Raw genomic sequence first — 57,671 nt, 5'->3', positions numbered from 1 at the left:
CCCACAATTGGTAATAGTGCTAATTAAAACCTCTTAATTATGAACAATAAAATCAAACGGCTCTAATACTATTCTGCCTTAACAAATTGTTCTTTGCTCCCACTGCAAGAAGGTTTGAGTATAGTATATGCCATGTTCACCTTACAACCCAACTTTAAGCAGAAAAATCTTACTAAACACAGTTATAGTTTATTGGCATTTGAAAATCAATCAATTACGTCAATGATTGATTCAAATACCCCCTCAGCGGCTAGACCAGCTGAATTCAACGTGAAAACCGCAATATGTGTTACACCGTTTAAATTGGTATTTTCCGCAATTGCATAGGTATTCGTTCCAACAGTTACTTTTGCTAATTTTGTTCCTTTTGTGGTTCCATTAGTTGATGTGTAGATTTCATAGTGAGTTACATCAGAAACATCGTCTGGAGCTGTCCAAGAAATTTCGCCACCAATTTGATCTATGTCAGTATCAGTATCTGTAAATGATAGATCACTTACCATCGCAGTCGGTACATCTATGTCACTTTCAGAATCATAGGCTTGTTCGACTTTGTTAGACTCTTGTTTCCCCCTGCTTGTGACAGATACCCAAACTGAACCTGCACCATTACCTAATTGTCGAATGGTAACCACAGTTTCAGTTTTACCGGTTGCAACAGTAGCCTTACCTAATAATTTTCCTAATTCACTGTAAACTTTAACAATATCGCCAGCATTTAGTTCAGAAACAATAATCTTATCATTACTACCTAAGTTGTTCTGAACTGTAATTTCAGAGAGCTCCTCTGATTTAGCTTCATCAGGAAAATCTTTCAGACATATCTCTGATTCTCTTTTCCCTTTACTAGTTACAGATACCTGGACTTCTCCTGCATCTGTACCTAATTGTCGAATGTTCACTACGGCAACCACAGATTCATTTTTCCCTTTGATTGCTGTAGATTTTCCTAACAATTTCGTTCCTGTTTGATTATAGACTTTGACAATATCTCCAACTTCGAGAATGCTACTCTCTTCATCATCAGTGACTGTTACAGTATCTACTATACCTGCATTATTTACTATAGTAATATTATGCTCTGCCAGTTCATATGTATAGGACTCTTCGTCAAAGGCCTTCGTACACTTGTCGGATTCTTTGTTACCAACTCTTGTTACGCTAACCGTTATTTCACCTTCATCGCTTCCTAATTGTGGTATGCTAACAGTTGTTTCGGTCTTGCCTTTCGAGACAGTGGCTTTTCCTAATAATTTGGCCCCAGCCTCGTCATATACTTTAATAATATCGCCGGCCTCTAAATCTGAAACAGTTACTATATCCGCAGCACCGGCATTGTTATCAACGGTGATGCACTCGGGTTCTAGTTCTTCCGTTGCTTTCATTGTTACTACTGACCTGGCACTTTCCAAAGTAACCGATACATATACATCTGTGCTAATATTTGACAAACTGATAATTACACTAGCTTGCCCTGTTTTAACTGCTGCACTACCTAATAACTTCCCGTCAGAAGCTTGATCATAAATCTTTACTGTTGCACCCACTGGCAGATTAGTGACTTCAATAGAAGGCTTTCCGTTAACAGATGTAATGTCACCAATACTTATAGCACTTAAAACATCGGGATCGACGATAATACCCGCTGCTTGTACAATACTTGCCGGTAACAGCGCAAAAACAAAACCCAGTAGTGCTATGCCCATTATTCTCTTTATGCCTTTTATCAAATTGATCTCTCCTCTTCTTTGAACCTAACCATGGACTAGGCCCTCTTTCTTAACTTAAGCTTCCCAACTTTTCTTGTGCAACCCCCCCATAATCTTTTGTACATAGGCCTGAGTTTCCTTATATGGTGGAATTCCATTATATTTTTCCACCGCGCCTGGGCCAGCATTATATGCTGCAAGGCTTAGCGGGATATTCCCTTGAAAGCGATTGAGCAAATCTTTCAGGAAATGTGTTCCCCCATCTAAGTTTTGTGTAGGGTCGTAGGCATTATTTACTCCATAAGAAGCTGCCGTCCCCGGCATTAGCTGCATTAAGCCCATAGCCCCAGCTGGTGAGGTTGCCTTTGGATTAAACCCCGACTCTGCTTTGACAACTTCCTGAATCAGATTAGGATCTACTCCATATTTTTGAGCCATAGAATTAATCAGCTGATCTAGATTACCTGAGTTACTGCCTTTAACCTCTGGGGTTCGAGGATTGTTGTAACTTTCCTGGACAACTCTTGATGAAGATTGAAATAGATTGTTAAACCCTTGAGATGCATTCCCCTCTCCTCCTAGAGCTGCCTTTAGTAAAGTCGCAAATAAAAAGGAATCTGTACTATTGCTGTCACTTGAACCGGACAGATTCATCCTATCAGTTTGAGGAGACTGCCAAGAAGAATTCATTTCTTTAAGTTGATATAAAAGGAGCATTTGGGCAATGTTCACGGAGTAACCTCCAATCTAGAAGTAATAGGGGAATTATACTCTTAGGTAACTAGGCGGTTTAAGCCTTGTACCTCATTGTTTTCCAGAATTGGTTCAGGAATTAGTTAATAATTATTAATATATCTTTCCGACCTCATTAACTGCTTTTCCTAACAATTCATCTTGAGTTTGAATTACTTTTTGATTGGCTTCATATGCTTTCATAACTGACATCATATTTACCAATTGTCCGGAAAGATCTACGTTAGATCTTTCAATTGCACCCTGTTGAACCTGAGCCCCAACCAATGCTTGAACACCTTCAGTTGCATTATATATGGATTGGCCTTCCCTTTGTAAAGCTTCTTCAGGAATCTCAACAATACGCAAACGATTAACATCCTGACCCTGATCAGAAATCACACCCTCAGAACTAACTCTAAAATCGGAACTCAATGGGCCTATTGGGCCTTCTTCCCCTTGAACTGTAAAGCCCTCTGCTGTTCGAAGCATTCCTTCGCTATCTAACTGGAAATGCCCATTACGAGTATATCGATCTCCGTCCGGAGTCTGGACTACGAAGTATCCTAATGTCTTAAGAGCTAAGTCCGTCTTGACATCTGTAACATCAAGGGCTCCTTGAACATTCGATCTGGTTACTTGGTCAACTCCTAAACCTGTTCCCATTTTACCAAGAGCTAGAGCTTCAGAAGTACTATTTCCCCCAGTACGATAAATCTGTTTGGAGGGAAAAGAAATATTACTGGCAAGCTGTTCTTTGAAGCCGGCAGTCTTTATATTGACAACATTATCCCCGATGACTTCGCTTTGCGTTTGTGCGGCTATCATTCCTGTAGCTGAAGTATATAATCCGCGTATCATTTCTATCCCCCTTTATCCCTTAAGAACCATTCTCATCAAGCCTAATTGTGATGAGATAGCTCGAGTAAGGGAGTTATAATACAAGCCATTTTCAGCGACATTAGCCATCTCTCGATCGATGTCCACATTATTTCCATCATTACGCAACGAAGTGGTTCGATCCGTGACAATCCCTAATGCATCGATCTCAGCAGAAATACTGCTTAAGTGTTTAGGTGAGGTCTGCTTCATTTGTAAGACCGGACTTTCTTCACCTAAGGCAGCACCGAGAGCCAATTGAAAATTAACATCTGATCGTTTAAAGTTGGGAGTATCAATATTTGCAACGTTATTAGACAGAACCTGTTGCCTCAATGACGAGGCATCAAGTCCTGTCTGCAAAACGTTTAGTACAGGTCTGTCTAACCAACCTGCCATGACCTTACCTCCTCATGGAATTAGCAATCCCCCACATTTTATCTCCATCCTGGACTAGCCTGGCATTTGCTTGATAAGCCCTTTGAGCCTGGATGAGATCGGTCATAGAGGCTGCAATGTCTACGTTTGATTGTTCCAGAGAATGACTGCGAACAACCCCTAAAACCTGATTACCTACCAAAGGGCTTCCCGGTTGTCCAGTCAGCGGCTGTCCAGAGTTTTCTGTAGCAAGAAAAAGGTTGTTTTCTGCTCTCTGTAAACCCCCGGGATTCTGGAAGCCAACGAGGGTAATTTGACCAAATGTCATAGGCTCCCCGTCTATTACTCCGGTTATCTCCCCGTTCTCAGCTACCACTATATCGGATGCACCTTCAGGGATCATAATTGCCGGTTGAACCACATTTCCTTGCATATCAGCAAGCTGTCTGTTTGCATCTATCTGAAATGCTCCTACTCGAGTATAGCTCGTTTCTCCATTGGAAGTCTGAACCTGAAAAAAACCAGATCCTTCTATTCCTAGATCCCAGACACGCTCAGTGTTACTTAAATTTCCTTGTTGAAGGTTTATACTGCTGGAGCCATAAAGCACTCCTGCACCTACATCGAAGGTATCTACTACATTTCCATCTTGCTCGGTTACAGTATTTCCTGATCGCACCTCGGTGGATAATGCCTCAACAAAAGCCATTTGACTTGCCTTATACCCCTGAGTATTAGCATTTGCCAAGTTGTTTCCGATGGTATCTATCGCAGTTTGCTGGGCTAGAAGTCCAGACATTGCAGTCCCTACTAGGCGCATTAGGAAAACCTCCGTCTCATCAATATCGGTTTAGATCTTAACGTTTAAGATTTATAAGTTCTTCTAAGAGAGTGTCTGAAACAGTTATTACTCGTGAATTAGCTTGGAAGCCACGCTGGGTTACAATCATATCCGTAAATTCAGTCGAAAGGTCGACATTAGACATTTCAACTGTATTAGAAACTATACTTGCCCGACCATCTTCACCGGCAGCACCAATGCTAGGTGCACCAGAGTTATTTGATGTGGAGAAGAAATTTCCACCGATACTTGCCAGACCAGCCTCGTTAGCAAAGGAGGCTACAGCGATTTGAGCAATCTTATGGGTGACTGAGTCTACTCCATTGCTATAGACACCGGTTATTACTCCACTTTGATCAATACTATAGTCTGTAAGGGTGTGAGCTTTGTTGGTAAAATCGTAACTAATTAAGGTAGCTGCTGTAGCATCTGTCGCAGTAGTACCGTCCTCTTGATTAGCTCCTAACGTAATTTGATATTTTCCGTTGACGGATTTTACGACATACTCCCCATCACCAGGCGTATCAGAAGTTGATAAAGTATATTTGAGATCATCCAAATAAATATTTGTTCCTGGCTCAGGCGGATAGTCCACAGTTATTTGATTAGCACTGTCAGCCGTTACATCAGTATCGTTGTTTCCGTTACCGGCAGGGGAAATATAATGAACATTTGCAGCAGAAGTAGTTACATCATAATTCGAGGCGAATGTTACATAACCAGTCGCTGGGTCATAGGAGAATTGGCCTGATGCAGGGGTTGTCCCTGTTGGAACCCTCGTTAAACCATCAATCGTCAGGTTTTCAGCATTTGTGACACCTGTATCGTATTCAGGCGCCGTTGTTTCAGTAAGATCAACAGATACACTAAGAACTGTTTCTTCAAGTATCGGAAAAAAGGTATCCGTTGCCAATTTATCTCCAATCTTGAACCTTATCTCTGATGCTGCCCCCCATACCACTGGGGTTGTATCATCCGCGCCCCAGCTATACCCTTGAACCTTAGCTCCAGTAGCCGGATCAATCAGCGTACCGTCACTATCCTGCCCGAATCCGCCGGCTCGGGTATAAACTTGCTGTCCGTTATTATTCAAAACAAAGAAACCACTTCCCTGCAACATCATATCTGTGGCATTTCCAGTTGATTGCGAACTTCCTTGAGTCGTAATTTGGTCGATAGAACCCAGCATTACTCCTAACCCAACTTGAACAGTGTTAGTTCCTCCTTGGTTAGCGGTAGGGGCAGAGGCTCCTTTCAAATTTTGGCTTAGCATCGTTGAAAAGGACACTCTACTCCGCTTATAGCCGGTTGTATTTACGTTAGAAATATTGTTTCCGATAACATCCATTTTGACCTGGTGGTTTTTTAACCCCGATATGGCTGAATATAATGAACGCATCATAAGATGTTTTTCCTCCTCATTGGTGGTTTTTCTGCATCATGCAGGTTTCTTATAGACTTAAATTATTTCATTATCGGTGTTATCATCTGTATTAATAACATTTTCATTATCAATACTTGTATCTGTTTCTGTGTCTGTGCCCGGATCAGTATTTGTATCCGATACCGTATCCAGCTCTAGGTCTGTTTCATCCTCTGTATTCGGCTCCTCAACATTTGGAGTAACTACAGGAGGAGGCTCCTTAATAAGTGTCAGCAGACCTAATTCGATATCTTTCAAAGATCCATCTGCTTTGCGAACCTGAAGTTTTGGATCTCCATCAAGCCACTTGACCCCTTCGACTGTACCTTCAATTTGGGTGACTCCATCAACATCTACTCCGCTTACCCATTTACCAATCATCGCCGCTCCTTGGGTAAGGGCTGACTGTTGGGAAAAAAAGGTCATGCTCTTTGACAAGGTTTCCATGGATGTTGCAATATTGTTCATCTGCTCTAAGGAGCTGAAGGAGGCCAATTGGGCTATAGACTCTTTGTTATCTACAGGATTCAAAGGATCCTGATTTTGCAGCTGAGCAACCAATAACTTGAGAAAATCGTCTTTTCCCAGTGAATCATTTGTTATGATTCCTTGGCTTCCACTTGTACTGCTGGTTGAAGTGGTTTTAGAAGTAGTCCCATTAATCGTGTTACTCATAGCAGCCTCCTATGCCGTGACATTTATCCGATTATCTCCAACGCTATTATTGAAGACAGCATCTTGTTTCTCATCTTCTGAGAGGGGTTCATTCTCTTGAAATGTCCTGCGAGCCTCGTCGCCCTGCTGTTGTTGTTGACGTTCACCGTTTTGACCCATTTCCAGAGAGCCACAGTTCACACCTTGGTTTACTAAGTTATGGCGCAGATCAGAAAGCTGATTCTGAAGAAGCTGCCCTGTAGCCCCTTCACTTGCGTGTACCTGTAAATGTACTTGCCCGCCTTCCCAGCGCAAAAGTATGCGAACCTTTCCTAATTCCTCCGGATGGAGTTGAATATCTAATTCTTTCAGAGTGTGTTGGTTACTCATGACTTGCTCACGCACTGCGCCTGAGATCTGCTCCCAAACCGGTAATCCGGCTGTTTTAACGTCAGAAGAAGTAAAAGAAACAATATTCGTAGGTGACCCGACTCCTAAGCCGGAAGGCTGAGTTTGATCATCTTTTATACCGGATACGTCGGATTTAGAGCGATTTGCTTTATTAATCTCTTCACTTAGAGAATTAATAAATTCTTGCAAAAATCCCCGTTCCACCAAACCTTTTCCTTCTGATTTTTGTTGAGTATTCATTGAGAAAGTCCCATCTTTGCGTGTAAGTAGAGTACCCTCATGATTTTCTGCCAAGCCCACCAGATTACTTAGTTGTCCTTCGTTGGATTTCTGAAGGGCGTTTTCTCCTCGCACCCTGGCCATTAAGGATGGGAAAAGAGTTGCCAGTAGAGTAGCGGTCTTTGCATTTAGTTCGGGGCCATTGCTATCACCACTGCTGTTGGCAAAAATTTCAAACAATTGGTTTATTTGATTTGATCCCATGCTTTTTGGGGAGTTCGAGGTATTAATATTTGTATCTGACTCTTGATTAGTCTCATAAGACATAATCAATCCTTGAAGAAGCTTAGCTATTTCCAGGTTCAGGTTTTCTGCTTTACCTGATTTAGGCACTGTCAAATTTACTAGACTATTAGTTAATGCTTCATTCTTCTCTTGTGCTGTCGTCCAACCTTGAATGAGCTTAGCCAATTCTTGAATTTCGTTGTTTCTAGTGGTTACTACCTCTGAGGCACTCTCCTGGGGAGTAACGTCAGTTATCGTGCCAGATAGTGCTACTAAGAGATCGTTTATTACCTGTCTATATTTATCCAATTCCGCATTCCCGAGGTTATCCCCCTGAGGATATAGTGCCGACATCCGTTTCAACACAATACTCTCATCCGAGTTAAGTGATATTAAATTCATCAAATCAGCCTCAGCTATCGATGAATTGACAATTCCCTGACTCGTAATTTCTCCGGAATTGGCTTCCTTGCCTGCCGGAAGATCACTCTGAAGCATGGGCAGTGATTGAAATAACCAGGCGCAGTTCCCATATCCAAGCATCCCCGTCCCATTTGATTCTTCTAAGCTCTGAATAGGATCTCCTTCACTCTGTGCATTTACGCTATCCTGTCCCTCTTTAGAGTTCTGCCCTTTCGGATCTGAATTTGGTTGGATTAAATCGCCAAGCAACGATGCAAAGAGTGCTGCAGCATTTGCGGAGCCCTCAGAACTACCTTTTCCTTCAGAGGGGTTTTCAACTTTAGTTCTGCTCCTGAAGGAATCCGAAAGGACATTTATATTCGACACCAGCCATCACCTCCCAATAAGACTCTAAGTCTTATATCGTCAAAATCTTGTTAAAACATTAGGATGATCCCTTATTTAAAACAAATTCTTCTTTTGTCGACTAAGTCTTCCTCTGAGCCTTAAGATCGCCTGAGAATGAAGCTGAGATATTCTGGACTCAGAAAGTTTCATAATTGCAGCAATTTCTTTCAGAGTTAATTCTTCCTGATAGTATAAGGCGATGACTAACTTTTCCTTTTCTGGCAATTTATCAATAGCAACAGCAAGAATCTGCTTTTGTTCGTCTTTCTCAACTGCTTGATAAGCATCTTGGGCATCTGTATCTACAAGCAGATTCAGAGGTGTGCCACTGCTATCTCCATCATTATCCAGGGTTGTTTCATCAAAGGAGGTCAAAGTTAAAATTTGGGCTTGAGCCAAGATATTTTCAACTTCGACGACCTCTACTTGGAGCAAATCTGCGACTTCTTCCGCTGTAACCGCCCTGCCCAACCGATATTCTAACTCCGCAAAAGCGTCTTGGACTTTTTTTACCCTCTGTCTTGCCGAATGGGGAACCCAATCCATAGTTCGGAGTCCATCAATCATCGCACCCCGTATACGAATTGAGGCATAAGTTTCAAATTTAAACCCTCGGGCTGCTTCAAATCGTTCTAAGGCATCGAGTAAACCAAAGACACCATAACCGATGATATCATCCTCGTCGACATGAGGGGGCAGGGAAATTGCTAAACGCCCTGCAATTCGTTTAACTAAAGGCAAATATCTTTCAATATGCTCTTGTTTCCAAGGTACTCGTGAAGCGGTTTCATAGGCATTCGGTATCAAATCTTACTCACCTCCAAATCGTGGTTCGAGGTTCGAACCTTAATCCCAACCCATCCGTTTTACAATTTCAGCTTGACGCTCGCTATCCGGAAGCCCAGAACTTAGTTTACGGTCAACCTGCCCAGGAAATGCCGCCTCTTGTCCCGATGGAGCTTGAAGCTCGTCATCTCCAACTGAGAAATCAATATTTGCCCCGCGTGCATTATCAGCATCAATTTCGCCTTCTTCAGGTTTCTGCGAAGCAGTTCTTTCAAACAAAGTAAGTGTTCCTGTCATCAATAAGTACATAACCCCAAAGGAAATTGCTGCCCGAATCATTAAATCAAAAAGCTTAATCTCATTAAGCCTGCTTAGGACTAAGACAATAATCATAATACCTATAGAGAGGCGCATAGACCAAACTTGGTACCGTTCTCGGTTTTGGCGATCCATCAAACCACCTTTTCTCCATGATTGATTGTTCTGATATGCAAATCTCCAGTCCCTACATTAAAATGAATCGTACGACCAAAACTTCCGCCAACATCCGCCACCAAAAGAGGAATCCCATGTTTCTTAAGTTCTTGCTCAACTGCCTCAGAATTGCGATCCCCAATCTTAAGAACCGGTGGCTTTCCTGGGAACGAAAACATCTGGGCACCGCCAGCCATTTTAGCCCGCAGACGAGACTTACTGGCTCCCATGCTCATAATATCCCTAACTAATAACTCCAGTGCTGTATCCGCATATTTTGCAGGGTTGCCCCCCAGGCTTCCATTAGCCGTTGGCAGCATAATATGAGCCATCCCACCAACTTTTAGTATCGGATCATGAACGCATATACCGATACAAGACCCTAATCCAGCGGTTAATAATAGAATCGGAGCAACAGCCGTTTTAAAATCAGCCATCCCAACAGTAATTACATCATTCATACTCCCATGGCCCCCAACAATTTCTTCAATGACCCTTCTTCAGGTAAAAAGATAAATTGTCCTTCGATTTTAGGAATTCCCGTAAGCTGTGTATCAATAAATAGGACCGTGTCATCAAGTACCCCTTCTTCGAGGAAAATCGCATCTAAACTAGCTCCAATCATGTCCACTGCCAAAGCAGGTACCGAAGGTTGAAGAGGTATTCCTGAAAATTGGGTTAAGGCCATAATAAAGGAACTCACTAAGATATTTCCCACTTCTTTTAAAGCCGATTGAGCCATTTCTCCCATATAAAGATCCATTGGTTCATTACTTCCAAATAATAACTGAACCACGATTTCTGCGCTTTCTACCGGAAAGAAAAATACTGCTTTTCCGGGAGCATCTCCTTCAACTTTCACGTAGATCACTGCCTGAGGATCATCCAACTGTCCAACGATCGCTGAAAGTTCCTCAAAACGAACCGCCCAAACTTCAGGTACGGACATGTCAATACGGCGTTGCAAAAGGGTTGATAATGCTGTCGCTGCATGGGCAGATCCTATGTTTCCGATTTCACGTAAAGCGTCCAATTGGAATTGTGTAATCTTCATTTACACCAAACCTTTCTTACGCATTGCCCTTTGAATATCAAAGACGCAGCGAATAATCTTATCTCGTTCACGTTCTGAGATTTCATGAAATTCAACTGAAACACTATATTTTCTAGTATCCTCAATCCTGACCACTCTACAGACACGAACCGGGGTCTGGATCTCTCCATTGGGTATAGAAAACTGAGCATAGAGCAAGGCTTTGTTCTCTACGAGTTCTTTTGTAGAAAACCGCATTCCTCCACCACTTAAATCAAGCATTATTGCTTTATAAAGATCACTTAACCCCTCTCGTGTCACCATTCTAAAGGAAACAGGGAAAGAGGCCGGGACTCTGACAAAATGTCGTCGTTGAACTTTTTCTACAGTGTCCGGCAATACCAAAACCAGTATAGGCACCGGCACTGCAATCCTTTGCATAATATTGCCTTCAAAGGAGTAGACAGCAGTTTCATCACAAAAGGTTATCTTTACTTTAGTACCCTCGCGTACAGGAACCAACTCGCCATGTTCAAAGGGAACTCCTACAGAAAGGAGTCTTTCTCCTACTTCTTCAATTTTTGTGCGGTAATTCCCTTGATACTCCCCTTCTAATACAGCTAGTTCTACCGCAAGTCCGTGTAAAAGTTTCTTTTTATATGACAAGTCGTCACCCCCTTTTCGTAGTTCGAGGTTCGAGGTTCGTAGTTCGAATATGACCTGATTAAGGGTTCACATCTTTGTCTGAAGGGAGGAATAATTCAAAATGATCTTAACAGCTTACTCAAAAACCCTTTTATCCCTCCGGCTTGACGAGGTGGATGGACATATATCCCGGCGACTTTACCGGCAATCCACTGAATGCACTTATAGGCTGGGCTGTCTGGATAACTAATACCAAGAGGATCCTGCTGCATCACTGAACGACCTACAAAAGAATCTTCGTAGACATATCCTAAATAGTTTAGAGAGCCATTTAAAAATTTCTGAACAGCAGTTTCCAGACGTTTGTACGTTGCCAAAGCATCTGCTTCTGAGCGTACTTTGTTAACAACTAAGTGAATAGGAACATCGCCTGCTTCCACTCGTAGAGATTTTAACAAACCATAAGCATCTGTTAAGGACGTCGGTTCTGGAGTTGTTATTAAAATCACATCATCAGCGGCTTGTAAAAAGTTAATTACGATGTGACCCAGCCCCGCTCCTGTATCTATAATCAGCAGATCTGTCATCTTTTCTAAACGCCCTAAATTAGCAATGACATTTTTGAGATTATCCCTTTCTAAATCAGCTAACTTTTGTACCCCGGATCCCCCGGGTATTATCCCAATCCCACGATGACCAATTAGCAATATCTCTTCAATAGTCTTTTCCCCAGATAGCAAATGCTCGATTGTATAACGGGCTGATAGACCAAAGGCTATGTCCACATTGGCAAGACCTAAATCTCCATCCAGGATAACAATACGTTGCCCATATTCGGCTAAGGCGAGGGCTAAATTGACAGTAAAACTAGTTTTACCGACCCCACCCTTGCCACTGGTTACGGCAATCACTCTCATTTTGCTTTTTGGGGTATTTTCGCGAGATGCCAGATCTCGCAATGCACTAGCCTGATCATGCATGAGGCATTTCCTCCCCTATGATATAGCGCGCCAGACGCTGAGGGGTCGCTGCCTCTATGTCATCAGGGACATTCTGCCCATTGGTCAGATAGGCAGTTGGAAGTGTCGTCTGCCCTATCAAGTTGAGGATTGAGCCCGCACTGCCAGTCTCATCCAATTTCGTGAAGATTAAATGCGTAGTCAAATCTTCAAATCGCTTATAGATCCGATACTGGTCCGCCGATTGAGTGCTGGCACTCATAACAAGCATAGTAAAGTCAGGTTGGGCTTCATTTAAGAAAGAACGCAGTTCTGACATATGCAATTCATGGTGAGGACTCCGCCCTGCAGTATCAATAAATATTAGTTCTTTGTCTGAGTGAAGTTGCAAGGCCTCACTTAAGCCTGTAGGAGTCATGACAACTTCGACCGGTACACCAATAATTTCTCCAAAAGTTTTCAGTTGTTCCACAGCAGCAACCCGATAAGTATCCGCAGTAATCAAGGCCACCTTACGTTTATCCACAATACTGAAACCGGCAGCAAGTTTACCGATGGTCGTTGTTTTCCCCACCCCGGTAGGCCCAATTAAGGCTACTATCCGTGGCTTCTCGATCCCAGGTTGAATAAGCCCAATCTGTCCGCATAGTTGACAGATATTAGTTTCCAGACGGGCATAAACTTTGGCATCATCAGTCCACTCTTCTGAGGACAAAGTATGTTGGACATGACTAACCAAACGCTTCACAAGGCTCTCACTTATTCCACGCCCCAGCAAATGATCTACCCATTTCTGAAGAACAGAAGGCCAATCACTTTTTTCCTCTTTGAAGTCCGTTCGTTCTTTCATTTGTTTATTCATTTGCTCCAGCAAAAGACGCATAGACTTAATTTCAGCTTGTAGATCTTGCGATTGTTCTTTGGTATCAAGAACCTGTCTGGGCAAAGGTGGTTTTACTGCTTCGGCTTCATGCCCATAATTGGAGGTTGGGGTTTTCTGGGCAATAACCGGTGCTTCTTCGATAGCAGCAGTAATCTCCACTTTCTTTTTGCCAAACAGGCCAAAGAACCCTCCATCGTTAAATTCACGGGTCTGAAGGATAACTGCATCAGATCCCAATTCCCTTTTTACTTTTCCCATTGTTTCTGACACATTATCTCCCACAAATCGTCTAACTCGCACGATCCATCCCCACCATTCCTACAGCTTGTACTTGTACTCCTTGAACCAATTCATTATATGAAAGCACCATGAGTTGCGGAAGCTGTCGCTCAGTGACCCTCTTTAAATTTATCCTTACCAGCGGAGCGCAGACAATCACCGGAGTTAAGCCTTTAAGAACGACCTTCTCCACCTCGCGAGTAAGATTTTTCATGAGCACATGCAAAATCTTCGGGTCAAGGGCTAAATAAGTCCCATAATCTGAAGGTTGAATACTATCTAAAATTTGCTGCTCAATCTGCGGATCCAAGGTCATTACGGGTAAGCTTTTATCTTTCCCCAGTAACGGTTGCAAAATCTGCCGAGCTAAACCTTGCCGGACATGTTCTGTTAAGCGGTCTATATCCTTAGTACCTTGGGCATAGTCTGAGAGGGTTTCAAGAATAGATACCATGTCTCGGATAGAGACTCTTTCCCGAAGCAAATTGGCAAGAACCTTTTGAACCTGGCCCAGACTAAGCAAATCAGGTATTAATTCATCAACTACCGCCGGAGCTAATTCCTTAGCATGATCGATGAGAGTTTTAACATCCTGACGGCTCAGGATTTCCCAGGCTTGAGTTTTAATCACTTCCGTAATATGGGTTGCTAAGACAGTAGGTGCATCAACAACCATCCAGCCATTAAGCTCTGCTTGTTCACGGTACATGGAATTAATCCATTTAGCATCAAGTCCAAAGGCTGGTTCTTTCGTCGGGGTACCCGGGATCCCTTCGTCATCTAAGCCTCCACTCATTGCCATGTAATGATCTGCCAAAATCTCTCCCGAGGCGATTTCTGCCCCCCGAATTTTAATGACATATTGATTGGGCTGTAGATTCATATTATCTCGAACCCTGATTACGGGAACTATAAAACCCAATTCACTGGCAATCTGGCGGCGAATCAGAACAATTCGATCCAGCAGGTCACCGCCTTGTTGGACATCAACCAAAGCGATGAGGGCATAGCCTAATTCCAGTTCCATATGATCAACCTGCAAAAGGTTTAAGACATTCTCTGGTTTCTTGCTCTCTTCGATTTCCGTCTCCCGGGCTGCTGCCGATTCCTCAACCACAGATACCTTTGAGTTTCTCTGCAGCATCACCCCCACACCAATCAAGGCGGCAGACACCATAAACAATGGAGGTCTGGGCAAACCCAGTAACGCCAGCATACTTAACACTCCGGCGGTAATGAATAAAGCCTTCGGTTTTGTAAACAACTGTTTGAATAAATCGCTTCCTAGGTTGCTTTCTGAGGCGGCTCTGGTAACTACTAAACCGGTAGCTGTAGAAATCAGGAGGGCTGGAATCTGAGAAACAAGACCCTCACCAATCGTCAACAAAGTGTATTTATGAAGTGCTTCCAACATAGGTAAATCTTGCACCAGAACTCCAGTAACGAAACCCCCGATAATGTTAATAAATAAAATAATGATTGCAGCAATAGCGTCCCCTTTAACAAACTTGGTGGAACCATCCATTGCACCATAAAAGTCCGCTTCCTGTTGAATCGCTTTACGCCGGTCACGAGCCTGCAGTTCATTGATCATCCCAGCATTCAGGTCTGCATCAATAGACATTTGTTTTCCCGGCATGGCATCTAAGGTAAAGCGGGCTGCCACCTCCGAGACACGTTCGGCACCTTTGGTTATAACAATAAATTGGACAAGAACCAAAATAATAAAGATGATAAATCCAACAACAGCATCCCCCCGGATAACAAATTCACCAAATTGCTGAATAATTTCACCGGCGTGGCCATCCAGAAGAATGAGACGAGTCGCCGAGATATTCAAAGATAATCGAAACAAAGTCAACGTCAGCAATAGGGATGGTAGTGAAGAAAACTCCAAGGGATCCTGAGCGAATATCGCTAGCATTAGGGTCAAAACTGAGGCAGTAATATTTAAGGTAATCAGTAAGTCTAACAACACCGACGGCAAAGGAACAACCATCATGACCACGATACTTACCAGACCCAAGGCCGCAATAACATCAGTATTATCTAAAATCCGCTTCTTAACACTCGTAGCCATGATCCTTCCTCCTTTCTCCCAAATGAACCCTCATGCCCATCCTACATACCCACTTCTGGAAGCTTTAATGAAGGTACAATTTCATTCCATTCATGTCCTCAAATTGATTCAGGCTCCGGACACCCTCTTTTTCTTCTTCAACCGATACACAAATGCCAAAACCTCAGCAACGGCCTTATAAAGATCCGCCGGTATGCCCTGTCCGATCTCAACCTGAGCATACAGAGCACGAGCCAGCGGCTTGTTTTCCATAATCACAATCCCATATTCCTTGGCCAATTCCCTCATTTTCAGGGCAACCTGGTCTTGACCTTTGGCCACAACGAAGGGGGCACTCTGTACTTTAGCATCGTAACGAAGGGCAACTGCAAAGTGAGTTGGATTAGTAACTACTACATCTGCTTGTTTCATATCCTGCATCATCCGGCTCATAGATATTGCCCGTTGTCGTTTCTTTAACTCACTTTTTAATTCTGGGTTTCCCTCAGTCTGTTTATACTCCTGCTTCAAGTCTTCGTGAGACATGCGCAGGTTCTTTTCGTATTCCCAGCGTTGATAGATATAATCAAAGGCTGCAATCCCTAAAAAAGATAGGGATATTTTCCAGGCAAGTTCCATTAAGGCTTCACCCAAAAAAACAGTTCCTTGTCCCACGCTGAGTTGTTGCAGAGCAGGATAGATATGAAGACGATCACGAACACTGGCATATAGGAAATAACCTATTAGCAGCACCTTCATCAGCGATTTCACGAGTTCAACCCAAGCCTTGACACCGAACATCCTTTTTGCGCCACTAATCAGACTTAGACGAGAGATTTGTGGCTTCATAGACTCAAAGGTAAAGAGCACCCCAACTTGAATATAGTTTGAGAACAAAGCAATTACGAGTGCTGTGCCAAAAATCGGCCCCATTATCTGAATACCTAACCAAAGGATGTTCAGCATTAGGCTTGCCACAGAACGTTCGGTCCATTCTGAGGAAAGACCCAGCACATAGGGAAATAAATGCTCCATGCGAAGAAGCATGGATGGAATCCAAAACTTAAGAAGAGCTACAAGACCGACGAGCATTAAGGCAGAAATAACTTCCTGGCTCTTAAAAACCTGTCCCTTTTTCCTCGCTTCCTCTTTGCGCCTTGGCGTGGCGGGATGTTTCTTTTCACTCACTGCTTCCACCCCTGGTAAAGTTTTAGAACCCAAGACATATTTATATTAAACAAATTGGCAACTGCTTCCCCAAAAAAGGGAAGGGAAAGGAATAAAATTAAAAGCCCGAATACAATTTTAACCGGAAAAATAACCGAAAAAATATTTAATTGGGGTACAGTCCTGGATAAAAGTCCCACACCAACATCAGAGACCAGGAGTGCTCCAAAAATCGGCATTCCTAGTTGAACAGCTAATGAAAAAACTTCACCGACAATCTGGGCATAAAAAAGGTAATTACTTGGCAGATTTGTAGGGTTAATCGGAATATAGGCATAGCTCTTGACCATGGCTGCAATTAAATAGTGATGGGAATTAGTTGAGAGTAAAAGCATGGTCGCCAAAATCATTTGGAAGTTACCCATCATCGGGCTTTGCACCCCATAGACTGGGTCAATCGCAGACCCCATGGTAAAACCCATTTGAAAATCAATTAACTGTCCTGCACCTTGTAAAATTGCAGTTAGTAAATAAATCAAAAACCCAATGACTAATCCTACCAAAACTTCCTTAATCACTACCGCAACATAAGGAAATAACTCATTGGGAATTGTTGGATTAGCAGCGTGTATAAGGGGATAAAGAATAAGCGTGATGCTTGCAGCCAACCCCAATCTCACTAATCCGGGGACACCTCTGGCACCAAAGACGGGGGCTAACATGATCATACCAGCCCAACGAGATAGGATCAGTATGAATAAGGACAAATTCCATTGAAGCAACTGGGCCAGACTCAAATTTTTCACCCCCCCCTAACTCGGTGTTCGTGGTTCGATGTTCGTGGTTCGAAGTCAGAGGTAAGTTAGAGATAGGTGATTGGAAATCAGCGGTTCGAAGGTTCTTAGTATCGTTCGTTAACGAACTACGAACTACTAACCACAAACCACGAGTTTACATACCTCCGAAGGTCGCTAGTTGAGTGAGTAAATTCGTAGTGTAGACAGTCAAAACAGAAAGCATCCAGGGGCCTAATACAAGCATTACTGCTGCCACTGCGATCACTTTAGGTATAAAGGAAAGTGTTTGCTCCTGGATTTGGGTCATAGATTGAAAGATACTGACCAGAAGACCCACTAATAAGGCAACTCCCAGAATTGGGCCTCCCACAAGAAGTACCGCTCCTACCGCTTCTCTTGCCATATACAGCACCTGGTTTTGGCTCACTGTTTTGCCCCCTTTCCACTATTTAAAGCTGTTTACTAAAGACTCAACCACCAAATGCCAGCCATCTACTAAGACAAAGAGGAGTAGTTTAAACGGCAGAGAAATCATCATAGGAGGAAGCATCATCATACCGATTGACATTAAGGTACTAGACACAATCATGTCGATAACAATAAAGGGAATAAATATGGCAAAACCCATTTGAAAAGCTGTTTTCAGTTCGCTGATCACAAAGGCCGGTATGAGAACATAAGTTGGAACTTCCCTATAGGTTTTTGGTCGCTCCATCTTAGATAGTCCTACAAAAAGTTCCAAATCCTTTTCCCGCGTCTGCTTAAACATAAACATCCGCAGTGGCTCTTCCGCCCTATCTATAGCTTCACTCTGAGTGATCTGATTCTGCATATAGGGCTGTATAGCATTGGTATTAATCTGGTTCCAAGTAGGGGCCATGATAAAGAAGGAGAGAAAAAGGGACAGACCCACCAGCACTTGGTTTGGAGGCAATTGCTGAGTTCCTAAGGCATTTCTCACAAATGACAACACAATAATTATCCGGGTAAAAGAGGTCATCATCATAAGAATGGCCGGAGCTAAGGAAAGCACGGTTAGAAGCATCAGAATTTGTAAAGAGCTACCTGTTTGTTCCGATGCTGAATTCCCCAAATCTAAGGATAAGCCAGCAGCCCAGGCTACTTTTGGATTAGACAAAACTCCTTGACCTGCCAGTCCCAGCGATAGAGCCAATGTGAAAAGCTTAATTTTCCAGCCTGAAGAAGACACTATTTTTCGACCTCCTCAAGCAAGCGTTCCAATTCATCCGAGAATGGTTCTTTTGATCGTGACCTTCTTTTCCAAAGGCTGTGAACCGTTTGAAACCACCCTTCCACTCGTTCGGTAGGGCGTGTGGCGATCTCTTCCAGAATCTCGGCTGCAACCTGGGGATCATTGATTTCACTGATTTTCACCAAGTGGTGATCTGAACCTCCGAGAACTTGGAGCTGACCGGCAATTTCTACGAGATACAAGCTTTGTTGTCCACTTAACATCTGTCGATCCAGAACCCTGGCCCAGGGTGCACTCATAGTCCGCAGGTTAGCCTTATTAAGGCGTCGTAGAATCCAAAGAGATACAAACAAAATAATTAGAAAAACCATTAACGTGCCCAGAAGCCCCCACCAGGAAAAAACTGACTGTGTAACCACCGGAGCGGTTTCATTTGAAGGAAACGGCAGGCCTTCGTTAAACATATTATTTCAGGGCCTTCGTAACAGCCTCGACAACGCGTTCCGCTTGAAAAGGCTTAACCACGAAGTCTTTAGCTCCGGATTGAATCGCTTCAATAACCATGGATTGCTGCCCCATTGCACTGCACATTATAATTCGTGCCTTGGCATCAAATTTACGAATTTCTTTAACTGCTTGAAGTCCATCCATTTCCGGCATGGTGATATCCATAATCGTGAGGTTCGGTTGCAGTTCCTTATACTTCTCTACTGCAATAGCCCCATTTTCAGCCTCACCAACTACATTAAACCCATTTTTTTGCAAAATATCCTTAACCATCATTCTCATAAATGCAGCATCGTCAACGATCATAATTGTGGCACTCATTAGCATTTCCTCCTTTTATCTTTTCCAATGCTCACTTTTATAAGTGGCACTATCTTAGAGAATTCATCCGTTCCAACGGATGTACAATGTCCGTAATTCTTATCCCAAAGGTCTCATTAATTACAACTACCTCGCATTTGGCTATTAACTTACCATTTACAATCATATCCACAGGCTCACCTGCTAAGCGATCCAGTTCTATGACTGATCCAGGTCCCATATCAAGGATTTCCTTAATGGTTTTTTTCGCTTTCCCCAATTCAACACTTATCTGCAAGGGCACATCTAATATTAAACTTAGATTATCAGGGTGGGGCATGGGCGCACCCGGCTGAAGCGGTGCAAATTGAGCGGGTTGAACAGGCGTCTGAACTCTCGGCTGGTTACTATACTGACCACTAGGCTGACCACCCATTCCATAGGCGGGATACTCATTAGGTGAAGGATATGGTGGAGTATCATAGGCCGGAGTTTGATAGACTGGCGGCGGAGATGCCTGAAGATTATCATAAGCAGTCGGTGCAGGCGTTGGTGCAGGCTGAGAAGTGGCAGCAGACTCTGCGTTTGAAGCTGTGGAGCTGCCCCCCCCCATTGCCCCCATCAGCTTATCGACCATCCCTTTAGCTACACTGACAGGAATCACTTGAACAAGAGTACTGTCAATAACATCTTCTACTACCATTCGGAAAGAAATCCGAACTAGAGGTTCTTCAGGTGACAGGAAGTCATGAATAACATCTTGTCCATCCTTCATATCATTAAGGACTAAATTTGGCGGAGTAATATCTACCATGGCATTAAACATAGTTGACATTGAAGTCGCCGCAGAACCCATCATTTGGTTCATTGCCTCGGAAATACCGCTTATTTGAAGTTCGGAAAGCTCGGGGGAAGGATTTTTCCCGTCCCCTCCCATCATCAGGTCAACAATTACTGCCCCATCCCGTTGAGAAAGAATCAAGAGATTCGAGCCCTCAATTCCAACTTTATATTTGACATCACATATTACGGAAGGGATCGGATAATCCTGACGAATCTGTTCAGAGGTAGTCAAATCGACTTTCGGAGTCGTAATATCAACTTTTTTGCCTAAGAGCTGGGATAATGTAGTAGCTGCAGTACCCATGGAAATATTGGCGATTTCGCCCAGAGTATCTTGTTCCATCTCATTAAGAAAGTCAAATGCAGCCGAAGCAGGTACTGCTGCCGTTATAGGTATTACCGGTTCTGATTCAGACAGTGTATCTAGGTCCGGTTCTAATGTTCCCCGTAACAACGCGTCAATCTCTTCTTGGGTGAGAGATCCACTACCCATCTTGTTCCCCTCCTTCCTCAATAATTTCTGTAATCTGAACAGCCAGATGTTCTCCGTGTAACCCGGGAAGAGACTTAAATTTCATGAAATCTCCCACATAGATTGGCAACGGATCCTTTACGGATTGATTCAATGGTATGACATCCCCCTTAGCCAGTTCCAACAGGTCTCTGACTAGAATCTCCGAATGACCCAGGAAAGCGACCATATCCACCTTAGCCCATTCAATTTTTTTGCGGATCGCTTGTACTTGTTCAGGAGACGTGACTTTAGCCTCTGTAGAAAAGAGGAAAAAAGTACTTAATTTATCTAAGATAGGTTCCAGTACGAGATAGGGCATACAGATATTAATCATTCCAATTGCCTCACCAATCTTAACCTCTAGAGTAATTAGTACAACCATTTCATTGGGAGCAACAATTTGAGTGAACTGCGGATTTGACTCCATGGACAAAAACTGTGGTTTTAGCTCGTATACTTCTGCCCATGCCTCTTCAGTGATATTAATCATCTGAACTATACGATTTTCAATAATTGTCTTTTCTATCTCCGTTAGGTCTCGATTCTTCTCAGTTCCTTCCCCTTGTCCCCCTAAAAGACGATCCACCACCGCAAAGGTGAGAGATGGGCTAAGCTCTAATAACAGCGTACCTTCTAAAGGACTTAAAGAATACAAAGCTAAACAAGTGGGATTAGGCAAGGATCGAATAAACTCATCATAAGTGATTTGCTCAATTGATATAACTGAACTCTCAACAACCGAATGCAAGTTCCCAGAAAAGAAAGTTGTAAGCCCTCTGCAAAAATTCTCATGAATATTGTGCAGGGAGTGAATCTGATCTTTGGAAAACTTATTCGGACGCTTAAAATCATACACTCGAATCCTTTTTTGGGTCTTAGTTGTCTTCATTTCCTCAACGTCGACTTGTCCATCGGACAGCGCATTGAGCAAAGCATCAATTTCAGCTTGGGACAAGACGTCTCCCATCAAATCCCCCCCTTCAATTCGATTTTCAATATTCGCTAGTCGTGGTTTGAATTATATTCTCAGAAATGTGGTAAAACCACATACTCTTTTGATAATTAGGCACAATGATTCCGGTATTCGCGTTTTTTTCGACGGCGAACTTCGAACCACGTTATTGGTAGACCAAAGATAAAAAAAGCACATCCGTTACATGATTTTCAGCGACCTCATTCAGCTTTTCCACTAAATCTTCACGTAACTTTTCTCGACCTGTGGAATTTTGTACATCTGCAAGAGTTTTATTCGCTAAAACTGTATTGACCCGGTCCTTTAAGAACGCGTCTTCCTCTTTCAACGTCTCCGCTACCTTATCATCAGTCACTTGGACAGTTATTGAAGCCTTTAGAAAGCCCCCGCCTTGCAAGTTCACTGTAAACTCCCCAATGGGAAGCAACGGTCCGGTCTTTTTTGTTTCCTTAACATGGGCCTTAGAACTTTCCTCCGAAGTCCCCAAGAAAAACTTTTGAACTCCGAGAGTTCCTCCGGTTCCAAGACCCACTCCTATGAACAAGGCAAGGATTACAAAAATTAAGGATTTACGATTCATAATTTTATTGCTCCTCCACTTTATAAGTCTGATAACAACGTCTGCGGAATTCGGCAATACGTTCGATGAGAACTTCGATTGCCTCTGATACCACGTATTTATTTCCTCCCGTTAAGGTAATAACCGTATCCGGGGTTTCTTCCATTAGTTCAATTAGGTCGGGATTCAAAGCAAATTGTTTTCCATTTAAACGAGTAACATAAATCATAACTTCATCCCTTCCGATCATCATACATTACAAACTACTTTAACTAGACAAGTTCACTGATAGCTTTTCTGCCAAGCCAATGAAGGACTTGTCCAGTCTCATCAAGTATCTTTTGTTCCTTCTGCAACTCAGCTTCTCGAAAGGCGGTTGCTTGTTTCTCTTTGAGACGCTCGTACTTTTCTACTTCACGATGTGCCTCTAATAAATAGTTGCGAGACTTCTCCAGGACAATTTTTTGCTCTCGCTGTCTTGCTTCACACTGACGAAGTCTTTGTTTTTGTTCCATTGCATATACTTGGCAAATTCCAAGTTCCTCCGGTCGGTGCCGTCCCGCCTCCCGCTGGCCTTCTTGGGCTTCGTTATAACAAGTTTGTTGAACCTTAAAGGCCTGAACATAGTTCTGCCAACGCTGGAGTTCCATAGCGTACTCTTGTTGGGCTGATTCGAAGACCTGTTGAGCTATCTGAAGGCTTGCATCTAAGCGAAACCGAAATCGCGCCATTCCTTTCACTCCTTATCCAGTACCCACCCTAACTAAAAATCCCTTGCAATTGTTTAAGCATCTCTTGATAGGTAACATATTCGTCGACCATTTGCCGAGAAAACCCTTGAATACGATCCATATGAGCAATGGCAGCATCAATCTTAGGATTACTTCCCGGAGTATATGCCCCAATATCAATTAAATCCTTAGCATCACGATAGATAGCGATATATTCACGTACCTGACCCGCTAATGTTTTTTGGTCAGGGCTGACAACGTCATTCATAACCCGACTAACGGATTGCAATATGTCTATTGCCGGAAACATGTTCTGCATAGCTAATTCTCTGGTTAAAACAATATGCCCATCCAGAATACCTCGCACCGAGTCGGCGATAGGCTCATTATGGTCATCTCCATCCACTAAAACCGTGTAAATCCCGGTAATACTTCCTACCTCCGCCATCCCCGCTCTTTCCAGCAACTTTGGCAAAAGTGCAAAGACAGAAGGTGGGTATCCGCGAGTCGCCGGGGGTTCTCCCACCGTCAGGCCAACTTCTCTTTGAGCCATTGCAAATCGAGTAACCGAGTCCATCATTAGGAGAACGTTTTTTCCTTGATCCCTGAAATACTCTGCAACAGCTGTAGCAGTGAGGGCTGCCTTTAAGCGCACTAAGGCTGGCTGATCTGATGTAGCTACAATAATTACAGATCGGGCTAAGCCTTCCGGACCTAAATCCTTCTCAATAAAATCCCGTAATTCTCGACCACGCTCACCGATCAGGGCGATAACATTGATATCTGCAACAGTATTTCTTGCCATCATTCCCAGCAGGGTACTTTTCCCTACACCTGACCCGGCGAAAATACCCATCCTCTGCCCCCGGCCAATGGTAAGGATTCCGTCAATCGTTCTAACCCCAACACTTAGTGTATCTCGAATTCGAGGACGGAGTATAGCACTGGGCGGTTTATTCTGCAGAGGGTAAGCTGCTATTGTCTGAAGTGGGCGCCCATCCAAAGGATGGCCCAAGCCATCCAGAATCCGACCGAGTAGTCCCGGACCTACAGACACTGTCAACTTTTGCCGTTGAGAAAGAACACGGTCTCCGGGAGCAATTCCTTCGAGCTCTCCCAGAGGCATCAACAGGGTTGTAGAATCTCGAAAACCTACAACTTCAGCCGGAAGTTCAAGGCCGTCTCGGGTAATGATATGGCAATACTCTCCCACACTAGCCCGAGGACCCGCTGATTCTACCATTAAACCGACAATCTTGGAGACCCTGCCTTGAGCCGAGAATGGCTCTAAGCGATCCACAGTCTCAGCTAACAGATTCCACGCCCCCATGTTCGATCTCCTCTCGTAAGGAATGTTCTAATTTCTCTAATTGAGCCTCCAGCCGTCCATCAAAGATCCCCTCTTGACATTCCAGGAAACAATCACCGGAGTTTAACGACTCATCGACAACCCAAGGGCATGGGAGGTTTCCCTCCAACCAACGGGCATCATCTGGGGATACATGAAGTCGCCAACCTTCTCGTTCTAAAGGCAACAAGGTTAAAGATTGGATAATCCCAACCAATCTCTGCGGTTCAACAGCTAAGGTGGAACGTACAATCCGCTCAGCAATTTTAACGGCTAAATGAAGCAGTTCTCTATCCACCTTGGCATATTCTTCCTGAACCGCCCTCTGAGCTAGTTTAAGCAATTGATTGGCGTTTTCAGTGAGCCTCTTTCCCTCAGCTTCTCCCGCTTTTATGCCCTCTTGATATCCCTCTTCCTGCGCAATTGGATAGATCTCCGCTCTGGTACTCTCTCTAACCTCCTGCTGCAAGTGCTCGAGACCTGCTTGGGCTTGATCCAGAAGTTCCTGTACATGGGCCTCAGCTTGGGTGAGCATTTTCTGAGCTTCAGCTTCAGCGTTACTTATGATTTGGGCTGCCTTCTCTTTAGCGTCTTCGAGAATTTGATTAACTTGTTCATTCATCTCTGATGATTCTCTCCAATTAGGCAGATCAGGCTTTTCAGTAGATTCAATCTCCTCGCCAACCGTAAGAACCGCTAAACAACTGCCTAATTGTTGGAACCCTTCATGATTTTCCACCATTCTCGGTGTTGATACCTCTACATCCCAGCTTTTGACGACACGACCATTAATAGATAATCTCATCACTGCCTCCTCTAGAGATAACGATGGCACCACTTTCTTCAAGCTTACGAATAACTTTTACGATACGCTGCTGTGCCTCTTCGACATCACGCAGTCGTACAGGTCCCATAAACTCCATATCGTCCTTGAGCATTTGACTGGCTCGTGAAGACATGTTGGCCATAATTTTCTGAGCCACCTCGGGATTAGATCCTTTCAACGCCAAGCCAAGATCTTTTGTTTCAACATCACGCAGGACAAGTTGAATACCCCGGTCATCCAGCATAACGATATCTTCGAAGACAAACATCTGCCGCTTAATCTGTTCGGCCAAATCAGGATCTTCAACTTCCAGGGAATCCATGACCACCTTAACAGTTCCCTGATCAGTCCTATTAAGCACATCAACAATACTTTGAATTCCGCCGGAGGCTGTGTAATCCGTGGGAGCCAAGCTGGAAATTTTACGTTCTAAGACTTTTTCAATTTCTTTTAGTACTTCCGGACTAGTTCTACCCATTGTGGCTATACGCTTAGCCACATCTGCTTGTCGGTCTGCGCTCAAGCTGGCCAGTAAGGTTGCTGCTTTTTCAACGGGGAGGTGAGTCATGATCAAGGCAATGGTCTGAGGATGTTCCCCTTGAATAAAGGAAAAAAGCTGTTTGGGATCAGTCCGACGCACAAGATCGAAGGGCCTCATTTTCAGTGAAGTCGATAAGCGACTAATGATTTCAAAGGCCCGAGTTTCTCCAAGGGCTCGTTCTAACACGTCCCGAGCATAATCGATTCCTCCCTGGGAAATGTAATCATTAGCCATACACATTTGGTAAAATTCATCAACCACATGATCGCGTTGTTCGGGAGATATCTTACCAACATTGGCCATTTCCAGGGTTAATTGTTCTATTTCCTGATCTCCCAAGTGCTTAACCACATTTGCTGAGTTTTCGGAACCTAAAGCAATCATGAGGATCGCTGCTTTTTGGATTCCGTTCAAAGCTTGTGCCATCTACTTCTCCTCCGATAGCCATGTTTTAACAAGACGGGCGGCCTCATCCGGGTTATTGCGGGAATATAGTTCAACAGCCTCTTTAATTTTCTGTCTCTGAATCTCTTCCGCCGACTTAGCCTTCTGAGATAATTGCAACTCTACTTCTTCCTCTGCCTTCTGTTGAGCCATCAATAGTTCGGCGGTAGCAAGTGACACAGGCTCTGAGCTATTCAGCTCCAACATTTTCTCAGCACGTTTTTTGCGAGCGCGCTTACGCAGAAAGACGAACAACATAATTAAGCCAAGCAAAGCTGCCGCACCAATTTCTGCATAGGTAATAAGCTGCTGGCGCTTTTTAGCCTCTTCCATTGCTGTCAGCTCATTTTGTAAATCAGACTTATTAAAGGGTATAGCAGCAACTTGGATATCATCCCCACGGTTGGCGTCTACCCCCGCTGCCGAAGCTAAAATTGTCTTAATTTGCTCCAGTTGTTCCTGGGTAACAGTGTCTTCATCAGCCATTACCGAGACGGAAAGGCGTTTTACACTCCCCGGGCTTACCACTTGTTCCTCTTGGGTAGTATCAACTTGATAGTTTTTGGTACTGGTGACTTTGGTAGATGTGGAATTCTGGTCTTGGGTAGCAGGATAAGTTGGAGCACCGTTAGCATCTAATCCCGGCGTTCCTCCGGCTGCTCCCACAGCCCCATTTGTCGAACTCTCATTAGAGTTCTGCTCACTTACCACAGCACCCGGACCGTTAATCTGCTTAACAATCTTTTTCTGGTCAAAGTCTAATACAGCATTGATTCGGACAACTGTTTTACCAGACCCCAAGACACGATCCAACATACTCTGTAATGATTTTCGAGTATCTTCTTCAACGGTTTGTTTAAGCTGATATTGAGTTCCCGTTAATTTCTGAGGATCAGTACTATCTTTCAAAACATCGGATAAAACATTTCCGCCGGTGTCCACAATCGTCACATTCTCGGGTTGCAGTCCTTCGATCGAGCCGGCTAATAAATTAGCGATAGCACGCACCTGATCTTCGCCAAGTTTGGTGCTCGGGACAAGTTTCAAGGTCACTGCTGCAGTGGCTGCTTTTTGACTATCAACAAATAATGAAGGTTCAGGCATTACAATGTGTACCCGGGCATCCTCCACACCGTTTAACGTCTTGAGGGTATTCTCCAATTCGTTCTGTAATCCGAGAACATAACGTAACTTCCTATCAGCATCTGTTTCGCCAAGTCGCATGGTATCCAAACTGTCAAAACTAAATTTACTCTGTTGAGGAAGTCCGGCACTGGCTAGTTGTAATCGTAAATCTGCCGCTGTCTGCTGGGGAACCATAATCGTTGATCCGTTATCCTCCAGCTTATAATCGGCTTTGAGATCTTTTAACTTAGTAGTAATGGCACCAGCTTCTGTATCACTCAGCTTAGTGAAAAGAGCTACATATTGTGGTCGCCCGGCCCATGTGATCAGATATATTAATGCTCCGGCAACTATAAGAGGAGCAAGCACAGTGATTATTTTCTGTGGGCTTGAAAGTCTATTCCAAAATGTTAATACCGATTCTTTTATTCTTGCCCAAGAAAAATTCACCCTTGGCTCCTCCTTTCTTTTGATAGGTTATGTTCGAAAAGCGAGGTTTGAATTGAGACCTTCGCTTTTGAAGGATTGGCAGCTCGAATACGCCTTGATCGATACCCCAAGCTTATTATGAAAGCCTTCATGATGCTCCTCGCTCTGTTCTATTAATTATAGTTCATCGAAATTATTGAATTAAATAACCCCGAGAAAATCATTTGTAAAAACGTATATATATAAGAACACAACCGAAATTCTTTTCTGTAAGTCTTTAAAAAATTAATCTCATGAAAAATGCACATAAATAGAATGCTTTGTTTAACACTTAATCAAATTTGCATACGCATTACTTGATTATAAGCATCTAATACCTTATCACGAGTTGCTACGGTCAAAGACAAAGACAAACTGGCTTTTTCTAAAGCTACCATTACCTCAGACAAATCCTGAACCTGCCCCGTCGCTAAGGCCACTGTGGCCTTATCCCCCTCAGTTTGTAGGGCATCTACTTGATTGAGGGCATCACTTAAGAATTTCGAGAAGTCTGCCCCAGCTTTTTGGGCACCGTCACCGGAACCTACCTTAGGTGTTGTCTCAAGGCCGGATGGGTTAACGGCAGTTAATGGCCCCAGCGGCATAATAGGTGCTATCGGAAGAACACTCATCTAAATTAACCCCTTCCAATTTCAAGTGCTTTGGTAGCCATTGACTTACTGACATTAAGAGCCGTTACGTTGGCTTCATAGGCCCTTGCCGCAGTCATCATATCAACCATTTCCGTCACAATGTTCACATTGGGCTGACGTACATAGCCTACCGGCAATCCAGCCTCAGCCACTTGCGCCGCATCCGGTGAGTCAGGGTTATATTCTAAACGATAGGGTTCAGTTGCATCGTTTTGAATTCGGGATACTTGAACTCCATTGCCAACGTTTTTAACACCGTTGCCCATTGCTTCGCCCAGAACTTTTGAAAAATTAGTTTCCGGAGGACGAGGAACAAACACAGCAACTTGACGGGTATAGGGGATCTGATTGCCCGCGGCGGTCAGTTCTCCGGTACGGGTAGTATTTATATTGGCAATATTATTGGCGGTAAGATCCATCCTTAAGCGCTGGGCAGTCAGCCCGGAAGCACTAATCTCCATTGCTCCAAAGAGCCCCATAGACTTATCCCCTCCTCATAACACATTCCACAATGACTTTTCCAATCTCGCCAAGGGGCACAACCCGGTCAGCAAGCCCGGCTTCCACTATAGACCTAGGCATCCCATAGACTACACAGGTTTCTTCAGCCTCAGCGATGGCAAACCCCTCGAGTTTCTTAAGCTCTTTCATCCCCTTAGTACCATCACTTCCCATGCCGGTCATAACCACTCCCAGAGTCCCTTTCCCTACTTCCTTGCCCAGGGAAAGGAACATCACATCAACGGAAGGATGATAAAGTGTAGGGATTGGGGAATCATCCCCAATATTAAGGGTCAACTGACCGGATCGACGCTGAACTTGAAGTTGTTTCCCTGCCGGAGCCACATACACCGTACCCGCTTTTAATACCTCTCCATTGACCCCTTCTCGAACGTTGAGTTCACATAACCCATTTAAGCGTTGAGCCAGAGGGCCGGTAAAACCGGGCGGCATATGTTGGGCTACTAATACAGGAACCGGAAAATTTTTCGGAAGCACGGGCAAGACAGCTTGTAGAGCTGAGGGTCCGCCTGTTGAAGTGCCAATGGCCACAATTTCCACAGGATGTTTAGGCAGCACCCCACTCTTAACTCCCGAAAATGTCCGAGCAACATTTCCTGAGCTTACACTCGAAGCCGATGAGGGTGACTTGGGGGATGTAATCTTCGTAATACCAGGCTGAACAGTTGCTGCAGTGCTTGAAGAGACTGCTGCTGTAGAAGGGTTCTGTTGAGAAGAAGCTAAACCCTTATTAGGTCTAAGGCGCGCAAGATTGACCAAAGCCGCAGCTTTAACCTTTTCTACTAAATCACGAGATAGAACCTGCAAATCCGCGCCCGGTTTTCCCGATGGCTTAGCTACAACATCTACTGCACCTAGATCAAAAGCCTTCAAGGTAGACTCTGCCCCTTCCGTTGTCACAGCACTCAAAATGATTACTGAAGTCGGTTGCCAGCGCATAATTTCGTCTAGGGCCTGAAGCCCATTCATGACAGGCATCTCCACATCCATAGTTATTACGTCTGGGCGAAGAGATTGAAGCTTAAGTATTCCCTCACGCCCATCTTTCGCAGTATCCAAAACCTTAATGGAGGGATCTTGACTAAGAATTTTTTGTAGAGTTAATCTCATAAAAGGTGAATCATCGACGATCAGAACCCCAATTTGCCTAGGCGCTGACATCATGGCTTAACTCTCCACCCATGATATGATCAAGATCCAGGAGGATTAATAAACGTTCCCCGATTTTACCAACTCCGCGAATAAACTGAGAATCCATGCCTAAGGCAATCGGCGGAGGCGGTTCTATGGCTTCACTATCTAAGCGCAGCACTTCAGTTACTGCATCCACCCGAACCCCAAACACCTTTGATTGCACCTGCAGAACAACAATCCTGCTCAAGTCAGTCTCTTCTACCCGACCCATTCCAAAACGAGTACGCAAACTGATCACCGGAATTACATTTCCTCTGAGATTAATAACACCTTCAATATAGTCCTCTGCCTTTGGCACTCGAGTAATGGGTGGAATGCGAATAATCTCTTGAACACGCATAATGTCAACGCCAAACTCTTCCGACCCTAAGCTAAACGTTACTAACTGTTCTTCAGCCATTGATAAACACTCCCTTTTTTCGATATTCGTGGTTCGATATTCGTGGTTCGAACCGCCCGCTCCTAGTTTCTTCTTGTAACCAAGACATCTTGAATTAAGGAACCGATATCCAGGATCAGGGTTACTTTTCCGTCTCCTAGAATCGTAGCCCCGGCAATTCCGGGGAGATTCGCTAAGAAATCACCTAAAGATTTTATAACAACTTCTTGCTGACCACGAAGTTCATCCACTATAAGCCCTAAGGCTTTATCTCCAAAGCCTACCACTACAACAAAGACTTCACTGCTTTCCTCTTCCGGAGTGGGTAGATCAAACTTTTCTTGTAAAGAAATCAGCGGCAAGGTGTTTCCCCGGAGTTGAACCATTGGCAGACCGCCTACAGTCTTAATCTCCTCTCGACTAACCAGAAGAGTCTCTAGAACTGAGGAAAGGGGCACAGCATAGATTTCTTGTCCAACTTCGACAAGGAGAGCTTGAATAATTGCCAGGGTCAAGGGCAATCGGATCGTAAAGGTACTTCCTTTCCCTTTGCGGGTAGTAATATCTACCATGCCCCCCAGATTATTTAAGGCCTTCTTAACGACGTCCATTCCAACCCCTCGGCCGGAAATGTCTGTAACCACGTCTGCAGTACTAAATCCCGGCAAGAAGATTAGATTAGCGATATCCCGTTCGGATAGTTCTTCCCGCTCTCCAATCAGTCCCTTGGTAACAGCTTTGTTGCGGATTTTTTCCAGATCCAAGCCTGCCCCATCATCCGAAATAAGAATCGCTATGTGATTCCCTTCATGATAAGCATTGAGGGTAATTGTACCAACTTCCGATTTACCGGCAGCCTTACGATCTTCTGGAGACTCGATACCATGATCCACTGAATTTCGAATGAGATGCATCAACGGATCCCCAATGACTTCAACAACGGTCTTATCCAGTTCCGTATCTTCCCCTTTTAAGACCAGATCAATTTCCTTGCCAGTTTTTTTGGCCAAATCACGAACTAAACGAGGGAAACGATTAAAGACTGTGCCAATGGCCACCATTCTCAAGCGCATAACACTTTCTTGCAGATCATTCATTAAACGACCCAGGTAAACATTTGCCTCGTTCAAATTATTGACCATAACATCTGTATTATATTGAGCCTTTAAATCCAAGCCAATTTGCACTAGCCGAGTCCTGGTAATAACCATTTCACCGACAAGATTAATCAAATTGTCCATACGAACCGTGTCAACACGAATCGTATGCACTTGAGTGTTGCCTTCTCCGTGAATAGCTTCACTTGCTCCAGAAGTTTTCGTCACTATTTTTGACTCTACTTTAGGTTTCTGAGCAACTGCGGGTTTGACGACGTTTTCTTCAGTTATTGTATTGGAGACTGTATCAGCCTCTGTTTTTAAATCCAAATCAGAAGTCTTTTGACCCCGTTTCTGCTCCTCAGGGTTAGCTTCTTCAGTTGAAATAACACTTGGATAATGGTGTACAATCACATCTGCCAGTTCGGAAATTTCTAGCAGTTCTCTTCGAATCTCCTCCTGAGGCTCATCGGAGTTCACAAGTATGAAGAAGTCATCTGCATTGCCAACTTCCAAATCCTCAATACTCGGCACAAATTTGATTACTGAGCCCATTCCTTCAAGGCGCTGAGTCGCCATGACAGCTCGAACGGCCTTCATAAGAGTATTCGGAACAAGTTTCACATCTATTTGATAAACGCCACGTCCAAGACTTTGTGCATCGCTAACTTTTTCACGTTCGTCTGTTGTTAAATCAAAGTTCTGGGGAACAAACTTCACGACTTCTTCAGCTTCACCCTGCGGGATCTGAGGATCTTTAGCTTCAACTGCATTCTCCCCATCTAATAATTCCCGCATAGTAGAGGCTAAATCTTGGAACTCAATGCTGATTTCCTCTCGCTGCTCAACCTGAGCTAACATTGCTTTCACTCGATCAGTCACCGCTAATAATACATCGATCATTTCCAGTGAAACATCCATTTTTCCTTGTCGCAAATGATCCAATAAATCTTCGGCAGCATGGGTTAGGGCAACAATTGGCGTGAACCCCATTGTTCCGGAAGCTCCCTTTAGGCTGTGAGCTGAGCGGAACAAATCATTGATGAGTCCAATATTCCCCCCCTCTTTCTCAAGCTGTAAGAGACCAGCACCGAGCTTTTCAATCTGTTCTTGAGAATCTAATAGATAAAACTCTACAAACTCTCCCAAATCGACCCCTTGATTCTTGTTGTCGTTTTGACTCACGCCTCGCCACCCCTATCTTTTTTGATACAATAATACTAATTACTTCGTAAGTCATCATATAATGATATGAATCCTAATAATCGCGCCTATCTTACCTATGTATTAGATCGATTGAAGGGATAAATTTCCTCAATTACTTTTTATTCGCCATTTTTTTTAGAATTCCTCCAAAAAAACATATAAAGATATTTCCCTTACACTATTCTTATAGTAGCATCAAGTCATAAAAACGTATATACTTTTTTCGACAAATTACTCATGTATTTTTTGTAAAATTCTTGGAAAAAACAAATTTACGGAAAAAAATGTATACTCGCTAACAATAGCACTCTAGGTAAAACCACAATATAGTAAATTTGTCACAACCTTATAGGACTTTTGGGCAAAAAGAAACCAGGAAGAGCAAATCGCTTCCTGGTTTCTTTTAAAGATTATGTATTCTTTCAATTGCCCTAATAAAGTATCATATATTAATTCCCCTTTAGACTAACCTGTCAAAAAGCAGTCCGGCCATCTCATTAAAGGATTCTAAGAGCTCTAACATCCTTTTCGAAGGGACTTCATCAATTATTTCCCCACTATCTTGATCAACAATCCTAACAGTAAGACGTTGGGAACTTTCATGAATACTAAATTCATAGCGCTTATTAATGATTCCCATCAGTCGATTAAGCTTTTCTGTCGCTTTTTCTACTTCCTCGCGGGGAATCTCCTCTCTAGCAGAAGAGGTTTCCTTCTTGCGATCAACGACATTACGAGGAGTATCTTGAGATCTTTCAAGCTTTTGTCCAGAAAAGGCATCCATGGGAATCATCGTAGTCTGAGTATTGGGTTGAATGGGATTGATCAAAATAAATCCCTCCTGGTTTTAATTAACGTTTCCAGTTCATTTGACTGACAGCGGTTGTGCTTGCCGCATTGTAAGCCTGGGACACTTGATGTTGTTGTTTAGACTTGCCACGCAATACTTGCAAGTTTTCAATAATTTTTAGGTTATCCTCATTAATTTCTGTAAGAAGAGCCCGCCCTTCTAATGAAACCTTGAAACCATCATCAACTTGATCAATTACGATTTGCAACCGTTCACGTTGATTCATCAGTTCATTAAAAAGTTCCATGTCTTTTCTGCTCAGAAACTTAATCATTTCCTTCGTCAAAAAATGATAGTTCTGCCACAAGGATTTGCCCGATAAACTGCCTTCCATCACTTACCGACTGCCCTTGCCACATGGGTTTGTTTCATGGCCTCCGTCCAAGCTTCCCGCATTTCATGCAAAATACTTTTTGCATTCTGAAGCTGTTCAATATCCTTTTTAATGTTACCTTGAATAAGGCAGTACTCAGTGTATTCGTAAAGTTGAGCCCATCTTTTGGAAAGCTCATAGCTCATATCCAAGGTATTAATGAACTCTCTGACGATATCCTGTACACGTATATTCGCGTTATGGGATTTTTGTAAATCCCCTTTCTCCATTGCCGCTATGCTCTCAGTTAAAAATCTCAATGCTCCATTATAGAGCAACAATGTCAATTGTTCCGGCGATGCTGTCATAATCTGCTGATTTTTATAAGCGTTCGCCATCTGTGTGTTCATCATAATTAACCCTCCTATTTTGCTTAGGTACTAAATTGTTCGGAAAGCCAGCTGCTCTGTTGATTCAATTTACTTAAGGCAACTTCCATGGCATCAAATTGTTTATAGTAGCGGGTTTCAATGTCTTCAAGGCGATCATCCAGGTTTGTGAGATCAGTATTATAACGAGAAATTAACTTCGCTAGACTGCTTTCAGTATCATCATCCGTAGTACTGCTGTAACCTCCAACGGTGGCAATCTTATCCATAGACGTCTTCAACGTTTCATAGAAGCGGACGGCTACCCCTTGTTTAGCTGTACTATCTCCACTCGTACTAAAAAGCTTACTTACAACATCTGGATCCTCTTCAAGTGCTGTCTTCAGTTTGGTTTCATCAAGATAAAGCTTGCCGCCTTCCGTGTAATCCCCTGTGGTTATACCTATTGATGCCATGTTTGTATATTTACCAGAAAGACCATTAACGGAGGATGCAATATCATTGCGCAATGTATAGAGAGTATCCTGCAAGATTGAGTCATGACGTAGCATGCCACTTTTTGACCTTTTTTCCCATTCCGTAATTTCGGAATCCTTCATATCTGCTTTTTGTTCACTTGTAAGAGGCATGTAGTCTGAATATTTTTGTTCGTTCAATTCACTAGAAACTTTTTCTAGTGTTGTATTGTAAGCATCTATAAAGGCTTTGACATTGGCGATTGCTTTGTCATTATCGGCAGATACGACAACATTTGATGAACCTTGCGCCTTAAGTTGATAAGTTACTCCAGAAATTGTAAAACTATTGCTGGATTGGGTTAAATTCACACCGTCTAAATTAAATTGAGCATCTTTTCCTACAGGTTTCGGTGTTGTCTGAGATATATTGAGCTTTAATTTATCGTTCAGAAAATTAAATGCAGCTTGGTCGCTTCCGGCGAGGCTAAGGGTTCCGCTGGTTGCTTTAAGAGTGAATTTAATATTATCAGTATCAGAATTGTCATATATTGCCTGGGCATTAACACCTGCAGAGTTAATATTATTGATCAACATATCTAAGGAATCGGTGCTTTTGACAGTTATGTCTTGAGTAGTTGTCCCGTTAGTTAATTTTAAAACAATATTACTTGTAACACCCAGTGAGGAAAGCAGATCAGTCCCGTTTGTAACTCCAATGGTTTCGCTACTAGTCTGCCCTGATGTTGAAAGAGTGGTGACATCAGCAAGCTTCAAAGTCTTATTTATAAAATCAAGACCGTCTGTATCAACGGTACCAGAGAAATCAATTCCAACACTCGCCCCTGCTCCTGTAGTATTCATGAAAAAACGATCGAGTGTAGCGTCATAACTAGCCTTAATGCCAATGCCAGAATTATTAATACTACTAACAAACTCGTAAATGCTCTTACTAGTATCAACTTTGATAGTTTTAGTAGAAGCGCCATTTTTAAGGACGATATCATATGTATCAGTTGCCAGCCCAAACTGAGTGCTTAGATTTTCTTTGCTAGCTGAGGGAACAGATATACTTCCCTCACTTGTCAACTTAGCGCCTTCAGCGAGTTGGGTAACGTTAATGCTATGACTGACATTTGCTGCATCTGCGTTAGCTGTTGCCGAGACTACACTTTCAACAGTCGATGAAACCACTTTTGGCATTAATGTGCTTTGCAATTTATAATTAAACGCAGTCGTGTTTCGGAAGTCACGCAGAGTGTTATACATTGTATTATAGTCTGCTTTTTTCCACTCTAACTGTGTTTTCTTCTGCCACATTTTATCATATGAAGCCCGTCGGGCCTTCATTAAATCTTTAACCATTTGGTCTACGTCCATCCCTGATCCACTTAGTCCATAGGTGCGCATTACCACAGTAATCCCCCTCTACAAAGAAAGCTTTGCTTTCTACAATCCTTCTATAAACAATATCGAAAAGTCAACTAACATACTTTAGCCTTTTCTTCAAAAAGAGGATAATTCATTCCTTTTCGAAGCATTCTTGCAATTATTCCTTAAAATAGAAAAGTCGCTTAGTTTGCGACATTTTCAGCTTGGAATCGGCGATAAACAGACATAGCATGAGTCTTTCTGCTTCCGCCTCGATCCAGGCACAGCCATTTTCTTTAGTTAATTAAAGGAGCCAGGAACAAACGTTCCTGGCTCAGGTATGGCTGTAATTGTTTTACGTTTGAAATTAACGGAGTAGTTGTAAAACACCTTGAGGAGCTTGGTTTGCTTGAGCCAGCATAGCTTGAGCCGCTTGGGAAAGGATATTGTTCTTTTGGAAGTTCATCATTTCTTTAGCCATGTCAACATCGCGGATGCGAGACTCAGCAGCGGTCAGGTTCTCACTGGAGGTTCCAAGGTTGGTAATTGTGTGCTCAAGACGGTTTTGGTAAGCACCTAGCTTGGAACGCTCTGCAGATACATTTTGAATAGCATCGTCTAGAACGCTGATGGCAGCGGTTGCCTTAGTATGATCTGACACATCAAGAGCATATTCAACATTGGCATTATCTGTACCGTTTGTTACTTCTTTAGTGGCCTTTAGGCTCGCTACATTACCGTTGGCCGCTGTAATTGAGCCGCCAGCCGTAGTTCCTGAAACCTTAAGAGCTTGCGAACGCATATCAGCAACTTCAATAGTCATGCTTTGAGCGGTGTTTGCTCCAATTTGGAATTTAGCTTCAAAAACATCGTTATCGGATGTGTTAGTGGATACTTCAGGAGCCTCTAGTGACTCCTTACCTGATTTTTGCGTCAATGTAAGCTTATCACCTGTTACAGTAGCAGTATATTTGGAATTCAATTCTGCATTACTGTTGATTGCGTTTGCTAAACTTGTCGCTTGTTGAGTTAGAGTATCACCAGCTAACATTGCAGTACCATTAGCCAGTCCAGCATTCTCACTATCAGTGGTTACCGCGATGTCTACCCCATCAATTGTAATTCTGCCACCATTTTGTACTGGTGATATGAACTCTACATTATACTTTCCTGCAGAGGCCGTAGGAGCACTGTCTACAAAACTAGCAGCAGTCAAATCTACACCTGTTGCTTTAGTAGCCTTTTCCGTCAAGGTAATCGTAGCATCCTTAACCGTCGCCTCAAATCTTGCGCCTAGGGTTGAATTGCCATTAATTGCAGCAGCAATATCTTTAGCTTGTTGTTCTTTGTCAGAGTTAATGTTAAATTGACCTGCGGAAGGATCTGCATTAGCAGCCACAGCTGTAAGAGCCTGTCCAGCAATGGTAATTGTTTGACCAGCGACTTCGAATGCCTTATTTATATCGATGGTGTATTTACCCTGTACTTCTTTAACACTAGCAGTTGTCTGAGCTGCAACCGCAGTACCAGTGCCAACAACAGAAGCGGTAAGTGCAACACCCGTTGCTTGGCCTGTTCTTTCAGTTAATGTAATAACATTTGTTGCTACGGCAACATTGTCAAACCGATCGTGGAGATTTTGGTTAGCATTAATAGCAGCTCCTAGGCTGGCAGCCTGCGCGTCGGCATCGGTGTCTATGCTGAACTGACCTAACGATGCATCAGCTGCACCAGCGACACCTGTGAAGGTTTCTCCTCCAATAATGACTGTACTACCAGCCGTCAGAGGTGTTGCGCCTACGGTTAGAGTATATACCCCCTGTACCTCAGCTGTACTTCCTGTTACTTCAGCGAAGCCAGCGGTGTCACCAACAATACCTCCACGAGTGATCGTAGAAATATCTGCATTAACTTTTTCTCCACCACCGTTTAATAATTTTTGCGTGTTAAACTCAGTGGTATTGCCAATTCGATTAATCTCGGAAGTCAACTGGTTAATTTCCTTCTGAATTTCGTTTCTATCAGCTCCAACGTTAGTATCATTGGCAGCCTGAGTAGCGAGCTCTTTCATACGCTGAAGAATAGCATGAGTTTCGCTCAATCCACCTTCAGCAGTCTGAATCATGGAAATACCATCTTGGGAGTTACGGGCTGCTTGGTCTAAACCACGGATTTGACCGCGCATTTTTTCGCTGATTGCCAAACCAGCAGCATCGTCACCTGCTTTGTTGATCCGGAGACCTGACGAGAGTTTTTCTAGCGACTTTGCGCTGTTAGAATTGTTGGTGCTCAATTGGCGATAAGTGTTGAGGGAAGCCATGTTGTGGTTGATAATCATAAAAAAACTCCTCCTTGATTTTAAACCAGGCGTCCATGCCCGGCGTTTTTTCTATAGCAGGTATTTAATTACTTCGCTCATCGGCCGATTGAACAGAAGTAGTTTCAAATTAACCTGCTATATCTTTTATCGATAGGCTTTTCCGCTCACATTAAGTCTAAAAAAGACCGTTTTTGGCCAAATACCGAATAATTTCAAATTCTTTCTCTAAATTACTCTCGTTTAGAACTATTCGAGAAATAGAGAAATGCTGTGCTTTAGTAAGTCAAATAACAAAATTATAGCTTTTCAAATGAAGCTAGCCCCATCTCATATTGGAGAAGGGGCTGGTATATAACTATTTTATAGATACTAGGCTTTTTTATCTAATAACAATCCTACATAATCACTGATTGCAGCTAAAGTATCTAATAATTCATGCGGTGGAAACTCTTTAATAACAGTGTTATCCTTGGAGTTTACGACTTGTACCATTACTCTATTAGTCTTTTCATGAATTTCAAAACGAAGGTCTGTATTGATATTTTCCATGAATTTATTTAGCCGATCCGTAATCTGATTTATTTCTTCGCTGCTGTATTCTTTTTCATAGTCAACTGTTTGGGCTTGATCTTTGCCTGCTTCTAAATTACCGAAATCAATAGACTTTCTGCTGGCTTGTTCTGCCGAATCGGCTAGAGACGATACCGATACAGCGTCGTTTAGCAAGATGGGTACTCTCACTGAATTGATGTCCATTGCCACACCTCTCAGATGCTTAATTAAAGAATAACTCTCTATTGATTTATCGGAAAGAATAATTCGTTTCTTTAATTAATTAGCCTAAAATTAAGAGCGAAGAGCTTTGCTAGACCGATAAATTATAAACCTTTAACCATGAAGTTTAAAGAGCTAGAGGTTCCCGATATCCTTCTCCTACATTTCTTTCAACCCTTACATTGCCTACGTCCAGCGCATACCTCGCTGGGCTTGTTTTATGCGCAAGCGTGCCAGTTTCTACTTCCCTTGAACTTCTGGAAGATATGGAGTTCCCTGAACGTCTTCTCCAGAAATTACACTAAGGTATTTGGCAAACTAGACTTTAGATTTAGTTTTTCAATGTCACACAACATTTTGATGATCAGATTGTTCACACATACATCCAAAAGTTTCTGAGGATCCACTTACGCAGAGCTGCTGCTAATACTCCACCAAAGACTGTCATCGCTGCTACGCTATCCCCATTGAATAAGCCAACGATTCCCCCAAGGATTGCCCCACCTACTGCCCATTTGATCATCAAAATTCATTTCCTCCTCTTCTAATGAGAGCTATTATGGTCTGTTTCTGTTTTATTTCTAATGACCTGGACTAACGGGTGTTACCGTAGTCCTCATGGTTCAAACTATATAATTGAGCTTAGCCTCAAACGATTAGAGTAGATCGACTGCTGCCTGTTTGTACTTTCGGCTTATGTAGATGTAGTAGCTCGCTGTAATGCTTGCATGACCTGTTAGTTAGCAATAGTGGTGAAGGGTACCTTTTTTTGGACGAGTTTTGAACAAAAGGTATGACGAAATTTATGGGGATCGATGTCAATATTTAGTTCTTTCCCGATTCTCTCCAGCATTGTAGCTACAGCATCCCTGCACATACTAGGTGAACGCTGACCAACGAGTTGGAAAGGACTATTTACTCTTTGCTCGATCACCTTCCAGGCAGTCTTTCTTTAGTTGAGCTACATCCGAACGAATGTGGACTTCTATGATCTTGCCGCCTCTACCATGAAGTATTATAGCGTTAATAACAAAATCAACATCCGAGGTTTAGACGTTGACCAGTTCACTGACTCTGCAACCTGTATATAATTAGATGGATTACAACTAAGGGGTTTGGTTATGGCAGGGTCTGAGATGTACGCCAGAATACGCTCTAGTTCCTCTTCGGTGAACACATAGACTTCACCTTCGCTGCCAGAGGCTACTTTGACTCTGTCACGCACTGGATCGACAAGCTTTTGACCATCTTGATGGATTCCTCTTGTCTGGAGCCATTGGCAAAAACAACTCAGAATTTGCGGCTTCATTTACGGTATTTTGCTTGCGTATTATTTCACTAATAGGTGGTTTCGGAACGTAGTCATATCCTGTCTTGTTAGTTCTTGAAAGTGTTTTTAGGTTAGTTTCTCTCACATAAAAAAGGGGGCGATCGACCTCGAACTCCTTCCAGAGGCTTGCCTCATCCTTACGTTCGTACTTTTCAATACGCTCAAGCTCAGAAATAACTGATCTGTCAACAATATCTGGACGACTTACTACTGTGTTGATGCCATTGAGAACAACGCAACGTAGAAATGTCAGGATTACTTCCCCTTCGTTCGTGTACAGTTCCCGTTTACTGATACCGCCCCCAGTCGCCGCCATGCAGAGAATATCGCTGATCTCATGGGTCAGGTGATCAATATTGTCGTAGCTCGGCATATAGTTTTTAGAAAGCTGCAAGGTAAGTTCATCAATGCTCTTTGGTAATACCATCGTTTCCTTAATGGCTGGGTCGATGAGCTTACGGATCTTCTTCATGGTGGTAGTTTTGCTGGCCCCTTTTTCACCTGACAGTACGGATATTACGTGAGGAATATCGGGGATTAGGCAAGCCACCAAGTAGACCATCAGAAGCATTTGATCATCCCTACTCTTAAGCCGTATGTGCTTAGAAATTAGCGTGAGATCACCTTTCTTGGCTGGAGTAACCTGCGCTATCATATTCCTAGTGCGTTCAAAGAGGACGGTTGAGCGGTCGACTATCGCCCAGCCGTTCATAGTAACTTCCACCACCTGACCAGTTTCTGAGCATAGATCATAGTATATCTTGTCGCCATCCCTACCGGCTCTAAGGTACACGTCCCGTTTAGCGCCTTCGTAAACGGCTTGAGAGTCTTGAATTTCGAATATCTGGCTTACTGCCTCCGCGCCGTAGTCCTGAGAAAGTATGAGCGCCCACTTGTCTGATTCCTCACAGCAATTGGTAACTGTGAGTGATTGATACCATTCATTTTCTGGCAACGACTCACTATCATCTTTACAATGTCGCATCCAAGTGCATCCTTCTGGCTTGAGAATTGACTCCATGTAACTCGGAGGATATTTTCGATCATCCTTACTAGCATTTAGTGTAACCTTGGCATGGGATTTCGTTGATACCTCGCTGATATCCTCAATGAAGAATTGCTCAAGGTCAGCTAAATTGTATCTAATAGTATCGTCAATTTGAAGAATGCTTACAGGCTTCAGCTCCTCTAGCTTGTGGTTAAGTGTACTTGGCACGCGGAGGACTCTAGCAAGATCTGTCAATCTTAAAGCATTACGCTTGAAGATGCCCTGCAGTGTCCTTTGAAAGTCTGCAGAATATTGCTGCCTGCTTCCCGCTCTTTTGAGGATTCCAGCATCCACAATTCCTTAAAGAGCCAGTATACATGCAGACCATAACCGCTAAAGATTGTAACGGTAGGAGCTAGCGGAAACTCTTTGAGGATTTCCATTGCCTCATCTACACTGGTTGGATAATGGCTGGCCTTATGGGCATCGTGTGTAATGTCAATATCCAACCATACGCCTGGCAATGCGATGACATCCTCTACCTTACCTCGACCCGCTTTTAGACCTCGCTGCAATAAGCAGACGCTGTAATAGACATCATGCGTCCCCAACTTACTCGCGATGTAAGATAGATATGCTTTCTTTTGCTTGGCTGCGAAGAATTTAGTTTGCTTGTCCTGCTTGGTCCAGATTGCGATCACACCGTCGCCGTCGTGACCGAGTACTGATCCTAAGAGTTCACATACCTGCTCAATGTTGTTTACCTTACTAATTTCTGACATCTAAATCACCCCTAAATTGATATCATCGCTGTAGGTAAATACTAAGCTATTTCTTCTCCACCAGTGCCTGGTATTACTGAAACCAAAATACCCCCCTTGACAAATCTAAAGACCAAGAGTTCGTTACACTCTTGGTCTATCAAGATAATTTACTAACTCTTAGTTAACTCATCAAGTAGTTTTTCAACCCGTTTTAACTCTTCTTCCGACGGTGAGCACTTATCCTGCTTGTTCTCAGGTTTATGAATTATTAATGCCCTGGCTATAACTTCGCTTATGTCAGTGAATGGGAAATCACTTTCATCATGGTGGACCTCGCCGCTAAGTTCCTGCTCGCTCAGGTCCATTATTTCCCGGTCTCGCAAATCTCCAACAATTTCCACAAGGTCATGCCATTTTTGCTAATTTTCTTCTATCATTTGCGCATATAAATGCAAAAGGTGCGCCCTATCAGACTCGTTTATGTACATGCTGATTTCGTTGTCTTCGTCGAGTCCTATTAAACTGCTTCTGGTTGATTTCGTCTGTTGTTTCACCCACACCATTTCACGTCCGTTCCAACCGTTAGTTATTGAAAGGGCCAAGAGCGAATGCCCTTGGCCCTTTGGAAACTGTATTCACTTGCCTTAGCGAACCAATTATCTGAGTAATTGGAGAACGCCTTGAGGAGCTTGATTTGCTTGAGCCAGCATAGCTTGAGCAGCTTGGGAAAGGATGTTGTTCTTTTGGAAGTTCATCATTTCTTTCGCCATGTCTACGTCACGAATACGGGACTCAGCAGCGGTCAGGTTCTCGCTGGAAGTTCCGAGGTTGGTTATAGTGTGCTCTAAGCGGTTGGTGTAAGCACCAAGCTTGGAGCGTTCCGCTGATACAGCTTGAATGGCATCATCAAGTACGCTGATAGCAGCGGTTGCCTTGTCGTGAGTTGAAACGTCAAGAGCAAACTCAACACTAGTATTATTTGTCCCATCGGTAACTTCTTTGGTTGCTTTCAAAGTTGCCTGAGAACCGTTTGTAGCCGTAATAGTTTGGCTAGCAGTAGTACCTGAAATTTTCAATGCTTGAGAACGCATATCATTGATTTGAATGGTCATACTTTGGGCAGTATTAGCACCAATTTGGAATTTTGCTTCAAAGCCATCTCCAGCTTTAGTGGAGGTTTTAATAGTAGGAGCAGTTTCTGACTCCATATTTGCACGCTGGGTAACAGTAATAACCCCTGCACCATTATCTACCGCACTATATTTAGCCTTTAAAGTGGAATTCAATGTACCGATAGCTGTAGCAAGAAGATCTGCCTGACCATTTGCAGTTGTCGATCCAAGTGAGAGACTTTCACTATAATAAATTGCCTTACCTTGAGTAACCATTGATGCATCATCTTCACCTGTTCCATCTACAACAAGAATGTCTTCACCATCAATAGTGAATTTGCCGCCTGCCTCAACTACTTTGCTTGATGTATGGGTATAAGTGGATACACCTTGAGTTGCAGCAGAACTAACTGTTCCTTTATCTAGCTGCATTCCTTGAGTTTGTCCAGCCTTTTCTGAAAATACTAGTTTATTTTTCACTACAGTTACGTCATAAATTGCATTAACTGTTGCATTAGCGTTAAGAGCGTCTCTCATGCTTGCAGCTTGTTCTTCCTCAGTTAGCAATGCATTAGCGGCACCAACGTTAAATTGGTTTACAGCAGCTCCGCTCGTTACAGATGTTAATGTCACAGTTGAAACGGAAGTCGGCGAACCTACAGTAGGGATAGTAAAGTCGATAGTTTCGCCAGCGTTTTTGAAGTTCTGAGTTATGTCAATTGAGAAACTACCTCTGACTTCGGCATCAAGACCTTTATCAAAGACATCATTTTTGCCAGCAATAGCATGAGTTGCCGTATTCATAGCCACATCAGCTACAGCACCAGCTGCTGTAGTTCTAGTAACTGAAACAGGTGAAGTGACTAAACCTGAATTATTGATCGCTGTTTGCATAGCAGCAGCATTGATACCTGCGCCTGCAAAGTCAGCACTTAAAGTTACCGTTGCACCTGCTTTGGCAACAGTTGTAGCACCACCGTTATTTGCAAATGCAAAAGTTAAGCCATTCAAATCAGTACCAACGTTTTGTGCTTCGATAGTTAACTTAGAACCATCAGCTAAATCAAATGAAACCATCGATTTACCAGTTTCACTGGCAGTTATTGTAGATACACTAGAAATAGCACCCTTACTGCCACCCATAGTAGTGGTAGTTATGCTCATATCTTTTACTTGAGCACCGCCGCCATTAAGCAATTTTTGAGTATTAAACTCAGTAGTATTTCCAATTCTGTTGATTTCAGAAGTCAATTGATTAATCTCTTTTTGGATCTCACTGCGGTCAGAACTTACGTTGCTATCATTGGCAGACTGAGTAGCTAGTTCTTTCATACGCTGAAGAATGTTGTGAGTCTCGCTCAAGTTTCCTTCAGCAGTACCAATCATCGAGATAGCATCCTGCGAGTTACGAACCGCTTGATCCAAGCCACGAATCTGACCCCGCATCTTTTCACTGATTGCAAGACCTGCAGCATCGTCACCAGCTTTGTTAATACGAAGACCTGAAGAGAGTTTTTCCAGAGACTTAGCGCTGTTAGCATTGTTGGTACTCAACTGGCGATAAGTGTTTAGGGATGCCATATTGTGGTTAATAATCATAATTAAAACCTCCGTGTATTTTTATTCATGTAAACTTCCGTGTCCACACGTTTTATAACAAGCCTCATGGCCACTCGGCTTATTACCAAGTTGAAAATTTATAAAAAAAGAACGATAGATCCCTTGCTTATAAACCTAGCGTCCTGCTAGAAATAAGCAATAATCCTTCGTCCTTGTGTACCATAATAAGTATTAGATTATTTCCTTAGAATCTTAGAGAGTGTAATAAACTAACTTTTCTTCGGAAACTTATTTTTATCTTCCAATATCTCTCCACGTATTATAGGTGTGTCTTTAGGGGCATCAATTGCTAATCTTAAGTCACCAAAGTCACTTTTAATAACTTTGACCATTATGTCATCGCCAATCATTACATATTCACCAGGTTTTCTTCCTAACACCAACATTATTACTCCTCCTTGATTATCAAAAAATAAAAAACGAGCAAATACTCCAAATCTCCCCCTACGTCCTGTAAGGCAGATTTAGCTTATTTGCTCGTCCTTGCATCGTTTTAATTAATGGTACTGTTTACCCTTGTACCTAGTGTACTAGTTTATAGGTGTATTAACCACGCGAGAATTCACTTGGCTTTTATATAATTCTCCACGGGTAACTATCAAGTTTTTAGGGGCTGTAATTGCAAGCCTTAAATCTCCTAAGGTGCTTTTAACAATCTTGACCATTATGCTATCACCAATCATCACATATTCACCTGGTTTTCTACCTAACACTAACACTTATCGTTCCCCCTACTTTAATATCGTCTTAATTCCTTAATAACTTTAGTGTTTTTTTTAAAAATTCACCTTTCTTTTCATAAATTTTGTGATATTATGCACTTTTAATATTTTAATATTACTTAAAGAAGTATATTCCTTTTTGAGAGTGAAACTTGCCGAAATATATTTCCTTTCAGTTAGATTTCTTCTGATATTTCGTCGAAAAAAGAAAAACTGATCGGATTCTTATTCCAATCAGTTTTCTGAACTAAATTCATTATAAACGAGACTGTCTTTTCAAATAATAATTATTATACTAATGCACTATTACATCTCTTTTGGTAACACCTTAAGCATATCTAACACCATTATATCATTGGGCACAGCAGCCTTTCTGTTCTCTTCAGCAATGGCATCAAAAATCTCGCCTCGATAAATTTTTATCTCTTTGGGAGCTTCAACAGTAATTCGAATATTATCTCCTTTAATACTAACCACTGTCACAACAATATTGTCAGCTATAACGATTCGTTCACCAACTCTACGAGTAAGGGCCAACATATTATTCCCCCCCTTTGACCGCTTCTTGGGGTAAGCCATCAGGAAACAGTTTATGACTAATAGAATACTCAGTCCGGTCTAGTATAACCTGTCTGCCCATATGATTAACCTCATTTAAAACTATCGGTGCTAGTAAGTTTACCGTCATATCAGCCAACTTTCCTTTAATACTAGCAACCGAAAAGACTTTGGGGAGATTTTCCTGCGACAGGCCTAATTCATTAGCAAGTTCATCATCGAGAACAAATTCATAATCCTTAATGAAATAAAAAGGATCCACTAATATAAACGTCAAATTTGCTTCGATTGTCGATTGGAGAAATGAAAAAGGGCTTGCAGAATTATGAGGGATATAGGCAAAACTCTTCTCCTCTGGGAAACCTGGGATTCCATTAGGGAAGTTAAACAACTGCTCTTCCTTTACTTCGAGTTCACCAAATCTAGTTGATTGGATTATCATTAAGGATTTCCCTCCTAATGGTTAAACTTTGACATCTACCGTTGAGAACTCAATACTTGGGTACTGAATGACTTTAATATCTACTTTTCCAGGCCGATAGTCGCCTTGTACCTCGCCCTTAAGATGGGTAAAGTCTACCTTCCCTGCATAGGCATTGATTTGAGCAGGTTTAGCTTGATATTGAATATCAGGTGCAGCAATCGGTGCCCAAGTTATTTCAGGAACATTCGATATGCTGGCATTAAAGGCAATGTTGGCAACTGCATTTGAGCCATTCTCAATACTAGCCATTTGGTTGCCTTCTTCGACGATCCTTGCTACAGTCTCCATTGCAGTCTGCTTACCTAGTGCCGCATTATCTTGAGAAAAATCAGCAATATTTTTCAACCCAATTGAGTAACGATAAGCAGTATGGTCGATCGTTAGCTCCCCCCTGGGTTGAGCAATTTCCAAAGTAGCTGGCGTTGTCTCCATTAGCATCTTAGGTGGCGTTGTCTGCAAATTCAGTTTAGCATTTTGAATGTTATAATCTGTCCGAATCGGCTGAGTATTAATGTTAATCTGAATCATTAAAGCGCCTCCCTTATCTCATAAAATCGACAAGGGAAGGCTGAATAATTTGAGCCCCGATGGAAAGAGCTGCTTTATATACATTTTCAGAATTCTTAAATTCAATGACTGTCTGGGCTATGTCTGCATCTTGTATATCCGAAAGATTCTGTGTCAGGTTATACCAAGTTGTATCCAGCTGTCCTTGTAGAGCTGTCAAGCGATTAGTCCGAGCTCCAAGATTGGCTCGATGTGCTAAAACATTATCAACATTCCCATCGATATCCTCTATAGAATTCCCAATAGCGGTCGCATCATTAGTCTTAAAGGCTGCCTTTAGTGCATCTAAGGTCTCGAATACCCCTGGAGCACCTGTTAAAGGAGTCTTAAACAAAGTCTGACCATTAATGGATATGGGTAAAGATAAGTTATTTCCAACGTCAAATTTAACATCTTCACTATTTCCTTGCCAAGTTCCATCTGAGGTGATTAGTTCCTTATTAGTTGCTGTTCCGGAAAAGATATACTTTGACCCATTTTTAGTGTTTGCTAACATACGCAGTTGTTCCGATATCTGTTCTATCTCAATAGAGCTGTTTTCTCTATCGGTTTCGGATAAGGTTCCGTTGGATCCTTGTACTGCAAGTTCTCTAACCCGCTGCAACATTAAGTTTATATCATTAAGAACCCCGTCAGTAGTATCCATATACCCCAGAGCCTCATCAACATTGCTCTTCCACTGTTCAACCGCAGAAATATTACTTTTCATGCGCAAGGCATTTTGAATTCCCGCGGGATCATCTGAGGGGCGTGTAATCCGATAACCGGAAGACATTTGATTTTGAATTTGGCTCATTTTACCCTGAGTTGTTTCCAAATTGCGTAACAAGTCTTGAGTCATCATTTTGTTTGTTACTCGCACATAAATCACCTGCTCTCTACATCGTTAAAACTATTATCGTGTCACTCCCATACGATTGACAATCGTATCTAACATATCATCCATCATGGTTACCATCCGCGCCGCTGCCGAATAGCTTTTCTGAAACCTAACCAGATTTGTCATTTCCTCGTCCAAGGATACGCCTGAATAGGATTCTTTTTGGTTTGTCAGGTGTATAACCAAAACGTCTTGTCCAGCCGTCATTCGCTCTGCCTGCTGGACATCTACACCGATCTGAGCTACGTTTGCACCATAATAATCGCTAAAAGAAGCCGCGGAAATAGGATTCTGATTAACCCCATCTATTGTTCCAAATCTCCCCGAGACAATTAGACTCTTTAAGGAGCTCCAGCCACTAGACAAGGCGGAGAGGGCGCTAGCAATACTTCCATCCCCCACGATAACCAGCGGATTACCATCAGTATCTAAAGCATGGGTGGGGGGGTTAGTGGAATCATCCAAGGGTATAGTTCCGGTGGCAATTCTGTTTAAATCATCTTCTATATCAAAGTTAAGAGTAATTGTTGCGGCATTAATTACAGGAAGATCCGGTGGATTGGATGTGGCAGGATCCGAGCCATCTGTAAAGAAGTTTATTCCTACTGGACCGACTACAGGATCCGTTTGAGTCTCAGCAATTAACCCCTGCCCCGTCTGGTGAAGAGCATTCACAGCATTGGCAATTCCTTGGGCCAGCTTGTCAAATTGCGCCCCGAATTTAGGCAGGTCCATGTCTCGCACTTCAATATTTGCTGATAACCCCCCATTCTTAATACCCAGATCGACGTCTGTGTTCGGTTTGTCACTCCAAACAACGCGGGCAAATCCTTCCGCGTTTTCGAGCGGAGGATCCTTTAAAAGGCGAGCCATACTGTCATCGACTAAAACATTATTAGGAGAATTCTCATCCCCAATGATAACCTTAAAATCAGTGACAGTCCTATCCGTAAACTTAGGATCTTTGGTTTCAACAACCCTGACACTGACAATCTTAGATAGCTGGTCAACTAAAAGATCTCGTTGATCTCTTAAATCATTAGGGTTATCTCCCGTAACTTCTGCCCGTTTAATTTGGTCATTGAGATCCTTAATTTGTTGACCAAAGGTATTTATCTGACGGATCTGAACCGTAATACTTGAATCTAAGTTTTCCCTCATATCTGTAACCTGCTGAGCAATATGATGGAAGCTTTCAGTTAAGGTCAAGGCACGCTCACGAACTACCGAGCGCGCACCCATGTTCTCCGGATTCTTGGACAAGTCACTCCAAGCACTCCAGAAATTATCCATATCAGAGTGCAAACTGTTTTCTGACGGCTCGTTCAGCATTTCTTCAATCTTCTGAAGTCCGTCCTGTCTTCCTGCCCAATATTGTTGCTTGGACGTCTCTCCACGCAATTGTCGATCCACATAAGCGTCTCTAGCTCTGGTTACCGTTTCTAGGGTAACCCCTGTACCCAGGCTCAAATTCCTGCCAGCAATGGGTATAGTATACGGTGTCGTTGCAGTTAAGTTTCCAACCTGCCTTGTATATCCTTCTGTATTAGCGTTGGATATATTATGCCCGGTAATATTTAAAGCCGCTTGCTGTGATGCCAGTGCTCTGCGCGACATTTCTAAGCCAAAAAAGGTCGAACTCATATATTAAACCCTCCGATCTAAAAGGTGGAGTTTTGGTTTCACTTCATCTTCTTTATGATTTGTTGGATGATTGTAGGTTCTTTTGTCCTGATGGGTTAACATGCTCACGGTAAACTCTACGACTTTCATAGCCTGTTTAAGAAGTTCGGCGTTGATTTCGTGAATTGCTTGTAAAGCATTAACCGTTCTATCTAACTCAAAGCGTACTCCTTGAAGCATAGGATAATGCTTGGCCAGTTCTGCTAGGGTAAGTTCTTCCGGGGCTTGCCCCAGATCTCGTCCGATTTGTTCAGCCCATAACAAGCGTTCCTTTTCCAGGTGACTAGCCTCTAACAAGAGTTGTTCTTCCCTAAGGGTTATCGCCTCCAGCTCCTGAAGCTTGCTGTTAATAATGGATTTCTGCTTATGACTTTCTAACGTATTGAGCTCATCATAGAGAGCGACCTGCCGTCTTAAGTTATCCTCTAAGTGTTGGAGTATTTCAGACACTGAATTTTCCCCCTCTATGAAATCTGACTAAAAATCTTGTGAAAAAAGCTTATCAGCTATTATTCGGCTATCTACTTGGAACTCTCCACGTTCAATCTGCTCAGTAAGAGCTTTGACCCGTTCCTCACGAACAGAGGGTGTCTCTTTAGCCTTTTGTAATAAGGATTGAAAAACTTGTGCTTTATCCGAAACGGCAATCTTATCCGCCTCAGAAGCAGTCGTTTTGTTTTGAACTTGTTTCAATCGATTAGCAGCTTGAATGCCACTTACTGGAGACATAGATGTCCGGTCTATTTTCATTTTGCTCACTCCAAATACATACTCTTATTCTTATATCGTCGATCCCCTTCAAAAACTAAAGAGAAACTTTTGTTTTTCTATGTAATATTTTTTGATGGAACTAGTAAAATTAGGGACTAAAGTTTACCCCCTAAATTGTCGATATTATTAGAGTAGGTTTTCTAAATTCTCAATTAACCTTCCCAAAATCCAATTTTGCCAAACACCTACTTAAATAATCAGCAAGGGAGGTCAGCCACAATCCTTATCGATCCAACTAAACTCTCTGTTTAAGGCTTTTGTGGCAACAGCAACATGGATTTATCAACTATTATAGGTATTATCGTAGGTTTCGGTTGTCTTATCATCGGCTATATACTGGAAGGTGGAAGCGTAAGTTCCCTAGGGGGCTTTTCCGCTGCCATGATCGTCTTTGGAGGAACAGCCGGGGCTGTTATCATTAGCTTTCCTCTCGCCAATCTTAAAAACCTCCCTAAGTGGATAAAGCTTGCTTTTACCTCTCAAACCTTTGGAACCGAAGAAGCCTATGAGACTTTGTTAAGGTTTTCGGAAAAGGCTCGTCGGGAAGGCTTACTCAGTCTGGAGCACGAACTTGAAATGGTTACGGATCGCTTTACTCGTCAAGGCATGCAGCTGGTCATAGACGGGACAGACCCGGAAATAACTCGGGAGATCTTAGAATCTAATATCTATATATTAGAGAAAAGACATAAGGTGGGAATCTCTGTCTTCGAAGCTGCCGGTGGGTATAGTCCTACCATGGGAATTATTGGCACAGTTATGGGCCTCGTCATGGTATTAGGAAACCTGTCAGACCCGGAAGCACTCTCCCATTCTATCGCTGCAGCTTTTATCGCTACTCTTTATGGGGTTGCCTCAGCAAACCTTTTATGGCTTCCTATAGCAACAAAGCTTAAAATGAAGGACAAAGCAGAGGTAGCATCAATGGAGATGGTTCTGGACGGTATCCTCTCCATTCAAGCAGGACAAAACCCTGCTATTTTGAAAGAAAAACTAAGAAACCATATGGGGTCTGCTCTGGACTCTGTGGAGAAAGTTAAAGAAGGTTCAGCCAAGGGCAGACGTGCAGCTGTAGGCGAAAGCCGATGAGGAGAAACCGCGAACCCGAAGCAGAGAAGGAGAATAGCGAACGGTGGTTGCTTACTTATTCTGACTTAATCACTCTTTTAATGATTTTCTTTGTGGTGCTTTATTCAATGAGCAAAGTAGACGCCGATCGATTCCAAGCTATCGCAGAATCACTTAACAAAGCCCTAGGGGGAGGGATTCCGGCAAAAATGGAAATGGCGGACAGTCCCGCCGGCCCAACAATCTTTACTACCGGAAATCCTTCTTCAAACTCCACTGTTCCGGGAAAAGATACAGATCCGGACAACACCACGAATGCAGATGCTGACAACACTAACGGTGAAAATATCAATAGTGGTCAAGGAAATAGCGAAGCTGAAACCATGAGCATAGAAGGCATTAAAGCAAAGCTGGACAAATTTGCCGCAGACAATGGAATTCAAACGAAGCTTGTTTCTTCCATGGAAGAACGTGGTCTTGTGGTAAGTATCCAGGAAACCTTACTTTTTGAAAGTGGCTCAGCGGATATTAATGCCAAGGCCCGTGATATTTTGAGGAATATTTCTACGGTTCTGGCCTCGGCTCCTAACCAAATTCGAGTTGAAGGGCATACAGACAATGTTCCCATCCACACCCCTCAATTCCCCAGTAATTGGGAACTTTCCGTAATTCGGGCGACCAACGTTGTCCAGATTTTGCAGAATGAAGGAATCCGCCCCGGCAGACTCTCAGCGGCAGGTTATGGGGAATACCGACCTATTGCCCTTAATGATAATGACGAAGGTCATGGCAAAAACCGCCGTATTGACTTGATTATTCTACGCTCTAAGTATGACATTACCGAGCCAACCAAAACTGCAGCTTCTAGACCATAACTTCATTATGGCTTTAGGCTCTTCGCTCTGCTCTTCCACCCCTTTGGCAGGTTGTTTTATAAAAGTTTGTTTAGCTAAAGCTAAATCCAAACTAAATCTCGGGGGTACGGGAAGGAATTTCCACCTCCCCTAAATGGAAATCAGAACACCCACTTACAAGAAGTGGGTGTCTAAAATTTGACAAATACATTCAACTGCTTACCTTCCTAGAAGGCCAGCAAATGAACTGCCCTATACATCAACTCTGAAGCTAAATTTATTTGCTCATGCTTTAACAAAGCTATGGTGTCTTCAGGGGTATGATTTTTATACAGCCAGTCCTTGGCCATTAGAGTTACCGCGGGAATATTCACAGAAGCAAAGCTTACAGAATCACTATTATGACCTGCAGGCGGAGTTAATATTGCGCTAGCCCCACACTCGGAGGCGGCTTGGCGAACAGCTTTAACAGCTGTATTCTCGCCATTCCCCCAAAGAGCGAAATTTCCAACCATTCCATTTCCAACAGAGTCCGCGTTTAAGACAGCTTGGATCTGAGCCAGAGGAAACGTCGGAGATTGAACAAAGGCCTGAGATCCTATAAACCCCATTTCCTCCGCGCTCCAAAAGGCGATGACAATCGTACGTTTCGGGATAATCTCTTCACGTAGGATTCGCCTCATAACATCCAGTACGCACCCGACGCCGGAAGCGTTATCATTGGCTCCGGGATAAAGTTTTCCTTCAAAAACTCCCAGATGATCATAATGAGCAGAAATCAGGATTATCTCCTCAGCTTTTTCGCCCATTAACCCTCCTATTAGGTTGACACTTGGGCTTCTAAGTGTTTTATTATCTCCAGGTCTAAAGGTTAATCTACCATTAACTCGAGTTTCCAACACCGGAGGAATTGTGTAGGTATGAACAAAGCCTGTATTCGAGTCTCCCATGGGGCGCAGACCCAGCATACTTAGCTGAGAAGCTAAATACTCTGCAGCTTTTGCCTCGCCCACGGAGCCAGCCTTACGACCTTCCATATCCGGTGCTGTTAAAACATGGATATCATCCATGGCCGTTCGATTCAGGCTTTCTAAATCAACCTTGCTTTCCGGTTCGCTCGCGGCAGGACGCCATAATTCAACAGGCGGACGCCCAAGTCTTTTCTTAATAGTTCCTCCGATTGAAGTCGGTAAAAAACTCCACGGCAACATTACTGCACCAAGACCAAATAATACTTTTAAAAAAGCTCTACGCGTCTGCATATTAATCCTTTCATTAAAAGAGGAGAATGACCATGTCTTTACGCATCAATTCCCCACATCAAACTCAGACTACCAATCTTGACTCTGCAAGCTCCTCAGAGCGCAGTAACGACTTTAGCAACGTTTTATCTCAAACTCAAAAAATTAACCGCCTTGAACTCCAATCCTTTCTTGGTCGACTTGAAACCCAAGGAAAAAAACTAGCGCATTCCCTCTCTATCCGAGATCTTAAAGATTTTCAGGATATGGTTAAATCCTTTCTTCGCTCGACCTTTGGACAGAGCCGAAAAATGCAGGAAGAGACTTCTTGGGATTATCAGGGGCGGCCTAAGGTTATGGCAAGAATCGGTAAAATTGATCAAGTATTGGATGAACTGGGAAAACAGCTTCTTGATGAACAATCAGAACCCCTGGAGATCCTCACTAAAATTGATGAAATTCGTGGTATGATCATTGACCTTTTTGCCTGACAAGCCTCTATATTAATTCGCTGTAAAACCCAAAAATCATTTTTTTTAGATCTTCAATAATATGGAAAGAGGTGTAACCCCTATGTCTCAATCATCAATAGCCAATACCTACGAAGATTTTATTAAAGGGTTTCACCCTAAGAGTGGCTTAGATCTTAAATTTTATAAGCAAAATCAGATGCAACGTCGTATTCTAAGCTTTATGAATTCTCATGGCCACCCTACCTATCCCGAATTTTTAAAAGCTCTCAATGCTGATCCGGTTTTATATGACGCCTTTTTTAAGCACTTAACAATTAACGTCTCTCAATTTTTCAGAGATGCGACTCAATGGAAAACCTTACGAGAAACCATAATCCCTTTGTTAGTCAAAAACAGACCTTCCTTAAAACTCTGGAGCGCAGGATGTTCAAGCGGTCAAGAGCCCTACTCTTTAGCCATGACCATGATGGAATACTTCTCGGCAAGTAAGTTTAGCATACTGGGTACAGATATTGATGTCAATGTACTGAAACAGGCTAAAGATGGAATCTATAAACAAAACGATTTTGCAAGCACCCCGCCGGAATTCTTGCAGAAATACTTTACTCCATCGGACAAAGGGCAGCAAATTAAAGAATCTGTAAAACGACAAGTCACTTTCCAACATCAAAACTTACTAACAGATCGTTTCCAAACCGACTTCGACTTCATCGCTTGCCGCAATGTGGTTATCTACTTTACGGAAGAAGCCAAAGAAATGCTTTATAAAAAGTTTACCGACTCCTTGCGCCCCGGAGGAATCCTCTTTACCGGCAGTACCGAACATCTCTTCGGACTAAATCATCTTGGCCTCAAACCGGTCTCCTCATTCTTCTATCAAAAACAATAGCGGTTGACGCAAGTAAACATAATGGAGAGAGTGCTATCAAGTAAGCGCTCTCTCCATTTGCTATTTGAAATATTCAACAAAATAATTCTGTTCTGTTTTACATCATACTTGAAATCTCTCGCCAAGTTCTTTAAGTCTCTCGGCCATTCCATGAAGACCACTAATTGATCCGGCAACTTCTTGAACCGATGCCGACTGTTGTTGAGTAGCGGCTGCAATAGTCTGAGCACTATAAGATACCTGCTCCACATTCTTTTCAGATATTGCGATTGTCTCGACAACCTCTTCACTTTCTGTGGCCAATTGCTTCGTTTCAGTCGTAATATTCTTAGCTTTATCTGTCACTAACAAGGCCGCTTGTTGAATCTCCACAAAGGATCGTCCAGCATTTTTTACCAGTTTAGCACCTTCTGCAATTGCATCGGCTTCGGTTAAGATGGACTTCGTAACATTTTCCGTCCCATTCTGGATCTCACTGACGATTGTTTTAATTTCCTTCGCAGCCACAGTAGCTCCTTCAGCAAGTTTCCGTACTTCCTCTGCCACTACAGAAAACCCTCGCCCATTCTCACCGGCTCTCGCCGCCTCTATAGCAGCATTTAAGGCAAGAAGATTCGTCTGTGCAGCTATTCCGGCAATTACTTCAGTGATTTGACCAACTTTCTGAGAATTGTTTTCGAGGAGAACAACTTCATTCTCCATTGCTTTGGATTGGCTTAAAATTGTGTTCATTTGACTAACTGCAGATTCTATCTCTTGAACACCGGAATCAGCTTTTTGAGCCGTCTGATTGGACAATTCATAAACCCCTTGTGAATTACCGGAGATCCCACGGATTCCTTGGGTCATCCTCTTCACCGAATCTGCCATAAGTTTGGTGTTAGTTCGAACATGTTGAACCATAGAAGCTACTTCTTGAACACCATTGGTAATTTCTTCGCTTGCCTTAGCCAAATAGTCGATGTTTGTCGAAAACTGTCCCGTCGACAGAGCTAACTCTTCCGAACTCGCATTTGTACCCTGAATATGGGCCCTTAATCCAACAATCATCTCATTGTAGGCCTTTAACATTTCTCCAATTTCGCCTTTTGCATTCTCTTTATGTTCATGTCGGAAATCTCCAGCGGCTACTTCTTTCAAAAGTTGAGATGTTATAACAATGGGTTTAATCATTGACCCTGCTGCAAAATGCCCGATTATGGCCGCCAAGAGGGTACTGGCAATTAAGACACCGATTGATGTTCTCAACAAATCATTCCGTGCTGCCATGCTTTCATTGGCTTTAATTGTGATTGCATACTGCCCGATTTCCTCATCATTAATATCCTTCAATGGGGCATAACTTGTCAGATAGGACTCGCCATTCTGGCTGTTATGCGAGACCGAGCCGTTAGTCCCCCCTTCGGAAAATGCTTCATTGGTAGATAATTTCCCTCCATTATTTACGATCACGGATATCTCTGCACCAGTCAATTGCTTAACTGTTTCTATTTGATCCTTTGTAAGGTAATGACCGAATACGATATAGCCCGCTTTTTCTCCAGTCCCCTTGTTTTTAAGTACCTGAGCTACACCAACGAAAGCTAATCCCTCCTGAGCCTGATAGATTCCGGATAATATCTTTTCACCAGATTCTGCTCTTCTGATTAAGGGATGTTTACTTATATCACCGGAATAACTTTCCTCCCCAAAGGAATTAAGGACTGTACCGCTTGCATCAGCGGTAAATCCAAAATCAACCTCAAAATCATCTTTTGCAATGTTTACATTTTCGACAATCCAATAGACATCTTTTGTTTGAAAGGCCGCAAAGGATTCATCCCAAAAACCATAAGTCTTTACAGCTTGCTCCATGTTTTGGCCGATAACCGACATAGTTTTGGCTGAGGCCTGGGCAGCAAAGGTGGCTTGTTCATGCTCAGTTTTAGATAAATCATTATTAACTGCCCAGTACGTAATTCCGCCCCCGATTATAACAGGAATTAAGGCAAAGGCTATTAAAACAAGGAATATTCTAACTCTAATTGACATAATTAACCTCACTTTGGTCGATATTTTATTTAACATTTCAGGGTTAAATCACCAATTCCGTACCCATATCTGAAACCTTAAATATTGGTAACTAACCTTTATAAAAGCAAAAGCATTAAGGTTCTAATTGTAATATCTGTTTAGTAGGGAAAACAACTAAATTATACTCCTTTCGACTAATATCGATTATAATCACATGTTTCTTCGCGAAGCGTCGTTATTCCTTCTTAAGCCTACAAATTATTAAAGAAAATCGCGTATCTTGCCTAAAACCAATAAGGGCTCTGACTCATAATTA

General features: G+C 42.8%; 62 protein-coding genes and 2 pseudogenes. 4 read left to right on the top strand and 60 right to left on the bottom strand.

Features of this window, described 5'->3' with window-relative positions; translation table 11 throughout:
• Nucleotides 1–206 precede the first annotated feature (206 nt).
• The 58 genes and pseudogenes from DP73_RS21995 to flgM form a co-directional block, all read right to left on the bottom strand.
• The gene (locus DP73_RS21995) at nt 207–1,730 is read right to left on the bottom strand and encodes a hypothetical protein (protein WP_052090446.1); all 1,524 of its coding nucleotides are present in this window, start codon (nt 1,728–1,730) and stop codon (nt 207–209) included.
• A 54-nt stretch (nt 1,731–1,784) separates the two neighbouring features.
• Nucleotides 1,785–2,441 carry a lytic transglycosylase domain-containing protein gene (locus DP73_RS06935; RefSeq protein ID WP_034598462.1) on the bottom strand — a complete coding sequence of 219 codons (657 nt, stop codon included), beginning with the start codon at nt 2,439–2,441 and terminating at the stop codon, nt 1,785–1,787.
• Nucleotides 2,442–2,555: 114 nt separating this feature from the next.
• On the bottom strand, nt 2,556–3,302 hold the full coding sequence (locus DP73_RS06930; protein WP_034598461.1) for a flagellar hook-basal body protein: 747 nt from the start codon (nt 3,300–3,302) through the stop codon (nt 2,556–2,558).
• Between the two features lie 12 nt (nt 3,303–3,314).
• The gene (gene flgB / locus DP73_RS06925) at nt 3,315–3,719 is read right to left on the bottom strand and encodes a flagellar basal body rod protein FlgB (RefSeq protein WP_034598460.1); all 405 of its coding nucleotides are present in this window, start codon (nt 3,717–3,719) and stop codon (nt 3,315–3,317) included.
• Nucleotides 3,720–3,723: 4 nt separating this feature from the next.
• The gene (locus tag DP73_RS06920) at nt 3,724–4,518 is read right to left on the bottom strand and encodes a flagellar hook-basal body complex protein (protein ID WP_034598459.1); all 795 of its coding nucleotides are present in this window, start codon (nt 4,516–4,518) and stop codon (nt 3,724–3,726) included.
• 37 nt (nt 4,519–4,555) lie between these two features.
• On the bottom strand, nt 4,556–5,941 hold the full coding sequence (locus DP73_RS06915) for a flagellar hook protein FlgE (protein WP_034598457.1): 1,386 nt from the start codon (nt 5,939–5,941) through the stop codon (nt 4,556–4,558).
• Nucleotides 5,942–5,998: 57 nt separating this feature from the next.
• Nucleotides 5,999–6,637, bottom strand: coding sequence for a flagellar hook capping FlgD N-terminal domain-containing protein (locus tag DP73_RS06910; protein ID WP_034598456.1), 639 nt, complete (start codon nt 6,635–6,637; stop codon nt 5,999–6,001).
• Between the two features lie 9 nt (nt 6,638–6,646).
• Nucleotides 6,647–8,320, bottom strand: coding sequence for a flagellar hook-length control protein FliK (locus DP73_RS06905; RefSeq protein ID WP_034598455.1), 1,674 nt, complete (start codon nt 8,318–8,320; stop codon nt 6,647–6,649).
• A gap of 75 nt (nt 8,321–8,395) precedes the next feature.
• The gene (locus DP73_RS06900) at nt 8,396–9,148 is read right to left on the bottom strand and encodes a FliA/WhiG family RNA polymerase sigma factor (RefSeq protein WP_034598454.1); all 753 of its coding nucleotides are present in this window, start codon (nt 9,146–9,148) and stop codon (nt 8,396–8,398) included.
• Between the two features lie 39 nt (nt 9,149–9,187).
• Entirely contained in the window at nt 9,188–9,580 is a 393-nt protein-coding gene (locus DP73_RS06895; RefSeq protein WP_034598453.1) for a hypothetical protein, read from the bottom strand.
• On the bottom strand, nt 9,580–10,062 hold the full coding sequence (locus tag DP73_RS06890; RefSeq protein ID WP_034598452.1) for a chemotaxis protein CheD: 483 nt from the start codon (nt 10,060–10,062) through the stop codon (nt 9,580–9,582). Before DP73_RS06890 ends, DP73_RS06895 begins: the two co-directional genes overlap by 1 nt.
• Nucleotides 10,059–10,655, bottom strand: coding sequence for a chemotaxis protein CheC (locus DP73_RS06885; RefSeq protein ID WP_034598451.1), 597 nt, complete (start codon nt 10,653–10,655; stop codon nt 10,059–10,061). The genes DP73_RS06890 and DP73_RS06885 overlap by 4 nt, the downstream gene beginning before the upstream one ends.
• On the bottom strand, nt 10,656–11,300 hold the full coding sequence (locus tag DP73_RS06880; protein WP_034598450.1) for a flagellar brake domain-containing protein: 645 nt from the start codon (nt 11,298–11,300) through the stop codon (nt 10,656–10,658).
• Nucleotides 11,301–11,395: 95 nt separating this feature from the next.
• Nucleotides 11,396–12,259, bottom strand: a complete 864-nt coding sequence (locus DP73_RS06875; RefSeq protein ID WP_034598449.1) for a MinD/ParA family protein — start codon at nt 12,257–12,259, stop codon at nt 11,396–11,398.
• Nucleotides 12,252–13,421, bottom strand: a complete 1,170-nt coding sequence (gene flhF / locus DP73_RS06870) for a flagellar biosynthesis protein FlhF (protein ID WP_034598448.1) — start codon at nt 13,419–13,421, stop codon at nt 12,252–12,254. The genes DP73_RS06875 and flhF overlap by 8 nt, the downstream gene beginning before the upstream one ends.
• The gene (gene flhA / locus DP73_RS06865) at nt 13,411–15,480 is read right to left on the bottom strand and encodes a flagellar biosynthesis protein FlhA (RefSeq protein ID WP_034598447.1); all 2,070 of its coding nucleotides are present in this window, start codon (nt 15,478–15,480) and stop codon (nt 13,411–13,413) included. The genes flhF and flhA overlap by 11 nt, the downstream gene beginning before the upstream one ends.
• Before the next feature lie 108 nt (nt 15,481–15,588).
• Nucleotides 15,589–16,647 (bottom strand): flagellar biosynthesis protein FlhB, encoded by a 1,059-nt coding sequence (gene flhB, locus DP73_RS06860; protein ID WP_034598446.1) that lies wholly within the window; start codon nt 16,645–16,647, stop codon nt 15,589–15,591.
• Nucleotides 16,644–17,423 (bottom strand): flagellar biosynthetic protein FliR, encoded by a 780-nt coding sequence (fliR, locus tag DP73_RS06855; protein ID WP_034598445.1) that lies wholly within the window; start codon nt 17,421–17,423, stop codon nt 16,644–16,646. Before fliR ends, flhB begins: the two co-directional genes overlap by 4 nt.
• A gap of 154 nt (nt 17,424–17,577) precedes the next feature.
• Nucleotides 17,578–17,850 (bottom strand): flagellar biosynthesis protein FliQ, encoded by a 273-nt coding sequence (gene fliQ, locus DP73_RS06850; RefSeq protein WP_034598444.1) that lies wholly within the window; start codon nt 17,848–17,850, stop codon nt 17,578–17,580.
• Between the two features lie 18 nt (nt 17,851–17,868).
• Entirely contained in the window at nt 17,869–18,585 is a 717-nt protein-coding gene (gene fliP, locus DP73_RS06845; RefSeq protein ID WP_242865719.1) for a flagellar type III secretion system pore protein FliP, read from the bottom strand.
• Between the two features lie 47 nt (nt 18,586–18,632).
• Entirely contained in the window at nt 18,633–19,100 is a 468-nt protein-coding gene (locus tag DP73_RS06840) for a flagellar biosynthetic protein FliO (protein ID WP_034598443.1), read from the bottom strand.
• A 1-nt stretch (nt 19,101) separates the two neighbouring features.
• Nucleotides 19,102–19,464 (bottom strand): response regulator, encoded by a 363-nt coding sequence (locus DP73_RS06835; protein ID WP_034598442.1) that lies wholly within the window; start codon nt 19,462–19,464, stop codon nt 19,102–19,104.
• Nucleotides 19,465–19,513: 49 nt separating this feature from the next.
• Nucleotides 19,514–20,779, bottom strand: a complete 1,266-nt coding sequence (gene fliY / locus DP73_RS06830) for a flagellar motor switch phosphatase FliY (RefSeq protein ID WP_034598440.1) — start codon at nt 20,777–20,779, stop codon at nt 19,514–19,516.
• Nucleotides 20,772–21,767, bottom strand: coding sequence for a flagellar motor switch protein FliM (gene fliM / locus DP73_RS06825; RefSeq protein ID WP_034598439.1), 996 nt, complete (start codon nt 21,765–21,767; stop codon nt 20,772–20,774). Before fliM ends, fliY begins: the two co-directional genes overlap by 8 nt.
• Before the next feature lie 151 nt (nt 21,768–21,918).
• Nucleotides 21,919–22,353 (bottom strand): flagellar basal body-associated FliL family protein, encoded by a 435-nt coding sequence (locus tag DP73_RS06820; RefSeq protein ID WP_034598438.1) that lies wholly within the window; start codon nt 22,351–22,353, stop codon nt 21,919–21,921.
• Between the two features lie 4 nt (nt 22,354–22,357).
• Nucleotides 22,358–22,561, bottom strand: a complete 204-nt coding sequence (locus tag DP73_RS06815; RefSeq protein ID WP_034598437.1) for a flagellar FlbD family protein — start codon at nt 22,559–22,561, stop codon at nt 22,358–22,360.
• 43 nt (nt 22,562–22,604) lie between these two features.
• Nucleotides 22,605–23,063: a flagellar FliJ family protein gene (locus DP73_RS06810; protein ID WP_034598436.1), complete on the bottom strand. Its 459-nt coding sequence runs from the start codon at nt 23,061–23,063 to the stop codon at nt 22,605–22,607.
• A 28-nt stretch (nt 23,064–23,091) separates the two neighbouring features.
• Nucleotides 23,092–24,393, bottom strand: a complete 1,302-nt coding sequence (gene fliI, locus DP73_RS06805) for a flagellar protein export ATPase FliI (protein ID WP_034598435.1) — start codon at nt 24,391–24,393, stop codon at nt 23,092–23,094.
• A complete protein-coding gene (locus DP73_RS06800) occupies nt 24,368–25,216 on the bottom strand; it encodes a FliH/SctL family protein (RefSeq protein WP_034598434.1) in 849 nt (282 codons plus the stop codon). The genes fliI and DP73_RS06800 overlap by 26 nt, the downstream gene beginning before the upstream one ends.
• Nucleotides 25,200–26,204 (bottom strand): flagellar motor switch protein FliG, encoded by a 1,005-nt coding sequence (gene fliG, locus DP73_RS06795; protein ID WP_034598433.1) that lies wholly within the window; start codon nt 26,202–26,204, stop codon nt 25,200–25,202. Before fliG ends, DP73_RS06800 begins: the two co-directional genes overlap by 17 nt.
• Complete coding sequence (gene fliF / locus DP73_RS06790) at nt 26,205–27,797, bottom strand: flagellar basal-body MS-ring/collar protein FliF (protein ID WP_034598432.1); 1,593 nt, start codon at nt 27,795–27,797, stop codon at nt 26,205–26,207. It lies immediately after the preceding gene.
• Between the two features lie 314 nt (nt 27,798–28,111).
• A complete protein-coding gene (gene fliE / locus DP73_RS06785; protein WP_034598431.1) occupies nt 28,112–28,447 on the bottom strand; it encodes a flagellar hook-basal body complex protein FliE in 336 nt (111 codons plus the stop codon).
• Between the two features lie 5 nt (nt 28,448–28,452).
• The gene (gene flgC, locus DP73_RS06780; protein ID WP_034598430.1) at nt 28,453–28,947 is read right to left on the bottom strand and encodes a flagellar basal body rod protein FlgC; all 495 of its coding nucleotides are present in this window, start codon (nt 28,945–28,947) and stop codon (nt 28,453–28,455) included.
• A gap of 4 nt (nt 28,948–28,951) precedes the next feature.
• A complete protein-coding gene (locus DP73_RS06775; protein ID WP_034598711.1) occupies nt 28,952–30,151 on the bottom strand; it encodes a chemotaxis response regulator protein-glutamate methylesterase in 1,200 nt (399 codons plus the stop codon).
• Entirely contained in the window at nt 30,138–30,584 is a 447-nt protein-coding gene (locus DP73_RS06770) for a chemotaxis protein CheW (RefSeq protein WP_034598429.1), read from the bottom strand. Before DP73_RS06770 ends, DP73_RS06775 begins: the two co-directional genes overlap by 14 nt.
• Before the next feature lie 62 nt (nt 30,585–30,646).
• On the bottom strand, nt 30,647–32,845 hold the full coding sequence (locus DP73_RS06765) for a chemotaxis protein CheA (RefSeq protein ID WP_034598428.1): 2,199 nt from the start codon (nt 32,843–32,845) through the stop codon (nt 30,647–30,649).
• Nucleotides 32,846–33,326: 481 nt separating this feature from the next.
• Entirely contained in the window at nt 33,327–33,695 is a 369-nt protein-coding gene (locus DP73_RS06760) for a flagellar protein FlaG (protein WP_034598427.1), read from the bottom strand.
• Between the two features lie 22 nt (nt 33,696–33,717).
• Nucleotides 33,718–34,050 (bottom strand): hypothetical protein, encoded by a 333-nt coding sequence (locus DP73_RS06755; RefSeq protein ID WP_034598426.1) that lies wholly within the window; start codon nt 34,048–34,050, stop codon nt 33,718–33,720.
• Nucleotides 34,050–34,442 (bottom strand): flagellar export chaperone FliS, encoded by a 393-nt coding sequence (fliS, locus tag DP73_RS06750; RefSeq protein WP_034598425.1) that lies wholly within the window; start codon nt 34,440–34,442, stop codon nt 34,050–34,052. Before fliS ends, DP73_RS06755 begins: the two co-directional genes overlap by 1 nt.
• A gap of 20 nt (nt 34,443–34,462) precedes the next feature.
• Nucleotides 34,463–36,283 carry a flagellar filament capping protein FliD gene (gene fliD / locus DP73_RS23385; RefSeq protein ID WP_165574392.1) on the bottom strand — a complete coding sequence of 607 codons (1,821 nt, stop codon included), beginning with the start codon at nt 36,281–36,283 and terminating at the stop codon, nt 34,463–34,465.
• A gap of 328 nt (nt 36,284–36,611) precedes the next feature.
• Nucleotides 36,612–38,582 (bottom strand): flagellin, encoded by a 1,971-nt coding sequence (locus DP73_RS24170; RefSeq protein ID WP_034598424.1) that lies wholly within the window; start codon nt 38,580–38,582, stop codon nt 36,612–36,614.
• 351 nt (nt 38,583–38,933) lie between these two features.
• Nucleotides 38,934–39,320 carry a flagellar protein FlaG gene (locus DP73_RS06735; protein WP_034598423.1) on the bottom strand — a complete coding sequence of 129 codons (387 nt, stop codon included), beginning with the start codon at nt 39,318–39,320 and terminating at the stop codon, nt 38,934–38,936.
• Nucleotides 39,321–39,711: 391 nt separating this feature from the next.
• Nucleotides 39,712–39,864 carry a hypothetical protein gene (locus DP73_RS23380; protein WP_165574391.1) on the bottom strand — a complete coding sequence of 51 codons (153 nt, stop codon included), beginning with the start codon at nt 39,862–39,864 and terminating at the stop codon, nt 39,712–39,714.
• Between the two features lie 210 nt (nt 39,865–40,074).
• Complete coding sequence (locus DP73_RS22425) at nt 40,075–40,272, bottom strand: tyrosine-type recombinase/integrase (RefSeq protein WP_081962979.1); 198 nt, start codon at nt 40,270–40,272, stop codon at nt 40,075–40,077.
• A 283-nt stretch (nt 40,273–40,555) separates the two neighbouring features.
• Nucleotides 40,556–41,380, bottom strand: a complete 825-nt coding sequence (locus DP73_RS23025; protein ID WP_128751388.1) for a hypothetical protein — start codon at nt 41,378–41,380, stop codon at nt 40,556–40,558.
• A gap of 533 nt (nt 41,381–41,913) precedes the next feature.
• Nucleotides 41,914–42,438 (bottom strand): hypothetical protein, encoded by a 525-nt coding sequence (locus DP73_RS06725; protein ID WP_034598421.1) that lies wholly within the window; start codon nt 42,436–42,438, stop codon nt 41,914–41,916.
• 152 nt (nt 42,439–42,590) lie between these two features.
• Complete coding sequence (locus tag DP73_RS06720) at nt 42,591–42,821, bottom strand: hypothetical protein (protein WP_128751387.1); 231 nt, start codon at nt 42,819–42,821, stop codon at nt 42,591–42,593.
• A gap of 255 nt (nt 42,822–43,076) precedes the next feature.
• A pseudogene (locus DP73_RS23665) lies at nt 43,077–43,559 on the bottom strand (flagellin); the annotation flags it as partial.
• 1,167 nt (nt 43,560–44,726) lie between these two features.
• Nucleotides 44,727–45,113: pseudogene (locus DP73_RS23375) on the bottom strand (flagellin); the annotation flags it as partial.
• A gap of 248 nt (nt 45,114–45,361) precedes the next feature.
• The gene (locus DP73_RS06710) at nt 45,362–45,538 is read right to left on the bottom strand and encodes a carbon storage regulator (RefSeq protein ID WP_034598418.1); all 177 of its coding nucleotides are present in this window, start codon (nt 45,536–45,538) and stop codon (nt 45,362–45,364) included.
• Nucleotides 45,539–45,682: 144 nt separating this feature from the next.
• Nucleotides 45,683–45,871, bottom strand: coding sequence for a carbon storage regulator (locus tag DP73_RS06705; protein WP_034598416.1), 189 nt, complete (start codon nt 45,869–45,871; stop codon nt 45,683–45,685).
• Between the two features lie 309 nt (nt 45,872–46,180).
• Nucleotides 46,181–46,414, bottom strand: a complete 234-nt coding sequence (gene csrA, locus DP73_RS06700; protein WP_034598415.1) for a carbon storage regulator CsrA — start codon at nt 46,412–46,414, stop codon at nt 46,181–46,183.
• Between the two features lies 1 nt (nt 46,415).
• A complete protein-coding gene (gene fliW, locus DP73_RS06695) occupies nt 46,416–46,874 on the bottom strand; it encodes a flagellar assembly protein FliW (RefSeq protein ID WP_034598414.1) in 459 nt (152 codons plus the stop codon).
• 21 nt (nt 46,875–46,895) lie between these two features.
• Nucleotides 46,896–47,444 carry a DUF6470 family protein gene (locus tag DP73_RS06690; RefSeq protein ID WP_034598413.1) on the bottom strand — a complete coding sequence of 183 codons (549 nt, stop codon included), beginning with the start codon at nt 47,442–47,444 and terminating at the stop codon, nt 46,896–46,898.
• Nucleotides 47,445–47,457: 13 nt separating this feature from the next.
• Nucleotides 47,458–48,345 (bottom strand): flagellar hook-associated protein FlgL, encoded by an 888-nt coding sequence (gene flgL, locus DP73_RS06685; RefSeq protein ID WP_034598412.1) that lies wholly within the window; start codon nt 48,343–48,345, stop codon nt 47,458–47,460.
• A 33-nt stretch (nt 48,346–48,378) separates the two neighbouring features.
• Nucleotides 48,379–50,007, bottom strand: a complete 1,629-nt coding sequence (gene flgK, locus DP73_RS06680; RefSeq protein WP_034598410.1) for a flagellar hook-associated protein FlgK — start codon at nt 50,005–50,007, stop codon at nt 48,379–48,381.
• Nucleotides 50,008–50,010: 3 nt separating this feature from the next.
• Nucleotides 50,011–50,496: a flagellar protein FlgN gene (locus DP73_RS06675; protein WP_034598409.1), complete on the bottom strand. Its 486-nt coding sequence runs from the start codon at nt 50,494–50,496 to the stop codon at nt 50,011–50,013.
• 27 nt (nt 50,497–50,523) lie between these two features.
• Nucleotides 50,524–50,796: a flagellar biosynthesis anti-sigma factor FlgM gene (flgM, locus tag DP73_RS06670; protein WP_034598408.1), complete on the bottom strand. Its 273-nt coding sequence runs from the start codon at nt 50,794–50,796 to the stop codon at nt 50,524–50,526.
• A 294-nt stretch (nt 50,797–51,090) separates the two neighbouring features.
• Between flgM and DP73_RS06665 the strand changes: the two genes are divergently transcribed.
• Entirely contained in the window at nt 51,091–51,906 is an 816-nt protein-coding gene (locus DP73_RS06665; RefSeq protein ID WP_034598407.1) for a flagellar motor protein, read from the top strand.
• Nucleotides 51,903–52,760, top strand: a complete 858-nt coding sequence (locus DP73_RS06660) for a flagellar motor protein MotB (protein WP_034598406.1) — start codon at nt 51,903–51,905, stop codon at nt 52,758–52,760. The genes DP73_RS06665 and DP73_RS06660 overlap by 4 nt, the downstream gene beginning before the upstream one ends.
• A gap of 206 nt (nt 52,761–52,966) precedes the next feature.
• Here the strand turns inward: DP73_RS06660 and DP73_RS06655 are convergent, their stop codons facing one another.
• Nucleotides 52,967–54,001: a M20/M25/M40 family metallo-hydrolase gene (locus tag DP73_RS06655; RefSeq protein ID WP_034598405.1), complete on the bottom strand. Its 1,035-nt coding sequence runs from the start codon at nt 53,999–54,001 to the stop codon at nt 52,967–52,969.
• Nucleotides 54,002–54,033: 32 nt separating this feature from the next.
• Between DP73_RS06655 and DP73_RS06650 the strand changes: the two genes are divergently transcribed.
• Together DP73_RS06650 and DP73_RS06645 are read left to right on the top strand one after the other, a co-directional pair.
• A complete protein-coding gene (locus tag DP73_RS06650; protein WP_014904684.1) occupies nt 54,034–54,471 on the top strand; it encodes a YaaR family protein in 438 nt (145 codons plus the stop codon).
• 82 nt (nt 54,472–54,553) lie between these two features.
• On the top strand, nt 54,554–55,342 hold the full coding sequence (locus DP73_RS06645) for a protein-glutamate O-methyltransferase CheR (RefSeq protein ID WP_034598404.1): 789 nt from the start codon (nt 54,554–54,556) through the stop codon (nt 55,340–55,342).
• Nucleotides 55,343–55,444: 102 nt separating this feature from the next.
• Here the strand turns inward: DP73_RS06645 and DP73_RS06640 are convergent, their stop codons facing one another.
• Nucleotides 55,445–57,373, bottom strand: a complete 1,929-nt coding sequence (locus tag DP73_RS06640; RefSeq protein WP_034598403.1) for a methyl-accepting chemotaxis protein — start codon at nt 57,371–57,373, stop codon at nt 55,445–55,447.
• Nucleotides 57,374–57,671: the final 298 nt, after the last annotated feature.

It is taken from the genome of Desulfosporosinus sp. HMP52, assembly GCF_000765145.1.
Lineage (GTDB): Bacteria > Bacillota > Desulfitobacteriia > Desulfitobacteriales > Desulfitobacteriaceae > Desulfosporosinus.
The sequence above is the reverse complement of the archived record's forward strand: the minus strand, read 5'-3'. Positions and strand labels throughout refer to the sequence as shown.

What these genes read in the sequence shown, in the direction of transcription:
- DP73_RS06640 (WP_034598403.1), bottom strand. Translation starts at nt 57,373, where the DNA reads ATGTCAATTAGAGTTAGAATATTCCTTGTTTTAATAGCCTTTGCCTTA.
- DP73_RS06645 (WP_034598404.1), top strand. Translation starts at nt 54,554, where the DNA reads ATGTCTCAATCATCAATAGCCAATACCTACGAAGATTTTATTAAAGGG.
- flgM (WP_034598408.1), bottom strand. Translation starts at nt 50,796, where the DNA reads ATGAAAATAGACCGGACATCTATGTCTCCAGTAAGTGGCATTCAAGCT.
- DP73_RS06840 (WP_034598443.1), bottom strand. Translation starts at nt 19,100, where the DNA reads ATGTTTAACGAAGGCCTGCCGTTTCCTTCAAATGAAACCGCTCCGGTG.
- DP73_RS06650 (WP_014904684.1), top strand. Translation starts at nt 54,034, where the DNA reads ATGTCTTTACGCATCAATTCCCCACATCAAACTCAGACTACCAATCTT.
- flhA (WP_034598447.1), bottom strand. Translation starts at nt 15,480, where the DNA reads ATGGCTACGAGTGTTAAGAAGCGGATTTTAGATAATACTGATGTTATT.
- DP73_RS06755 (WP_034598426.1), bottom strand. Translation starts at nt 34,050, where the DNA reads ATGGAAGGCAGTTTATCGGGCAAATCCTTGTGGCAGAACTATCATTTT.
- DP73_RS06875 (WP_034598449.1), bottom strand. Translation starts at nt 12,259, where the DNA reads ATGCATGATCAGGCTAGTGCATTGCGAGATCTGGCATCTCGCGAAAAT.
- DP73_RS06930 (WP_034598461.1), bottom strand. Translation starts at nt 3,302, where the DNA reads ATGATACGCGGATTATATACTTCAGCTACAGGAATGATAGCCGCACAA.
- DP73_RS06910 (WP_034598456.1), bottom strand. Translation starts at nt 6,637, where the DNA reads ATGAGTAACACGATTAATGGGACTACTTCTAAAACCACTTCAACCAGC.
- fliD (WP_165574392.1), bottom strand. Translation starts at nt 36,283, where the DNA reads ATGCGCACCTATGGACTAAGTGGATCAGGGATGGACGTAGACCAAATG.
- DP73_RS06725 (WP_034598421.1), bottom strand. Translation starts at nt 42,438, where the DNA reads ATGTCAGAAATTAGTAAGGTAAACAACATTGAGCAGGTATGTGAACTC.
- DP73_RS06690 (WP_034598413.1), bottom strand. Translation starts at nt 47,444, where the DNA reads ATGATTCAGATTAACATTAATACTCAGCCGATTCGGACAGATTATAAC.
- fliE (WP_034598431.1), bottom strand. Translation starts at nt 28,447, where the DNA reads ATGAGTGTTCTTCCGATAGCACCTATTATGCCGCTGGGGCCATTAACT.
- fliY (WP_034598440.1), bottom strand. Translation starts at nt 20,779, where the DNA reads ATGGGTAGTGGATCTCTCACCCAAGAAGAGATTGACGCGTTGTTACGG.
- DP73_RS06820 (WP_034598438.1), bottom strand. Translation starts at nt 22,353, where the DNA reads ATGAATCGTAAATCCTTAATTTTTGTAATCCTTGCCTTGTTCATAGGA.
- DP73_RS06735 (WP_034598423.1), bottom strand. Translation starts at nt 39,320, where the DNA reads ATGGACATCAATTCAGTGAGAGTACCCATCTTGCTAAACGACGCTGTA.
- DP73_RS06920 (WP_034598459.1), bottom strand. Translation starts at nt 4,518, where the DNA reads ATGCGCCTAGTAGGGACTGCAATGTCTGGACTTCTAGCCCAGCAAACT.
- fliS (WP_034598425.1), bottom strand. Translation starts at nt 34,442, where the DNA reads ATGATGAACACACAGATGGCGAACGCTTATAAAAATCAGCAGATTATG.
- fliM (WP_034598439.1), bottom strand. Translation starts at nt 21,767, where the DNA reads ATGGGAGACGTCTTGTCCCAAGCTGAAATTGATGCTTTGCTCAATGCG.
- DP73_RS23025 (WP_128751388.1), bottom strand. Translation starts at nt 41,380, where the DNA reads ATGAACGGCTGGGCGATAGTCGACCGCTCAACCGTCCTCTTTGAACGC.
- csrA (WP_034598415.1), bottom strand. Translation starts at nt 46,414, where the DNA reads ATGTTGGCCCTTACTCGTAGAGTTGGTGAACGAATCGTTATAGCTGAC.
- DP73_RS06890 (WP_034598452.1), bottom strand. Translation starts at nt 10,062, where the DNA reads ATGAATGATGTAATTACTGTTGGGATGGCTGATTTTAAAACGGCTGTT.
- DP73_RS06895 (WP_034598453.1), bottom strand. Translation starts at nt 9,580, where the DNA reads ATGGATCGCCAAAACCGAGAACGGTACCAAGTTTGGTCTATGCGCCTC.
- DP73_RS06810 (WP_034598436.1), bottom strand. Translation starts at nt 23,063, where the DNA reads ATGGCGCGATTTCGGTTTCGCTTAGATGCAAGCCTTCAGATAGCTCAA.
- DP73_RS06655 (WP_034598405.1), bottom strand. Translation starts at nt 54,001, where the DNA reads ATGCAGACGCGTAGAGCTTTTTTAAAAGTATTATTTGGTCTTGGTGCA.
- DP73_RS06775 (WP_034598711.1), bottom strand. Translation starts at nt 30,151, where the DNA reads ATGTCAGCGCCTAGGCAAATTGGGGTTCTGATCGTCGATGATTCACCT.
- DP73_RS06885 (WP_034598451.1), bottom strand. Translation starts at nt 10,655, where the DNA reads ATGAAGATTACACAATTCCAATTGGACGCTTTACGTGAAATCGGAAAC.
- fliG (WP_034598433.1), bottom strand. Translation starts at nt 26,204, where the DNA reads ATGGCACAAGCTTTGAACGGAATCCAAAAAGCAGCGATCCTCATGATT.
- fliW (WP_034598414.1), bottom strand. Translation starts at nt 46,874, where the DNA reads ATGATAATCCAATCAACTAGATTTGGTGAACTCGAAGTAAAGGAAGAG.
- DP73_RS06770 (WP_034598429.1), bottom strand. Translation starts at nt 30,584, where the DNA reads ATGGCTGAAGAACAGTTAGTAACGTTTAGCTTAGGGTCGGAAGAGTTT.
- DP73_RS06660 (WP_034598406.1), top strand. Translation starts at nt 51,903, where the DNA reads ATGAGGAGAAACCGCGAACCCGAAGCAGAGAAGGAGAATAGCGAACGG.
- flgC (WP_034598430.1), bottom strand. Translation starts at nt 28,947, where the DNA reads ATGGGGCTCTTTGGAGCAATGGAGATTAGTGCTTCCGGGCTGACTGCC.
- flgK (WP_034598410.1), bottom strand. Translation starts at nt 50,007, where the DNA reads ATGAGTTCGACCTTTTTTGGCTTAGAAATGTCGCGCAGAGCACTGGCA.
- DP73_RS06800 (WP_034598434.1), bottom strand. Translation starts at nt 25,216, where the DNA reads ATGAGATTATCTATTAATGGTCGTGTCGTCAAAAGCTGGGATGTAGAG.
- DP73_RS24170 (WP_034598424.1), bottom strand. Translation starts at nt 38,582, where the DNA reads ATGATTATCAACCACAACATGGCTTCCCTCAACACTTATCGCCAATTG.
- DP73_RS06710 (WP_034598418.1), bottom strand. Translation starts at nt 45,538, where the DNA reads ATGTTGGTGTTAGGAAGAAAACCTGGTGAATATGTAATGATTGGCGAT.
- fliI (WP_034598435.1), bottom strand. Translation starts at nt 24,393, where the DNA reads ATGGGGGCGTGGAATCTGTTAGCTGAGACTGTGGATCGCTTAGAGCCA.
- DP73_RS06665 (WP_034598407.1), top strand. Translation starts at nt 51,091, where the DNA reads ATGGATTTATCAACTATTATAGGTATTATCGTAGGTTTCGGTTGTCTT.
- DP73_RS06815 (WP_034598437.1), bottom strand. Translation starts at nt 22,561, where the DNA reads ATGATTTATGTTACTCGTTTAAATGGAAAACAATTTGCTTTGAATCCC.
- DP73_RS06915 (WP_034598457.1), bottom strand. Translation starts at nt 5,941, where the DNA reads ATGATGCGTTCATTATATTCAGCCATATCGGGGTTAAAAAACCACCAG.
- flgB (WP_034598460.1), bottom strand. Translation starts at nt 3,719, where the DNA reads ATGGCAGGTTGGTTAGACAGACCTGTACTAAACGTTTTGCAGACAGGA.
- DP73_RS06835 (WP_034598442.1), bottom strand. Translation starts at nt 19,464, where the DNA reads ATGAGTGCCACAATTATGATCGTTGACGATGCTGCATTTATGAGAATG.